The sequence below is a fragment of the Rhodococcus sp. Z13_19A genome, from assembly GCF_058133575.1.
The window spans coordinates 676,343-731,209 of sequence record NZ_JBYUNN010000002.1 but is presented as its reverse complement, the minus strand read 5'-3'; the positions used below and the strand labels follow the sequence as shown (position 1 = coordinate 731,209).

57 protein-coding genes and 1 riboswitch (2 of these 58 only partly in view) are annotated in these 54,867 nt (G+C 72.8%); of the genes, 23 read left to right on the top strand and 34 right to left on the bottom strand.

From position 1 onward, the window contains the following. The 4 genes from AC3YNX_RS10195 to AC3YNX_RS10180 all read right to left on the bottom strand — a co-directional run. On the bottom strand, positions 1-548 hold the start of the coding sequence (locus AC3YNX_RS10195) for a CynX/NimT family MFS transporter (protein WP_127782476.1). The gene continues 739 nt to the left of window position 1, outside the view; 548 of the gene's 1,287 nt are visible here — the first part of the coding sequence; it begins with the start codon at positions 546-548; its stop codon lies beyond the left edge, outside the window. 147 nt (positions 549-695) lie between these two features. Next, positions 696-2,090, bottom strand: a complete 1,395-nt coding sequence (locus AC3YNX_RS10190; protein WP_127782475.1) for a class II 3-deoxy-7-phosphoheptulonate synthase — start codon at positions 2,088-2,090, stop codon at positions 696-698. Between the two features lie 10 nt (positions 2,091-2,100). After that, on the bottom strand, positions 2,101-2,607 hold the full coding sequence (locus tag AC3YNX_RS10185; protein WP_127782474.1) for a polyadenylate-specific 3'-exoribonuclease AS: 507 nt from the start codon (positions 2,605-2,607) through the stop codon (positions 2,101-2,103). A 9-nt stretch (positions 2,608-2,616) separates the two neighbouring features. Beyond that, the gene (locus AC3YNX_RS10180; RefSeq protein ID WP_489995385.1) at positions 2,617-3,354 is read right to left on the bottom strand and encodes a lysophospholipid acyltransferase family protein; all 738 of its coding nucleotides are present in this window, start codon (positions 3,352-3,354) and stop codon (positions 2,617-2,619) included. Positions 3,355-3,470: 116 nt separating this feature from the next. On the opposite strand from AC3YNX_RS10180, the gene AC3YNX_RS10175 reads away from it, so the two are divergent. Together AC3YNX_RS10175 and AC3YNX_RS10170 are read left to right on the top strand one after the other, a co-directional pair. Then, entirely contained in the window at positions 3,471-3,602 is a 132-nt protein-coding gene (locus tag AC3YNX_RS10175) for a hypothetical protein (protein ID WP_277601718.1), read from the top strand. Further along, positions 3,599-4,186 (top strand): hypothetical protein, encoded by a 588-nt coding sequence (locus tag AC3YNX_RS10170; protein WP_489995384.1) that lies wholly within the window; start codon positions 3,599-3,601, stop codon positions 4,184-4,186. The genes AC3YNX_RS10175 and AC3YNX_RS10170 overlap by 4 nt, the downstream gene beginning before the upstream one ends. Before the next feature lie 13 nt (positions 4,187-4,199). Here AC3YNX_RS10170 and AC3YNX_RS10165 read toward each other — a convergent pair whose 3' ends face one another. From AC3YNX_RS10165 to AC3YNX_RS10145, 5 genes are all read right to left on the bottom strand, one after another. Then, positions 4,200-5,201 (bottom strand): ROK family protein, encoded by a 1,002-nt coding sequence (locus tag AC3YNX_RS10165; RefSeq protein WP_489995509.1) that lies wholly within the window; start codon positions 5,199-5,201, stop codon positions 4,200-4,202. Further along, positions 5,198-5,569 (bottom strand): hypothetical protein, encoded by a 372-nt coding sequence (locus AC3YNX_RS10160; protein ID WP_489995383.1) that lies wholly within the window; start codon positions 5,567-5,569, stop codon positions 5,198-5,200. The genes AC3YNX_RS10165 and AC3YNX_RS10160 overlap by 4 nt, the downstream gene beginning before the upstream one ends. Positions 5,570-5,577: 8 nt before the next feature. Further along, a complete protein-coding gene (locus AC3YNX_RS10155; RefSeq protein ID WP_489995382.1) occupies positions 5,578-6,813 on the bottom strand; it encodes an ArsA family ATPase in 1,236 nt (411 codons plus the stop codon). A gap of 77 nt (positions 6,814-6,890) precedes the next feature. Further along, positions 6,891-7,325, bottom strand: coding sequence for an SRPBCC family protein (locus AC3YNX_RS10150; protein WP_127782469.1), 435 nt, complete (start codon positions 7,323-7,325; stop codon positions 6,891-6,893). A 10-nt stretch (positions 7,326-7,335) separates the two neighbouring features. After that, positions 7,336-7,758, bottom strand: a complete 423-nt coding sequence (locus AC3YNX_RS10145; RefSeq protein ID WP_127782468.1) for a polyketide cyclase / dehydrase and lipid transport — start codon at positions 7,756-7,758, stop codon at positions 7,336-7,338. A gap of 141 nt (positions 7,759-7,899) precedes the next feature. Between AC3YNX_RS10145 and AC3YNX_RS10140 the strand changes: the two genes are divergently transcribed. Then, positions 7,900-9,729: an AMP-dependent synthetase/ligase gene (locus AC3YNX_RS10140; RefSeq protein ID WP_127782467.1), complete on the top strand. Its 1,830-nt coding sequence runs from the start codon at positions 7,900-7,902 to the stop codon at positions 9,727-9,729. Positions 9,730-9,852: 123 nt separating this feature from the next. On the opposite strand, the gene AC3YNX_RS10135 is transcribed toward AC3YNX_RS10140, so the two are convergent. The 6 genes from AC3YNX_RS10135 to AC3YNX_RS10110 all read right to left on the bottom strand — a co-directional run bounded on the left by AC3YNX_RS10135 (position 9,853) and on the right by AC3YNX_RS10110 (position 16,987). Beyond that, entirely contained in the window at positions 9,853-10,983 is a 1,131-nt protein-coding gene (locus tag AC3YNX_RS10135; protein ID WP_489995381.1) for a glycosyltransferase family 4 protein, read from the bottom strand. A gap of 10 nt (positions 10,984-10,993) precedes the next feature. Continuing rightward, the gene (locus AC3YNX_RS10130; protein ID WP_489995380.1) at positions 10,994-12,370 is read right to left on the bottom strand and encodes a hypothetical protein; all 1,377 of its coding nucleotides are present in this window, start codon (positions 12,368-12,370) and stop codon (positions 10,994-10,996) included. Positions 12,371-12,448: 78 nt separating this feature from the next. Next, on the bottom strand, positions 12,449-13,549 hold the full coding sequence (locus AC3YNX_RS10125; protein WP_489995379.1) for an NlpC/P60 family protein: 1,101 nt from the start codon (positions 13,547-13,549) through the stop codon (positions 12,449-12,451). 88 nt (positions 13,550-13,637) lie between these two features. Beyond that, positions 13,638-13,796, bottom strand: a riboswitch (cyclic di-AMP (ydaO/yuaA leader). 105 nt (positions 13,797-13,901) lie between these two features. Continuing rightward, a complete protein-coding gene (locus AC3YNX_RS10120) occupies positions 13,902-15,275 on the bottom strand; it encodes a saccharopine dehydrogenase family protein (RefSeq protein WP_489995378.1) in 1,374 nt (457 codons plus the stop codon). Positions 15,276-15,327: 52 nt separating this feature from the next. Next, positions 15,328-15,579: a hypothetical protein gene (locus AC3YNX_RS10115; protein ID WP_127782463.1), complete on the bottom strand. Its 252-nt coding sequence runs from the start codon at positions 15,577-15,579 to the stop codon at positions 15,328-15,330. A gap of 88 nt (positions 15,580-15,667) precedes the next feature. Continuing rightward, positions 15,668-16,987, bottom strand: a complete 1,320-nt coding sequence (locus AC3YNX_RS10110) for an NYN domain-containing protein (RefSeq protein ID WP_489995377.1) — start codon at positions 16,985-16,987, stop codon at positions 15,668-15,670. Between the two features lie 84 nt (positions 16,988-17,071). On the opposite strand from AC3YNX_RS10110, the gene AC3YNX_RS10105 reads away from it, so the two are divergent. Beyond that, positions 17,072-18,805: a DEDD exonuclease domain-containing protein gene (locus AC3YNX_RS10105; RefSeq protein WP_489995376.1), complete on the top strand. Its 1,734-nt coding sequence runs from the start codon at positions 17,072-17,074 to the stop codon at positions 18,803-18,805. Positions 18,806-18,855: 50 nt separating this feature from the next. Further along, entirely contained in the window at positions 18,856-19,134 is a 279-nt protein-coding gene (locus AC3YNX_RS10100) for an Lrp/AsnC family transcriptional regulator (RefSeq protein WP_127782461.1), read from the top strand. 14 nt (positions 19,135-19,148) lie between these two features. Here AC3YNX_RS10100 and trpD read toward each other — a convergent pair whose 3' ends face one another. Genes trpD through AC3YNX_RS10085 form a run of 3 tightly spaced genes read right to left on the bottom strand, consistent with a single transcriptional unit; the run spans position 19,149 to position 21,104 of the window. Beyond that, the gene (trpD, locus tag AC3YNX_RS10095) at positions 19,149-20,192 is read right to left on the bottom strand and encodes an anthranilate phosphoribosyltransferase (protein WP_489983934.1); all 1,044 of its coding nucleotides are present in this window, start codon (positions 20,190-20,192) and stop codon (positions 19,149-19,151) included. Beyond that, positions 20,189-20,611 (bottom strand): response regulator, encoded by a 423-nt coding sequence (locus AC3YNX_RS10090; RefSeq protein WP_127782459.1) that lies wholly within the window; start codon positions 20,609-20,611, stop codon positions 20,189-20,191. Before AC3YNX_RS10090 ends, trpD begins: the two co-directional genes overlap by 4 nt. A gap of 37 nt (positions 20,612-20,648) precedes the next feature. After that, complete coding sequence (locus AC3YNX_RS10085) at positions 20,649-21,104, bottom strand: hypothetical protein (protein ID WP_489995375.1); 456 nt, start codon at positions 21,102-21,104, stop codon at positions 20,649-20,651. A gap of 119 nt (positions 21,105-21,223) precedes the next feature. Between AC3YNX_RS10085 and ctaE the strand changes: the two genes are divergently transcribed. The 4 genes from ctaE to qcrB all read left to right on the top strand — a co-directional run bounded on the left by ctaE (position 21,224) and on the right by qcrB (position 25,517). Further along, the gene (gene ctaE, locus AC3YNX_RS10080; protein WP_127782458.1) at positions 21,224-21,841 is read left to right on the top strand and encodes an aa3-type cytochrome oxidase subunit III; all 618 of its coding nucleotides are present in this window, start codon (positions 21,224-21,226) and stop codon (positions 21,839-21,841) included. A gap of 84 nt (positions 21,842-21,925) precedes the next feature. Further along, the gene (gene qcrC / locus AC3YNX_RS10075) at positions 21,926-22,762 is read left to right on the top strand and encodes a cytochrome bc1 complex diheme cytochrome c subunit (RefSeq protein ID WP_127782457.1); all 837 of its coding nucleotides are present in this window, start codon (positions 21,926-21,928) and stop codon (positions 22,760-22,762) included. Then, a complete protein-coding gene (qcrA, locus tag AC3YNX_RS10070; RefSeq protein WP_489983932.1) occupies positions 22,759-23,889 on the top strand; it encodes a cytochrome bc1 complex Rieske iron-sulfur subunit in 1,131 nt (376 codons plus the stop codon). Before qcrC ends, qcrA begins: the two co-directional genes overlap by 4 nt. Then, the gene (qcrB, locus tag AC3YNX_RS10065) at positions 23,886-25,517 is read left to right on the top strand and encodes a cytochrome bc1 complex cytochrome b subunit (RefSeq protein WP_127782455.1); all 1,632 of its coding nucleotides are present in this window, start codon (positions 23,886-23,888) and stop codon (positions 25,515-25,517) included. Before qcrA ends, qcrB begins: the two co-directional genes overlap by 4 nt. Before the next feature lie 116 nt (positions 25,518-25,633). Here the strand turns inward: qcrB and AC3YNX_RS10060 are convergent, their stop codons facing one another. The 5 genes from AC3YNX_RS10060 to AC3YNX_RS10040 all read right to left on the bottom strand — a co-directional run bounded on the left by AC3YNX_RS10060 (position 25,634) and on the right by AC3YNX_RS10040 (position 30,842). After that, a complete protein-coding gene (locus AC3YNX_RS10060) occupies positions 25,634-26,542 on the bottom strand; it encodes a hypothetical protein (RefSeq protein ID WP_127782454.1) in 909 nt (302 codons plus the stop codon). A gap of 101 nt (positions 26,543-26,643) precedes the next feature. After that, a complete protein-coding gene (locus AC3YNX_RS10055) occupies positions 26,644-28,647 on the bottom strand; it encodes an acetoacetate--CoA ligase (protein ID WP_489995374.1) in 2,004 nt (667 codons plus the stop codon). Positions 28,648-28,738: 91 nt separating this feature from the next. Continuing rightward, positions 28,739-29,380, bottom strand: a complete 642-nt coding sequence (locus AC3YNX_RS10050) for an NAD(P)-dependent oxidoreductase (RefSeq protein ID WP_489995373.1) — start codon at positions 29,378-29,380, stop codon at positions 28,739-28,741. Positions 29,381-29,452: 72 nt separating this feature from the next. After that, entirely contained in the window at positions 29,453-30,121 is a 669-nt protein-coding gene (locus AC3YNX_RS10045) for an SDR family NAD(P)-dependent oxidoreductase (protein ID WP_489995372.1), read from the bottom strand. 58 nt (positions 30,122-30,179) lie between these two features. Continuing rightward, on the bottom strand, positions 30,180-30,842 hold the full coding sequence (locus AC3YNX_RS10040; protein ID WP_127782450.1) for a hypothetical protein: 663 nt from the start codon (positions 30,840-30,842) through the stop codon (positions 30,180-30,182). 63 nt (positions 30,843-30,905) lie between these two features. On the opposite strand from AC3YNX_RS10040, the gene AC3YNX_RS10035 reads away from it, so the two are divergent. From AC3YNX_RS10035 to AC3YNX_RS10025, 3 genes are read left to right on the top strand one after another with little or no spacing between them, the layout of a single operon-like run. Then, positions 30,906-31,121 carry a hypothetical protein gene (locus AC3YNX_RS10035; protein WP_127782449.1) on the top strand — a complete coding sequence of 72 codons (216 nt, stop codon included), beginning with the start codon at positions 30,906-30,908 and terminating at the stop codon, positions 31,119-31,121. Further along, positions 31,118-31,657, top strand: a complete 540-nt coding sequence (locus tag AC3YNX_RS10030) for a DUF2243 domain-containing protein (protein ID WP_489995371.1) — start codon at positions 31,118-31,120, stop codon at positions 31,655-31,657. Before AC3YNX_RS10035 ends, AC3YNX_RS10030 begins: the two co-directional genes overlap by 4 nt. Continuing rightward, entirely contained in the window at positions 31,657-32,457 is an 801-nt protein-coding gene (locus AC3YNX_RS10025) for a cytochrome c oxidase assembly protein (RefSeq protein WP_489995370.1), read from the top strand. The genes AC3YNX_RS10030 and AC3YNX_RS10025 overlap by 1 nt, the downstream gene beginning before the upstream one ends. Positions 32,458-32,464: 7 nt before the next feature. Here the strand turns inward: AC3YNX_RS10025 and AC3YNX_RS10020 are convergent, their stop codons facing one another. The 3 genes from AC3YNX_RS10020 to AC3YNX_RS10010 all read right to left on the bottom strand — a co-directional run bounded on the left by AC3YNX_RS10020 (position 32,465) and on the right by AC3YNX_RS10010 (position 33,944). Next, complete coding sequence (locus AC3YNX_RS10020; protein ID WP_127782447.1) at positions 32,465-32,710, bottom strand: DUF2630 family protein; 246 nt, start codon at positions 32,708-32,710, stop codon at positions 32,465-32,467. 76 nt (positions 32,711-32,786) lie between these two features. Then, entirely contained in the window at positions 32,787-33,719 is a 933-nt protein-coding gene (locus AC3YNX_RS10015; RefSeq protein ID WP_489995369.1) for a hypothetical protein, read from the bottom strand. Between the two features lie 12 nt (positions 33,720-33,731). Further along, entirely contained in the window at positions 33,732-33,944 is a 213-nt protein-coding gene (locus AC3YNX_RS10010) for a hypothetical protein (protein ID WP_489995368.1), read from the bottom strand. A gap of 109 nt (positions 33,945-34,053) precedes the next feature. Between AC3YNX_RS10010 and AC3YNX_RS10005 the strand changes: the two genes are divergently transcribed. Then, complete coding sequence (locus AC3YNX_RS10005; protein WP_489995367.1) at positions 34,054-34,377, top strand: hypothetical protein; 324 nt, start codon at positions 34,054-34,056, stop codon at positions 34,375-34,377. A 14-nt stretch (positions 34,378-34,391) separates the two neighbouring features. On the opposite strand, the gene AC3YNX_RS10000 is transcribed toward AC3YNX_RS10005, so the two are convergent. After that, entirely contained in the window at positions 34,392-34,916 is a 525-nt protein-coding gene (locus AC3YNX_RS10000; RefSeq protein WP_489995366.1) for a 2'-5' RNA ligase family protein, read from the bottom strand. Between the two features lie 114 nt (positions 34,917-35,030). Between AC3YNX_RS10000 and AC3YNX_RS09995 the strand changes: the two genes are divergently transcribed. The 3 genes from AC3YNX_RS09995 to AC3YNX_RS09985 all read left to right on the top strand — a co-directional run bounded on the left by AC3YNX_RS09995 (position 35,031) and on the right by AC3YNX_RS09985 (position 36,791). Beyond that, the gene (locus AC3YNX_RS09995; RefSeq protein ID WP_489995365.1) at positions 35,031-35,417 is read left to right on the top strand and encodes a DUF2255 family protein; all 387 of its coding nucleotides are present in this window, start codon (positions 35,031-35,033) and stop codon (positions 35,415-35,417) included. A gap of 4 nt (positions 35,418-35,421) precedes the next feature. Next, entirely contained in the window at positions 35,422-35,958 is a 537-nt protein-coding gene (locus AC3YNX_RS09990; protein WP_489983921.1) for a GNAT family N-acetyltransferase, read from the top strand. Between the two features lie 80 nt (positions 35,959-36,038). After that, positions 36,039-36,791 (top strand): DUF4389 domain-containing protein, encoded by a 753-nt coding sequence (locus AC3YNX_RS09985; protein ID WP_489995364.1) that lies wholly within the window; start codon positions 36,039-36,041, stop codon positions 36,789-36,791. Between the two features lie 7 nt (positions 36,792-36,798). Here AC3YNX_RS09985 and AC3YNX_RS09980 read toward each other — a convergent pair whose 3' ends face one another. Continuing rightward, positions 36,799-38,514, bottom strand: a complete 1,716-nt coding sequence (locus AC3YNX_RS09980) for a glycoside hydrolase family 13 protein (RefSeq protein WP_489995363.1) — start codon at positions 38,512-38,514, stop codon at positions 36,799-36,801. Positions 38,515-38,621: 107 nt separating this feature from the next. On the opposite strand from AC3YNX_RS09980, the gene AC3YNX_RS09975 reads away from it, so the two are divergent. Beyond that, positions 38,622-39,563, top strand: a complete 942-nt coding sequence (locus AC3YNX_RS09975; protein WP_127782440.1) for a DUF389 domain-containing protein — start codon at positions 38,622-38,624, stop codon at positions 39,561-39,563. Between the two features lie 219 nt (positions 39,564-39,782). On the opposite strand, the gene AC3YNX_RS09970 is transcribed toward AC3YNX_RS09975, so the two are convergent. Then, entirely contained in the window at positions 39,783-40,925 is a 1,143-nt protein-coding gene (locus tag AC3YNX_RS09970) for a DJ-1/PfpI family protein (protein ID WP_489995362.1), read from the bottom strand. A 130-nt stretch (positions 40,926-41,055) separates the two neighbouring features. Here AC3YNX_RS09970 and AC3YNX_RS09965 point away from each other — a divergent pair, with 130 nt between their 5' ends. Both AC3YNX_RS09965 and AC3YNX_RS09960 read left to right on the top strand, forming a co-directional pair. After that, on the top strand, positions 41,056-41,226 hold the full coding sequence (locus AC3YNX_RS09965; protein ID WP_206518110.1) for a hypothetical protein: 171 nt from the start codon (positions 41,056-41,058) through the stop codon (positions 41,224-41,226). Positions 41,227-41,378: 152 nt separating this feature from the next. Beyond that, a complete protein-coding gene (locus AC3YNX_RS09960; protein WP_489995361.1) occupies positions 41,379-42,329 on the top strand; it encodes a serine hydrolase domain-containing protein in 951 nt (316 codons plus the stop codon). 307 nt (positions 42,330-42,636) lie between these two features. On the opposite strand, the gene AC3YNX_RS09955 is transcribed toward AC3YNX_RS09960, so the two are convergent. From AC3YNX_RS09955 to AC3YNX_RS09945, 3 genes are all read right to left on the bottom strand, one after another. Next, positions 42,637-45,495 (bottom strand): vitamin B12-dependent ribonucleotide reductase, encoded by a 2,859-nt coding sequence (locus AC3YNX_RS09955; RefSeq protein ID WP_489995360.1) that lies wholly within the window; start codon positions 45,493-45,495, stop codon positions 42,637-42,639. 121 nt (positions 45,496-45,616) lie between these two features. Then, positions 45,617-46,087: a transcriptional regulator NrdR gene (nrdR, locus tag AC3YNX_RS09950; RefSeq protein ID WP_489983914.1), complete on the bottom strand. Its 471-nt coding sequence runs from the start codon at positions 46,085-46,087 to the stop codon at positions 45,617-45,619. 311 nt (positions 46,088-46,398) lie between these two features. Continuing rightward, entirely contained in the window at positions 46,399-47,010 is a 612-nt protein-coding gene (locus tag AC3YNX_RS09945; RefSeq protein WP_489995359.1) for a LysM peptidoglycan-binding domain-containing protein, read from the bottom strand. 250 nt (positions 47,011-47,260) lie between these two features. Between AC3YNX_RS09945 and lexA the strand changes: the two genes are divergently transcribed. Next, on the top strand, positions 47,261-48,004 hold the full coding sequence (gene lexA / locus AC3YNX_RS09940) for a transcriptional repressor LexA (protein WP_127782435.1): 744 nt from the start codon (positions 47,261-47,263) through the stop codon (positions 48,002-48,004). Here lexA and hflX read toward each other — a convergent pair. Together hflX and dapF are read right to left on the bottom strand one after the other, a co-directional pair. Further along, a complete protein-coding gene (gene hflX / locus AC3YNX_RS09935) occupies positions 48,001-49,380 on the bottom strand; it encodes a GTPase HflX (protein WP_241249863.1) in 1,380 nt (459 codons plus the stop codon). The genes lexA and hflX overlap by 4 nt on opposite strands. A gap of 232 nt (positions 49,381-49,612) precedes the next feature. Beyond that, positions 49,613-50,455 (bottom strand): diaminopimelate epimerase, encoded by an 843-nt coding sequence (gene dapF, locus AC3YNX_RS09930; RefSeq protein ID WP_489995358.1) that lies wholly within the window; start codon positions 50,453-50,455, stop codon positions 49,613-49,615. Between the two features lie 118 nt (positions 50,456-50,573). Between dapF and aceB the strand changes: the two genes are divergently transcribed. The 3 genes in view from aceB to AC3YNX_RS09915 are tightly spaced (at most 6 nt apart) and all read left to right on the top strand, a layout consistent with a single transcriptional unit that may run on beyond the window. Further along, complete coding sequence (aceB, locus tag AC3YNX_RS09925) at positions 50,574-52,187, top strand: malate synthase A (RefSeq protein ID WP_489995357.1); 1,614 nt, start codon at positions 50,574-50,576, stop codon at positions 52,185-52,187. A 6-nt stretch (positions 52,188-52,193) separates the two neighbouring features. Then, the gene (locus AC3YNX_RS09920; protein ID WP_489995356.1) at positions 52,194-53,699 is read left to right on the top strand and encodes an FAD-linked oxidase C-terminal domain-containing protein; all 1,506 of its coding nucleotides are present in this window, start codon (positions 52,194-52,196) and stop codon (positions 53,697-53,699) included. Further along, positions 53,689-54,867: the 5' portion of an FAD-binding oxidoreductase gene (locus tag AC3YNX_RS09915; RefSeq protein ID WP_489995355.1), read on the top strand. 66 nt of this gene lie beyond the right edge of the window; the window shows 1,179 of its 1,245 coding nt (coding positions 1-1,179); it begins with the start codon at positions 53,689-53,691; its stop codon lies beyond the right edge, outside the window. The genes AC3YNX_RS09920 and AC3YNX_RS09915 overlap by 11 nt, the downstream gene beginning before the upstream one ends.

Below are 54,867 nucleotides of genomic sequence, written 5' to 3'. Positions count from 1 at the left end.
GCGTTGGCCAGCGGCACGGCCACCAGCGCGGGCAGCACGGTGCCCAGCTGCAGCACGGTGATGTAGACGGTGCTCAGCCCGCCCACCCGGTCGGGGAAGTAGCGCTTGACCAGCGGCGGGATCACCACGTTGCCGATCCCCATGCCGCCCAGGGCCACCGCGGACAGCGCCAGCAGCACCAGGGTGTCGCCGGCCAACGAGCGGGTGAAGGTGCCGATCGCGGCCATCGCCATGGCCACCAGGGCCACCTGCTCCAGGCCGATGCGGTGCACCAGTGCCGGGGTCAGCAGGCCGAACACCGCGAAGGCCAGCGTGGGCAGCATGCCCAGCACCCCCGCCACCGACGGCCCGAAGCCGAGGTCGTCGCCGATCGGGTCCAGCAGCGGGGTGATCGAGGTGACCGCGGTGCGCAGGGTGAACGCCGCCAGCACGATGCCCAGCAGCACCAGGACGCGCCCCGCCCACAACGGCTTGGGGTGAGCGGCCGCCGGCCCACCTCCGGGTGTGCCCGGGCCCTGGGTGGCGCTCCCCTGCCCGACCGCTGTCATCACTGTTCTCCGCTTCTGCTGCTCGTGCTGCTCGTCTGTGCTCGTCTGTGCTCGGCCACCTCTGGCGACGCGCGGTCAGCTCCCCCACGCACGAGGGCACCGGCGCGCGTGCGCCGGTGCCCTCGTGGGTGCTGGTGACCAGGTGGGTCAGTCGCGCAGCATCTCCGCCACCAGGAAGGCCAGCTCCAGCGCCTGCTGGGTGTTCAGCCGCGGGTCGCAGGCGGTCTCGTAGCGACCGGCCAGGTCAGCGTCGGAGATGTCCTGGGCGCCACCCATGCACTCGGTGACGTTCTCGCCGGTGATCTCCAGGTGGATGCCGCCAGGGTGGGTGCCCACCCTGCGGTGCACCTCGAAGAAGCCCTGCACCTCGTCCACGATCCGGTCGAAGTGCCGCGTCTTGTAGCCCGACGCCGACTCGTGGGTGTTGCCGTGCATCGGGTCGCACTGCCAGATCACCTGGTGGCCGGTGGCCTGCACCTTCTCGATGATCGGCGGCAGCAGCTCACGAACCTTGGTGTTGCCCATCCGGGAGATCAGCGTGAGCCGGCCCGGGGTGTTGTGCGGGTCGAGCCGCTCCACGTACTCCACGGCCATCTCCGGCGTGGTGGAGGGACCGATCTTCAGCCCGATCGGGTTGGCCACCAGCTCGGCGAAGGCGATGTGCGCCCCGTCCAGCTGCCGGGTGCGGTCGCCGATCCAGAGGAAGTGCGCCGACAGGTCGAACAGCCGCGCGTTGGCGTCCGGCTCCACGTCGCGCTCCAGGCGGAGCATGGCGCGCTCGTAGTCCAGCACCAGCGCCTCGTGGCTGGCGAAGATCTCGGCGGAGTGCAGCGACGGGTCGCTCACGCCGCAGGCGTCCATGAAGCGCAGGCCGCGGTCGATCTCCTCGGCCATCGCCTCGTAGCGGGCGCCGGCGGGGGAGTTCAGCACGAACTCGCGGTTCCAGTCGTGCACCTTGTGCAGGTCAGCCATCCCGGCCGCGGTCAGCGCCCGCACCATGTTCATGGCGGCGCTGGAGTTGGCGTAGGCGCGCACCAGCCGCGACGGGTCGTGGCCGCGGACGGCCTCGTCGGCCACCAGCGAGTTGATCATGTCGCCGCGGTAGGACTTCAGCCCCAGCGCGTCGATGTCGGACGAGCGCGGCTTGGCGTACTGGCCGGCGATGCGGGCCACCTTCACCACCGGCATGGAGGCGCCGTAGGTGAGCACCACCGCCATCTGCAGCAGGGTGCGGATGTTGCCGCGGATGTGCGGCTCGGTGTTGTCCGCAAAGGTCTCCGCGCAGTCACCTCCCTGCAGCAGGAACGCCTCACCCCGGGCTACCTGCGCGAGGCGCTCGTGCAGGTTGTCCACCTCGCGGGAGACGGTGATGGGCGGCACGCTCTCGAGCACCTTGCGCATAGCCGCGGCCTGGTCGGCCGGCCAGCTGGGCTGCTGGGCGGCCGGGCGGGCCAAGGCGTCATCGAGCTTGGCACGCATGGCCTCCGACAACGGGGGAAGCTCGGGCAGCGTGTCGATCGGCACGTCGACGGTCCAGTTCACGCGGTCAATCCTAGGTGTTCGCCTGCGGCGCCTGCCGAGCGGTCAGGTACGCCTCGATCGCCCGGAAGCGCTGCAGGTTGTGCCGGGCGTCCGCGAGCGCGTCGTGGGCGTCGTCCGGGGCCTTGGGCAGCTCGGGGCTGCCGGAGTCCTCCCAGAGCTGGCGCAGCTCGCGGGTGAACCGCGGCAGCGCCCTCGGAAGGGCGGGCATGGCCCCCCACAGCTGGCACAGGGCCACGTGGTCGTAGGCGGCGATCCAGGCCCACAGCTCCGGGGAGTCCTCCGCGGTGAGGAAGGCCAGCAGCTCCTCGCGGATCTGGGCCCGGCTGCGCCACAGCGGCGAGGAGGGGTTGGGCAGCTTGGGCAGGACGTTGGCCCGCACCCACTTGCCGGCCTTGTCCGGGTTGAACTCGGTGGACACCGCGTAGTACTCGCGGCCGTCCTCGGCCGCCACCCCGATCGACACCAGGTCGATGGTGGTGCCGTCCTCGATGAACTCGCAGTCGTAGAAGTAGCGCACCGCGACAGCCTAGGGCCGCTCGATGGACCCGGGATCCACCTCGGGCACCAGCCCGGTGCCCGGGGCGTCCCCGGGGCGGGCTGACCGGACCGTGCTGGCGTAGACGTCCACGTACTCCTGGCCGGACAGCCGCTGCAGGGCCTGCATCACCTCGTCGGTGGCGGCCCGCAGCACGGCCGGGTCGGCGTGCCCGCCCGCGTGCGGCGAGAGGTCGATCGGCCGGCCCAGCGTCACCACCACCCGGGCCGGCCGCCACATCCGCGAGCCGATCGGGTTGACCCGATCGGTACCGGTCATGGCTACCGGGATCACCGGCACCCCGGCCTCCAGCGCCACCTGGGCCAGCCCGGCCTTGCCCCGGTAGAGGCGCCCGTCGGGTGAGCGGGTGCCCTCCGGGTAGATCCCCAGCACCGCGCCCCGGCGCAGCAGCTGCAGCGCGGTGGCCAGCGCCGGCTGCGCCGCGCGCAGGCTGGAGCGATCCACCGGCACGTGGCCGACGCCCAGGAAGAACCACCGTCTCAGCCGACCCACCAACCCCGGGGCGGTGAAGTACTCGCTCTTGGCCAGAAAGCTCACCCGCCGGGGTACCACCAGGGGCAGGAAGAAGGAGTCGGCGACCGCGAGGTGGTTGCTGGCCAGGATCACCGGGCCCTCCGCCGGCAGGTTCTCCAGACCCCGTACCTGGGGCTTGCAGGTCACCCGCAGCAAGGGCCCCAGCAGGACGTGCTTGGTGAGCCAGTACAGCATCGGCGACCCTCTTTCAGCTCCCGCCCGCGTGCTCCAACCCTAGCCAGGCACCACCCGTCCGAGGGGCGAGCCGCTGCGGCCAGCCCCTCGACCGCCGGTCGTGCCACCATGGTGAGGTGCCCCTCCCCCCCGGCGCCGAGCCGCTCGTCCCTGCTGGTCGCCCCAGCTCCGCGGTGGTGCCGTCGCGCCAAGGGTCCACCGTCACCATCGTCGACGTCGACCGCGCGCAGGAGGCGAGCCAGCGATGAGCACACCGGACTCCGCAGGAGGAGAGCGCGAGGAGCGCGACAAGGACGCCGCCGAGATCGACGCCGCGTTCGCCGAGCTGGTCGCGGGCTGGGACGCCGAGCCCAGCTGGGAGCAGGCCGAGCGGGAGGCGGGCGCCGCCACCGCCCGCTCGTCGACCGCCCCGAGCACCGACGAGCGCACCACCGACCCGGACGAGGACGACGCGCAGGGGCACGGCCCGGCGGGGGCCGAGCCGAGTCCGGCCGAGCCCGAGCAGCCCGGCGTCGCCACCACCGAGCCCCCGGTGAGCCGGCCGGCGCCGGTGGTCCGGCCCGACGAGCTGGACCTGGACGAGGACGAGGGGCACTACGAGCCGCCGGAGCCGCCGCCCATCCCGCGCCCGCACGGGGCCGGGCTGGGAGCGTTGGTCCTGCTGGCCATCGGGGTGGTGCTGCTGTTCATCCCCGGCGTCATCGGCCTCACCGACTCGGTGGGCTTCCCGCTGGGGCTGCTGGCCATGGCGTCGTCGCTGTTCTGGATGTTCCTGCTGCTGCGCGACGGCCCGCCGGTGGACTCCGGCTGGGACGACGGGTCGCGGATCTAGCGCACTCCCTGGGTCAGCGCGCTCCGGGCACCGATGGGGTGACCACGGCACGCGCCAGCTCCGCGGCGCCCACCAGGCCCGCGGCGTGCCCGGTCTGGGCGGTGCGGATGCGGGCCGGTGGGCGGTGTCCGGCGCCGGTGACCCGCCGGGCGTAGTGCTCGCGAGCCGCGTCCAGGAACAGCGGTGCCGACACGCTGACGCCGCCACCGACCACCACCAGGTCAGGGTCGTAGACGTCGCCCACCACGGCCAGGCCCTCCCCCAGCCAGCGGGCCAGGTCCTCCACCGCGGCCACCGCCACCGGGTCCCCGTCGCGGGCGGCCATCATCACCCGACGCCCCGTCAGCGAGTCCGGCTCGGCGGCGGCCTCCCTGGCCAGCACCGACGACCGCTGGGGATCGGCCGCCAGCAGCTCCAGCGCGGTGGTGGCCAGGGCCGTGCCGCTGCAGTAGCGCTCCCAGCAGCCCCGCTTGCCGCACGGGCAGGGACGCCCGTCGGGCACCACCCGCAGGTGGCCCAGCTCCGGCGCCACCCCGTGCGCGCCCCGGAACAGCCGGCCGTCCAGCAGCAGGGCGGCCCCGATCCCGGTGCCCAGGGAGATCAGCAGCACCACCCGGCCGCCCCGGGCGGCGCCAAAGCGGTGCTCGGCCCAGGCAGCGGAGTTGGCGTCGTGCTCGAGCACCACCGGCAGCCCGAGGCGCTCGCTCATCCGGGCGGCGACGGGAGCGTCGCGCCAGGGCAGGTGCGGGGCGAACAGCACGGTGGCGTTGTCGGGGCTGATGAACCCAGCGACGGCCAGGCCCACGGCGTGCACCTCGTGGCGGGTGCGCAGCTCGGTGACGGAGCGGGCCAGCGCAGCCTCCAGCGCCGCGGACGAGGCGGGGGTGGGGGCGTCGACGCTGTCCAGCACCTGTCCGTGCAGGTCCACCACACCGGCCCGGATGTTGGTGCCGCCCACGTCGATCCCCACGGTGAGCAGGCCCGACTCCCCCACTCCAGCGCCACCCACGGTCAGCGCCACCGGCCGCTGTCGACCACCGGGATCTGCTGCACCCGCGGACGGGTGTCGGCCGTCGCCCCCGGGTCGGGCGCCTCGCTCGCCGGGGCGGGTTCGCCGGCGTGCTCGTGCTCCTCCACCAGCAACCGCACGGTGCTGAGCCAGGCCAGGCCCTGCTCGGACAACCGGCGCAGCAGGTCGGGGCGCTCCCCCCGCAGCGCAGCGGCTGCCGCGCACAGCGGGCACCACCCGCAGTCGGGGGCATCCGACTCTGCTGCTTCGGCGGTCTGCGCGCGCAGCCAGGGGTCGAGGCGGTCCAGCAGCGCCTCCAGCAGGGCGCGCAGCTCGGCGAGGGTCTCCTCGGCGTCCAGGTGGGGCGGGCTCACTCGAGGGGTCACTGCATCCACGTCTCTGGGTCGGGGCGGAACCGGACCAGCAGCCCGGTGGGAGTCAGGTCGGCGGCCACGGCCACGCAGCGGCGCAGCACCGGCGGCAGCGGCATCCGGCGGCGCTGCCCGGCCACGGTCACCAGCAGGTCGTCGTCGATGCGCCCGAGCTGCACCGAGGAGGCCTGCACCAGTGGGAGCGGCAGCTCCCAGCGGTACACCGAGTCCAGCCCGGAGCCGGACTCCCGGAGCACCTGCGGCGCCGCCACGGTGGCACCCGCGGGGGCGAGCACGTCGGTGTCGCGGTAGACCTCGGCCGCCAGCTCGGCCAGCTGGGGCAGGCCCACCGGCTCGCGGGCCTGGCAGGGCACCGCCTGCACGCCGGCGTCGGGCAGCTCGGCGTCCAGCGCCGCGAGCACCGCCGCCTGCTCGGCGCAGCGGGTGCGCAGCCACTGCAGGGCGGGATCGGCGGCGACGTCGGCGCCGGCAGCGGCCGTCGGTGCGGGCAGCACCTGGTTGGCCAGCACGCGGTCCACCCGCAGGCCGTGCAGCGCCAGCGACGTCACAGTGCGCCGGGTCTCGGCCAGCACCACGCGCTCGGGCGTGAGCACCAGCCGGACGGTGGTGCGCTCGGGGTCGGCCAGCAGGGCGCGCACCGCGCGGGTGGACTCCTCCAGGCGCTCCACCGCGTCCACCAGCCGGGCCACGCGCGCGCCACCGCGACCACCGAACGCGCCGTAGGTGAGCCGGCGGTGGCGGGGCCACACCCGCTCCAGGTAGCCGCTCACCGCCTCGGGCAGGGCCAGCATCCGTAGCGTCTCGGCGGTGGGCCCGCAGTCGAGCACCACCACGTCCCACCTCCCGCTGTCGGCCTGGCGGCGCACCTCGGCCAGCGCGAGCAGCTCCTCCACGCCGGGCAGCACGCTCAGCTCCTCCGGCTCCAGGCCCGCCATGCCGGTGTCGGCGGGCAGCGCCGCGCCCACCAGGGCACCCAGCTCGGCGCGCAGCGTCACCCACTGCTGGTCGAGCAGCGCGTGCGCGTCCAGCTGCATGCCCGCCAGGGCGCCGTCCACCTCGGTGGGCTGGGACCCCAGGGGCACGTCCAGCGCATCGGCCAGGGAGTGCGCGGGATCGCTGGAGATGACGAGGACCTTCAGCCCGGACTCGGCCAGGCGAACCGCGCTCGCCGCGGCCAGGGTCGTCTTGCCCACGCCGCCCTTGCCGGTGAACAGAAGTATCCGCACGTGACTCCCCCCAACCGGCGACGTGGCACCCGGCGCAGGTCCCAGCAGAAGCCCCGACCCTACCGGCCGGTGCCGGTTCAGCCCTCTACGCGCTTCTTGAGCTCCTTGAGAGCGGTGTCGGTGATGACCTTCTCCGCCTTGCGCTTGAACATGCCGATCATCGGGATGGCGAGGTCCACCGCCAGCGAGTAGGTCACCTCGGTGCTCTCGCCGCGCGGGCGCAGGGTGTAGGACCCCTCCTGCGCCTTCTGCATCTGACCCTTGACCAGCTTCCAGCTCACCGCGCAGCCGTCCGGCGCCCAGGTGTAGGTCAGCTCGTAGGTGTCCTTGACCATGCCGGCGTCCAGCTCGAAGCGGACGTGCGAGCCGCGGCCGTCGTCGCCACGCTCGAGCACCTCCACGACCTTCACCGCCTGGGCCCACTCGGGGTAGGCCTCGAAGTCGGCGATCACGGCCATGACCTGCGCCGGTGGCGCGTCGATGACGATGGACTGAGTTGTCTTGTCGGCCACGGCGCTGAGGCTACCGCTTCACCACGAGCGTGGGACCGCTCGGCTGGGCCGGGCCGGCGCTGCCCGCGGGCGCCTCACCTGCTGCTCGCCCCGCCTCCAGCTCGGCCTTGAGCTCGAAGGCCAGTGCCTTGGCCCGCCGCCGGCGCGCCTGCGCGGCCGCGAAGATCTCCTCCGGCGCGGCGTCGGGCACCTCCGCCCGCAGGAAGTAGTGCAGCACGGTGCCGTCCAGCACCGGCTCCAGCCACACCTCCATGCTGCCCTCGACGGCACCGCTGACCCGCCAGCGCAGCCCGGCCGGGCCGCGGTCGTCGTGCAGGTGCAGCGACAGCTCGGGCCACCAGCGTCGCCAGCGCTGCCGCGGAGCCAGCGCCGCAGCCACCTGAGCAGGGGCTACGGCCAGGAACGTCTCGTCCACCACGTCGAGGGCACTCACGCACACAGCGTCACACACCGGCGCAAGAACCAGCCAGTCGCCAGACGCACACGATAGGTTGACCACACGATAGGTTGACCAGAGGTAACAGGCACTTGCCTGACTGAGCAGCCCAGCTCCACACCTGACCGGAGGCACTTCGTGCGTGAGTACAGCGTCCCTTCCAACTACTCCGTCGACGACAGCGCCAGCGTGGCCGCGATGGTGTTCTCCCACGCTGAGAGCTATCCAGACACGGTGATGTTCCAGCGCCGGGTCGGTGGCGAGTGGACCGACGTCACGGCGGCGGAGTTCGCGGTGCAGGTGACCGCGGTGGCCAAGGGACTGATGGCCTCGGGCGTGCAGAAGGGCGACCGGGTGGGACTGCTCTCGGCCACCCGCTACGAGTGGGAGCTCATCGACTTCGCCATCTGGACCGCCGGCGCGGTGACGGTGCCGATCTACGAGACCTCCTCCGCCGACCAGGTGCAGTGGATCCTCAGCGACTCCGCCGCCGTGGGCATCGTCTGCGAGAACGCCAAGCACCGCGCGATGCTCAACACCATCGAGGCCGAGTGCCCCGACCTCGCGCACACCTGGCAGATCGAGGGCACCGAGGCCCACGTCCTGGAGGGCTCCGGCTCGGCCGCCGTGGAGGCCCTCACCCAGGCCGGCGCCGGCATCACCGACGACGAGCTGCACGCGCGCCGCCGGGAGGTGGTCGCCGACGACATGGCCACCCTCATCTACACCTCCGGCACCACCGGCCGCCCCAAGGGCTGCATCCTCACCCACCGCAACCTGCTCGCGGAGTCCGACTCGGCCACCTCGGTGTTCGCCAAGCTGATGCACCCCGGCCAGCGCACCCTGCTGTTCCTGCCGCTGGCTCACGTCTTCGCCCGGGTCATCGCCGTGGCCAGCTTCGAGAAGCGCGTGGTGCTCGGCCACACCGCCGACGTGAAGAACCTGGTCAACGACCTCGGCGTGTTCAAGCCCGACTTCGTCCTCTCGGTGCCGCGCGTGTTCGAGAAGGTCTACAACACCGCCCGCCAGAAGGCGCACTCCGGCGGCAGCCTCAAGGGCAAGATCTTCGAGGCCGCCGACGCCACCGCGGTGGCCTACAGCGAGGCCCAGTACACCGGGGGCCCGAGCCTGGCCCTCACGGTCCGCCACGCCGTGTTCGACAAGCTGGTCTACGCCAAGCTCAAGGCCGCCCTCGGCGGGCGCTGCAACGCCGCCATCGTCGGTGGCGCACCGCTGGGTGCCCGGCTGGGCCACTTCTTCAGCGGTGTGGGCGTGCCGGTGTACGAGGGCTACGGGCTCACCGAGACCACTGCGGCCCTCACCGCCAACGGCCCCGGCGCCCAGAAGATGGGCACCGTCGGGCGCCCCATCCCCGGCTGCGCGGTGCGGGTGGCCGAGGACGAGGAGATCCTGGCGACCGGGGACGTGGTGTTCTCCGGCTACTGGCACAACGAGCAGGCCACCAAGGACACCTTCGTCGACGGCTGGTTCCGCACCGGCGACCTCGGCTCGCTGGACTCCGACGGCTACCTGACGATCACCGGCCGCAAGAAGGAGCTGATCGTCACCGCCGGCGGCAAGAACGTGGCGCCCGCCGTGCTGGAGGACAAGCTCCGCCAGCACCCGCTGATCAGTCAGTGCATGGTGGTCGGCGACCAGAAGCCGTTCATCGGTGCGCTCATCACCATCGACCCCGAGGCGTTCCCCGACTGGCTCAAGGCCCACGGCAAGCCCGCGGACACCGACGTCGCCAGCCTGGTGGAGGACGTGCAGCTGCTGGCCGACATCGAGGGCGCGGTGACCAACGCCAACAAGGCGGTCTCCCACGCCGAGGCCATCAAGAAGTTCCGCATCCTGCCGGTGGACTTCACCGAGGACACCGGTGAGCTGACCCCCACGCTCAAGCTCAAGCGCAACGTGGTGGCCAAGTCCTTCGCCACCGACATCGAGAGCATCTACACCACGTAGCTCGCCGCGGTCTGGCCGACAGCCCAGGCCGCCCCGCCGCCAGCACAGCGCCCCCGCGACCGACATCGCGGGGGCGCTGTGCTGTGCCTGTCCCGGGGCCGCTGTTGCCCTGGCGCGGTGGGCTCAGCCGTCGATGAGGGTGCGCAGCCGCTGGGACAGCCGGTCCCAGCGCCAGTGCTCCGCCGCCCAGGTGCGCCCGGCCGCCCCCATCCGCGCGGCGAGGTCGGGGTCGGCCAGCAGTCCGCCGACGGCGCGGGCCAGCTCGTCCACGTCGCGCCCGTCCACCACCCGCCCGGTCTGTCCGTCCAGCACCGTCTCCGGGGCGCCGCCGGAGCGTCCGGCCACCACCGGCAGCCCCGAGGCGGAGGCCTCCAGGTACACGATGCCCAGCCCCTCCACGTCCAGCCCCGCGCCGCGGGTGCGGCAGGGCATGGCGAAGACGTCGCCGAAGGTGTGGTGGGCGGCCAGCTCGTCGGCGGGCACTCCCCCGGTGAACACCACGTCCTGGGCCACCCCGGTGGAGGCGGCCAGCTTGTGCAGGGTGTCGGAGTAGGGCCCGCCGCCCACCAGCACCAGGGCGGCGCCGGGCACCTGCCGCTGGATCTGGGGCAGCGCGCGGATCAGCATGTCCTGCCCCTTGCGCGGCACCATCCGGGACACGCACACCACCACCGGCCGCTCCCCCAGCCCGTAGCGGGCGCGCAGCTCGGCGCGCGCGGCCGGGTCGGGCTGGAACACGGTGGTGTCCACGCCGGAGGGCAGGTGCTCCAGCGCGGCGCGGGGACCGAACGCCGAGGCGAAGCGCCCGCGGGTGTAGCGGCTGACGTAGGTGACGACGTCGGCGCTGTCGCCGATGCGGCGCAGGGCGCTGCGGGCAGCGGGCAGCATCGACCAGCCCACCTCGTGGCCGTGCGTGCTGGCCAGCACCCGCTCGGCGCCGGCCGAGCGCAGCGCCGGACCGAGCAGCGCCAGCGGGGCCGCCGCGCCGAACCACACCGCCGAGCACTGCCGGTCCACCAGCAGCCGGCGAGCCCGAGCCAGCACGTCGGGGGTGGGCAGCATCAGCGTCCCGGGGTGGCGCACCACCTCGAAGGGCTGCGCGGCGTCGAAGCGCACGTGCGAGTCGCTCCGCCAGGACGGGGCGTAGACCACCAGCTCGTCGGCGGGCAGGTGCTGGGCGAAGGTGTGCAGGTAGGACTGGATGCCGCCCGGTCGTGGGGGAAAGTCGTTGGTCACCACGAGTGTCCGGCGCATCCTGAGCAGGCTAGTCCAGCGCCTGCTGCAGCCAGCGGCCCCACTCGACCAGCAGGGCGCCGAGCGAGACGCCGAGCACCGGCTGCACCGCGGCGTCGATCTCCGCGGTGGAGGGAGCGGGTAGTGCAGCCACGGCCAGGTACACCCCGCGCAGCGCGTCCTCGCCCCGGGTGGCGGCCAGGAACACCGCGAACGACCACGACAGCTGGTAGGCCAGCTCCACCTTGGCGCCGCTGGTGGTGGTGGCGAACTGGGTGTCCACGGGCAGGCTGTCCGGTGGGCCCGCCGAGCGCACCACCGCGGCCACGGCGGGTGCGCCGTCGGACAGCGAGACCCCACTGGCCCGGTAGCCGACGTAGTCGGCGAAGCCCTCGGCCAGCCACACCGGGGCCTGGGCGCTGGTGGCGGCCCGCGCGGCCACGTGGGTGAGCTCGTGGCGCAGCACCACCCGGCGCGACAGCGGGGTGAGCCGGCTCAGCGTGGCCGGGTTGAACACCACTCGCTGGCCACGGACGGTGCCCGCGGAGCGGTCGATGTTGTCCGCGATAGAGACTGCGGCAATCTCCCCCTCGGCGAAGTCCGGGCCCACCAGCGCGCGCAGCTCGTCCTGGTGGTCTGGCAGGAAGACCGCGGCGCGCTGCTGCCAGCCCGGCCCCCAGAAGTCGGTGACCGCGGCGACGGCCGGGCCGAGCTCCTTGGCCAGCAGGTCGAGGTCGGCGGCGCGGCTGGGGTGGCCGAGCACCACTCCCTGGGGCACCACCCGGGCGATCACCGGGCCGAAGTCCCACAGCCCGCGCCAGGTGCTGCGGCCGTAGCGGTCGGCGGCGGTGTCGCTGACCAGCCGCCACACGTCCCCGCGGCGGGCCAGCACCACGCCCACCGGGCGGGTGGTGCTGGCGGCGTCCGCCCCGGCGATGGCGTAGCGCAGCACCACCGGTGGCGACCAGACCTCGTCGGCGCCCAGCCGCGCGGTCACTGCGGGGTCGACGGTGGGCACCGCCTCCTCGGTGATGTCGTAGCCCCAGTCGGCCAGCGGCACCTGGGCGAGGTTGGCGGCCCTGCGGGCCTCGGCGGCGGGGAAGCCGACGTCGGCACCCGTGTCGAACAGGGTGGCCAGCAGCGCGGAGTCGTTGCTGCGCACGGCGACGGCCCACTGGTCGAGCAGCTGTTGCACCGCCTTCTTGCGCGCGGCCTGGCTCGCCGCGGGCGGCACTGCGTTCTGCGAGGCGGTGGCGGTCAGCGGTGGGGCACCGGTGGTGCTGGGCCCGGACACTCCCGCGTCCCGCGACGTTGGGGTGTCCGACCGCAGCGCCACCACGGCCGCGGTGATCACCAGGACGAGCACGAGCGCCGCCAGCAGGACGCGCGGCAGCGCACGACTGCTCATCGGTCCAGCCTAGGACACCCCGTCGTCGTGGCGGGGTGTCCGTTCCGGTGGCCCGCGCGGATCAGTGCAGCGGAGTGATCAGTAGCGGCGAGCACCGGTGTAGGGCATGTTTCCCATCGGCGCGACCTTGACGGGCTGGCCCTCGGTGGGGGCGTGCACCATGTTGCCGCCGCCGGCGTAGATGCCCACGTGCGAGACCGGGCTGTAGAAGAACACCAGGTCGCCGGGCTGCAGCTGGTCGCGGGAGACCGGGGTGCCGCCGCCGGCCTGTGCTGCGGCGGTGCGCGGGATGGCGGTGCCGGCCTGGCGGAAGGCCCACTGGGTCAGCCCGGAGCAGTCGAAGGAGCCGGGGCCGGTGGCGCCGTAGACGTAGGGCGAGCCGAGCTTGCTCATCGCCGCCTGCAGGGCGGTGGCGCCACGACCCGAGCCGGCGGACCGGGTGCTGGCGACCGCGGGAGCGGCCGGGGCGACGGCCCCGCCGCGAACGGCCGCAGCGGGAGCCGCGGGCTGGCTGGCAGCCTCCGCGGGCGGCGTGACGGGGGTGGTGGGAACCGGGGAGACGAAGCCCGCCGGGACGATGGCACCGGCGTAGCGCACCCGCTCGGCCTCGGTGAGCGAGGCCAGCTTGGCGCGGACCGCGGTGGACCGGGTGCTCAGCTCGTCCTGCTTCTTGCGCAGGTCCGCCTGCACCAGGGCGGCGGCGTCGGCGGCGGCCTTGGCGGCGGCGTCAGCCGAGCGCGCGTCGGTGGCGGCGGTGGCGGCCTGGGCGGAGGCGGCGGAGAACTTCTGCACCCGGTCGTTGGTGTCCGCGGCCAGCACGTCCAGGCCCGACATCTGGTCGAGCAGGTCCTGGGGCGACTCGCTGATCATCAGCGCGGACAGCTTGTTCAGGCGTGCGCCCTGGTAGGAGGCGGAGGTCAGGGCGTCCACGGTGCCGCGGAACTGCTCCTGCTCCGACTGCGCCACCCGGAGGCTCTCCTGCGCGGAACCCAGCCGGGCCTCGGCGTCGACCCGCTGCGCCTGCTTGGCGTCCAGGTCGACCTGCGCGCCCAGGAGCTGCTCGTTGACCACCTCGGCGTCGTGGCCCAGCCGGGCGAGCTCCTGCTCAGCCTGGGTCGCGTTGTCGGGGAGCACCGGGTCGGCGCTGGCCGGGGTGGCCGACATCGTGGCGATGGCCACCGCGGCCATTCCGGCGGCGAGGACGCCACGAACAGTGCGTGTGCGGGCCGTACGAGCTCGAGCTAGGGACGCCACAGGGCGAAGTCTCCTTGTATCCGTTAACCGCCTACCGAGTTAGCTGACGGGTTCGGACTGGACACAAACAGCCCTACAGCGCGGTCGCCCGTGACGGCGGCGAGCTGATTCACCCCGGAGAACTGGGTTCCCGGCTCGACTCCCCGACGGGTCGACTCGGCGGTGACCCCCAGTGCAGTCCTCTTGAGACCGCTAACCCCTGGAAGGTCTCGGCCAGGTTACGGAATGGACATCCCCCGTGTCTACTGTGACCGTTTCGAGACGTGGGTGGCGTCGCTCAGCGGCTCGCCACGTCGAAGGTCATGCCGGCGCGGCGCAACCTGTCGAGCAGGGCGGTCCCCATGGCGCTGGCCGGGGTGAGCACGCCCGCCGCTGCAGGCAGCTGCGCGCGGTCCAGGGCCAGGCACAGCGCGCTCTCCCCCATCATCATCGCGGTCGCGGCGTAACCGGGATCACCCTGCGCGGCGACGGTGCACACGTACCGTCGACCGGTGGTGGTGCGGGTGTGCACCTCCATCCGGAAGTAGCCGTTGCGCTGCGCTCGCTCGGACGGGCCGCTGCCGGGGCTGGGCAGCACCCGGTCGAGCACCCAGCGGGCGGGGCCGAACATGAGCCCGGCCGCAGCACCCCAGGTGCCGCCGGCGATGGCCAGCGCAGCACCGGGTGAGACGACTGAGTCGCCGCAGCCGATCACCTCGCGGTAGCGGAGCGTGCGGCCGTAGGCCCAGCCCTGCAGCGCGTTGCTGCGCCGCACGATCCGGGTGTTGTACTGCGCCATGACGAACGGGGCCGTCCAGCCGCCCAGCTCGGAGTCGCGCCGCACGAAGGCCTGGTCGGCCTCCTCGCCCAGCTGCGGCTCGGCGGCGCGGTCGGGGCTCATCGCGTAGGGGTCGGCCACGTGCTCGGCCAGGGACGGGTCGGTGCGCACCACGTCCACCTGGTTGCGCAGCGAGTCGATGGTGCCGCCGCTGAACCCGCCGCGGGCCGCCTTCACCACCAGCGTGGTGTCGGTGAGCTCGCCGGCGCCGTCCGCGCGGACCTGCTCGTGCAGGCTCAGCACCCCGAGGTCGGAGGGGATGGAGTCGAAACCGCAGGAGTGCACGATGCGGGCACCGGTGCGCGCCGCCACGTCGTGGGCGGCGGCCATGCTGTCGCGGACGAAGAGCACCTCGCCGGTGAGGTCGACGTAGTCGGTGCCCGCGGCGGCGCAGGCGCGCACCAGGGGCAGGCCGTACTTGGCGTAGGGCCCCACCGTGGTGGCGACCACCCGGGCGGCCTGGGCCACCCGGCCCACCGCGTCGGCGTCGGCCGCGTCGGCCACCACCAGCGGCCAGCTCTGCGCGGCCGGGCCCAGCCCCGCGCGAGCCGACTCCAGCCGCTGCAGGGAGCGACCGGCCAGGCCCACGCGCAGGTCCGCCGGGGCGTGCTCGGCCAGGTAGCGGGCCACGAGCTTGCCGACGAAGCCGGTGGCTCCGAACAGGACGACGTCGAGCTCCCGGTCCCCGGCGGGCTGCACCGGGGCTTCCGGCGCGGCGGGCTCGGTGGGTGCGGCCGGCTCGGTGGGTGCGGCGGGCTTCGTCACCTCCACCACGGGCTCCGTGGGCTCGGACGGCTCAGTGGGCTCGAGGGGCTCGTGCTCGGTGTCTGCCATGCCGACCACCCTAGGGGGACAGGGCGAGCCGCCGCTGCCCCCACGAGGCGGCTCAGCCCGCGCGGCGGTCCGGCGCCGGCGGCGGGTCCTGGGGCACCAGCCGCAGGCGGGGCACCATGCCGGCCTCGGCCAGCACCTCCATGGCCCGCTGCTCCTCGGCCCCGATCTCCACCGCGCTGCGAGCGGGCAGCCCGGTGGTGGCCGTGGCCGGCGCGGGGAGCCCGGGGTGGCCCAGCAGCACGGAGATCACGCAGTCTCCGCACGCGAGGTCGCGCACCGCACACGTGTCGCAGTCGATCACCATGGTCCTGCTCCATCTCGCCGAGCGGTCGGGTGGCTCCTGACCGGCCTCGGCGCGGACGCTAGGGGCGGGCACCGACAAGAACCCGTGCTCAGCGGGCCAGCCGCTCCAGGAGCACGTCCGAGGCGACGCTGTGCGCGCCCATCGCCCGCACCGACTCGGCCACCTCCCGGTCGGAGCTGGCCACCACCACCGGCCGGCCCTCCGGCTCGGCGGCGGTGAGCTCGCGGATGACGTCGTCGGCGATCACGCCGTCGGCGCTGAAGACCACCCGCACCCCGCGCGCCCACACGTGCCCGCCGCCGGAGACCACCGCCGCGCCGTCGAACACCACGGTGACCTCCGCCCGGGTCTGGGCGGCCAGCAGCGCCAGCGAGCGCACCAGCCGGTCGCGCTGGGCGATCAGCGTCAGCTGCGGGTACCCGGTCTTGCTCACGTTGTAGCCGTCCACCAGCAGGTGCACCTCCGGCAGCCGCAGCGCCCGGTCCAGCGCGCGCTCGTCGGGCAGCACCCGGCCGGGGGTGCGCGGCCGAGCGAGGGCGGCGGCCACCTGGTCGGCCGGCAGCACGCCGCGGGCGGTGGTCTGCGGGTAGATGCCCAGCTCGGAGCGCAGGCCCTTGCCCACCCCGGTGAGGGTGTCCAGCAGCAGCCGCAGCCGCACGTCGTCGGCGTTGCGGGCCTCCCCCGCCGCCAGCCGCGCCTGGTCGCGCTCGCGCTCGGCCCGCTCGGCCCTGGCCTGCTCGGCCGCCAGCCGCGCCTGGTCGCGGGCCCAGTCCGCGCGCACCTGCTCCAGCTCGGCCGCCACGTCCTGGGCGCGGCCCTGCTGGGTGGTCGAGGCGACCGCGGCGGCGTCCAGGGCCTCCCGCAGGCGCTGGCCCTGCTGGCGCAGCCGCGCGCGCAGCCGGGTCACCTCCTCCTCCAGCGCGGGGGCGGGTGCGGCGGCGGTCGCCTCCCGTGCCTGGGCCAGCTCGGCCGCCAGGCGCTCGTGGGTGCGCTCCGCCTTCAGCAGCCGCCCGCGCAGCACTGCCACCTCCGCCCGCAGCGCCCGCAGCTCGTCGATCTCGCCCGCCTCCGCCACCAGCTCGGCCGCCACCGGCTCGCCCAGCAGCAAGCTGCTGGCGGCGGCGGCCACCCGGTCGGCGGAGGCGGTGTCCAGCTGGTGGACGGTGCTGCCCCGCAGCTGCTCCACCACCGCCGCCCGGAAGCGGGGCTGGGTCCGCACCGCCACGACCATCTGCCGCGAGCCCAGGCGTCGGCGCTTGGCCGGGGTGAACCGCAGCAGCGGTCGCAGCTCGGCGGGCACGTCGGCGGGGCGCATGGCGGGCAGCGCCGCGTCGACCAGGTCGGCCAGCCGGTCGAGCACCGCGGCGGGCAGCTCCTCCGGCCCGGCGTCGCGCAGGGTTTCGGTCACCGCTCAATGCTATTCACCGGGCAACGCCGCAGGTCGCGGCGCCGGCACAGGAAGTGTCGGTCGCCTGACCTAGCGTGCGCGCCCATGAGCTCTCCACAGCTGGTGCAGCCGAACCAGCGGCAGCTGACGTTCGACGAGCTGGGCACCCCGCTGAGCGAGGTCACCTTCGTGGTGGTGGACCTGGAGACCACCGGCGGCAAGGCCGGCGTGGACGCGATCACCGAGATCGGCGCGGTGAAGGTGCGCGGCGGTGAGGTGGTCGGCGAGCTGGCCACCCTGGTCGACCCCGAGCGCGGCATCCCCCCGCAGATCAGCCAGATCACCGGCATCACCTCGGCGATGGTGCACGACGCCCCGACCATCGCCGCCGTGCTGCCCGCGTTCCTGGAGTTCGCCGCCGGCGCGGTGCTGGTGGCCCACAACGCCCCCTTCGACACGGGCTTCCTCAAGGCGGCCTGCGAGCGGCTGGGGCTGCCCTGGCCCGGCCCGCGGGTGCTGTGCACGGTGAAGCTGGCCCGCCGGGTGCTCACCCGCGACGAGGCCCCCTCGGTGCGGCTGTCCGCGCTGTCGGCGCTGTTCGGCACCGAGACGCTGCCCACCCACCGCGCCCTCGACGACGCCCGTGCCACCGTGGAGGTGATGCACCGGTTGTTCGAGCGGGTGGGCAACCTGGGGGTGCACAGCTACGAGGAGCTGGTCACCTTCCTGCCCGCGGTCACGCCGACCCAGCGGCGCAAGCGCAGCCTGGCCGAGCACCTGCCCAGCGAGCCGGGGGTCTACCTCTTCCGCGGGCCGGGCGAGGAGGTGCTCTACGTGGGCACCGCCACCGACCTGCGGCGCCGGGTGCGCAGCTACTTCACCGGCTCGGAGACCCGCACCCGGATCAAGGAGATGGTGGCACTGGCCACCCGGGTGGACTCGGTGAGCTGCGCGCACGCGCTGGAGGCCGGGGTGCGCGAGCTGCGGCTGCTGGCCCACCACGCCCCGCCCTACAACCGGCGCTCCAAGTTCCCGCACAAGGCGTGGTGGGTGACGCTCACCGACGAGGCCTTCCCGCGGCTGTCGGTGGTGCGCACCCCGCGGGACGGGGCCCTGGGGCCGTTCTCCCGCCGCTCGGCCGCGGTGGAGGCCGCCCAGGTGCTGGCCGACGCCAGCGCGGTGCGGCCCTGCTCGCAGCGCATCCCGCTGCGCTCCCCCAGCGCCACCCCGTGCGCGCTGCACGAGATGAACCGCTGCGCGGCGCCCTGCGCGGGGCTGCAGTCGGCCACCGACTACGCCCGCGGGCCGCGGCTGGTCGCCGAGGCGGTGGCCGGTCGCGACACCCGGGTGCTGCTCACGCTGGTGGCCGGGGTGGAGGAGCTGTCCACGCAGTGCCGGTTCGAGTCCGCGGCCCAGCGCCGCGACGAGGCCGCCGCGCTCATCGCCGCCACCCGGCGGGCCCAGCGGCTGGCCGCCCTGGCCGCGGTGGACGAGCTGGTGGCCGCGCGGCCGGACGGCAGCGGCGGCTGGGAGCTGGTGGTGGTGCGCTGCGGCCGGCTGGCCTCGGCGGGCACCGCCCCGCGCGGAGTGCACCCGGTACCGGTGGTGGACGTCCTGGTGGCCTCGGCCGAGACGGTGCTGCCCGGACCCGGACCGCTGCGCGGCGCCCCCGCCGAGGAGGTGGGGCTGGTGGCCCGGTGGCTGGAGCAGCCCGGGGTGCGCCTGGTGCGCGCCAGCACTCCCTACGCCGAGCCCGCCTGGGGTGCCGGACGCTGGACGGAGTGGGCGGTGCGGGCCCGGACCGCGGCGCGGGAGCCGCTGCAGGCCCAGCACTGGTGAGCGGGGCACCGGCCCCTAAACTCCGGGCACGGCCCTACCCAGGAGGATCTGTGCTCACAGCCATCGTTCTCGTGCACACCGCAGCTGACCGCATCCCGGAGGTGGCCCAGCAGATCGCCGACATCCCCGGCGTCACCGAGGTCTACTCGTGCGCCGGCGACGTGGACCTCATCGCGCTGCTGCGGGTGCGGGAGCACGAGCAGATCGCCGAGATCGTCACCGAGCACATCAGCAAGGTGCCGGGCGTGCAGCGCACCGGCACCCACATCGCCTTCCGCTCCTACTCCAGCCTGGACGCCGACTCCGGCTTCGAGATCGGCGCGAGCTAGCCGCTGGCCCGCCCTCAGCCGGCCAGCTGGGTGGACAGCACCGCCCACCGGCGCAGCAGGGTCGCCGCGGCACCGCTGTCGATCGACTCCGCCGCCCGCGGAAGCTGGGCTGCCACCGCCTCGGTCAGCCCACCCACCGGCACCCCGGCGTGCGCCGCCAGCGCACCGGCGGCGTTGAGCAGCACCGCGTCCCGCACGGGGCCGGTCTCGCCCTTCAGCACCGCGCGGGCCACCGCGGCGTTCTCGGCGGCGTCGCCGCCGCGCAGCGCCTCCACCGGCACCCGCGCCAGTCCGAGGTCGTGGGGGTCGAACGCCTCCTTGGTCACCGAGCCCTCGTGCACCACCCACACCGTGGACGTGGTGGTGGTGGTCAGCTCGTCCAGCCCGTCGTCGCCGCGGGCCACCAGCACCGAGGAGCCCCGCTTGGCGAAGACGTCGGCCAGCGGCCCGGTCATGTGCTCGTAGGCGCAGCCGATCAGCCCGGCCCGGGGCCGGCCCGGGTTGGTCAGGGGGCCCAGCACGTTGAACGCGGTGGGGATGCCGATCTCGCGGCGCGGGCCGGCGGCGTGGCGCAGCGCCGGGTGGTAGACCGGCGCGAAGCAGAAGCCGATGCCCAGCTCCTTGACCGTGGTGCTCACGCCGGTGGGCCCCAGCCCGATGGCCACCCCGAGCGCCTCCAGGACGTCGGCGGTGCCGCTCTTGGACGACGCGGCGCGGTTGCCGTGCTTGACCACCGCCACGCCGGCGCCGGCCACCACCAGCGCGGCCATGGTGGAGATGTTCACCGTGTTGGAGCGGTCGCCACCGGTGCCCACGACGTCCACCGCGTCGCGGTCCACCTCCACCAGCTTGGCGTGGCGCAGCATCGAGTCGGCCATGCCGGACACCTCGGCCCCGGTCTCCCCCTTGGCCCGCATGGCCACGCCGAGGGCGGCGATCTGCGCGGGAGTGGCGGCGCCGGTCATGATCTCGTCCATCGCCCAGGCGGTGTCGGCGGGCGTCAGGTCGCAGCCGTCCACGACACGACCGAGCAGGCTCGGCCAGGTGATGTCGGTCATCCGCGCACGACCGCCAGCCCGGAGCTGCGCAGCACCTCGGCCACGGTCTCGGCAGCGGTCAGCGGGTCCAGCGGGTGCACCAGCACGGCGTCGGCCTGCGACCAGGTGGCCAGCCAGCGGTCGTCCTGACGACGCACGGCCACCACCACCGGCGGGCAGTGGGTGATCTCGTGCTTGAGCTGGCGGCACAGGCCGATGCCCCCGGTGGGCTGTGCCTCGCCGTCGAGCACCGCCAGGTCCACCGTGCCCGCATCCAGGTGCTGGAGGACCTCGGCGATGGTGCCCGCCTCGACGTAGCTGATCCGGCCCAGGTCAGCGGCGGGACGACGGCCCACCGCGCTGATGATCGCCTCGCGCACCGGGGGGCGGTGGCTGAACACCAGGACGGTGCGGCTGGGGGCGTCCGCGTGGCTGCTCATCGGCACAAATCCTCCTGGTGGACGGGTGCCAGGCATGTTATCGGCCGACGGCGCCCAACGGTTGTGCGGGCGCTTGCAGCGCGTCCCAGCCCAGCACGTCGCCGCCGAGGCGCTGGGCCAGCCCGACCATCCGGGAGCGCTCCTGCGAGCAGTGCAGGGCGTCCAGCAGCTGCACCCGCTGCAGCACCAGCACGCCCGGCTCACCGGTCACCTCAGCCGCGGGCGCGTAGCCGTCCTGCGCGGCGATCGACACCGCCTCGGCCACCGCCGCGGCGGGCACCCGCAGGTGGTGGCGCAGCACGGCGGGCTCCTCTTCTCGCCACTGCGGCGACTCCGCCAGAGCCGTGGAGCAGGCCTGCACCTCGTCGAAGCCGCGCGCCACCACCAGCAGGTCGGCTCGGTCCGGATCAAGCTCCTGGCGCTGCGTGGCGCCCCGGCCAAGGCCCACCGCCGCGGCCCACCGACGCACCCGTCCACCCACTGAGGCACCCATGCCGTCCACCCTGCCCTGCCGCCCGTGTGCAGGGCGAGCGGGACAGGCCACACGCCTGAGTCGCGACACCACCCGACCCCATGACGCCGCGGCCGCGCTGAGGCGGCATACTGCTGCTCGTGACGAGCTCAGTAGGGACCTCCGGGACCGCCATCACCCAACGCGTGCACTCGCTGAACCGACCCAACATGGTCAGCGTCGGCACGGTGGTCTGGCTGTCCAGCGAACTGATGTTCTTTGCCGGCCTGTTTGCCATGTACTTCACAGCACGTGCGCAGGCAGACCCGGCCATGGGTTGGCCGCCGGAGCCTACGGAGCTAGAGCTTCCGTACGCCCTGGTGTTCACGGTCATCCTGGTGGCTTCCTCCTTCACCTGCCAGATGGGCGTGTTCGCCGCCGAGCGCGGTGACGTGTTCGGCCTGCGCCGCTGGTACATGGTGACGCTGGTGCTGGGCCTCATCTTCGTGCTGGGCCAGGCCAACGAGTTCAAGAACCTGGTGCACCACGGCACGTCGATCTCCAGCAGCTCCTACGGCTCGGTCTTCTACCTCACCACCGGCTTCCACGGCCTGCACGTGATCGGCGGACTGGTCGCCTTCGTGTTCCTGATGATGCGCACCCGGATGAGCAAGTTCACGCCAGCTCAGGCCACCGCGGCCATCGTCGTGTCCTACTACTGGCACTTCGTCGACATCGTGTGGATCGGCCTGTTCGCCACGATCTACATCGTGCGCTGAGCCCGTGGCCGCTCTCCGCACCGCACCGCTCGTGTCCTGCCCGATGACCGCGACCCCAGCCGTCCCCGATCACAAGGGATCCCGATGAGCTCCTCACCGACCGCGACCAGCTCGCGAATACAACGCAAGAGCCGCAGCAAGCTGCGTCGCCGCGCCACCGGACTGGTGGTGCTGATGCTGGCCCTCGTCGGTGCCGGTGTCATCGCCTCGGTGGTCACCCCCACCCCGCAGGTGGCGGTCGCCCAGGACCAGACGGCGCAGGCTCGTGAGGGCAAGCAGCTCTACGACAACGCGTGCATCACCTGCCACGGCGCGAACCTGCAGGGTGTGCAGGACCGCGGCCCCAGCCTGATCGGCGTGGGCGAGGCGGCCGTGTACTTCCAGGTCTCCACCGGCCGCATGCCGGCAGTCCGCTCCGAGGCGCAGGCCGCTCGCAAGCCCGCCAAGTACGACACCGCGCAGATCGACCAGCTCTCCGCCTACATCCAGGAGAACGGTGGCGGCCCGGAGGTCGTGCGCAACGCCGACGGCAGCATCGCGCAGGAGTCGCTGCGCGGCGAGGACGTCGCCCGCGGCGGCGAGCTCTTCCGCCTCAACTGCGCCTCGTGCCACAACTTCACCGGCCGCGGCGGGGCGCTGTCCTCCGGGCAGTACGCCCCCGCGCTGGACCCGGCCAACGAGCAGCAGATCTACACCGCGATGGTCTCCGGCCCGCAGAACATGCCGAAGTTCTCCGACCGGCAGCTCTCTGCCGAGGAGAAGGCCGACATCATCGCCTACGTCAAGTCGTCGACCGAGACGCCCGCACCGGGCGGCTACGGCCTCGGCGGCATCGGGCCGGTCTCTGAGGGACTGGCCATCTGGGTCATCGGAATCGGGGCGCTCGTGGGTGCCGCGATGTGGATCGGAGCACGGGCATGAGTGGCGGAGACAACCAGGGCAAGCCGCAGCCCACGGACGAAGAGCTCGCCGGCATGAGCCGCGACGAGCTGGTCACGCTGGGGCTGGCCGAGGACGACGTCGTCCTCGCCCACCGGCGTGACCGCTGGCCCGTCAAGGGCACCAAGGCGGAGAAGCGGGCCGAGCGGTCCGTCGCCAGCTGGTTCGCCCTGTCCGGCATCGCGGCGCTGGCGTTCGTCGCCGTCTACCTGTTCTGGCCGTGGGAGTACGCGCCGGCCGGCAGCGACAAGAACACCCTCTACACCCTGTACACCCCGATGCTCGGCCTCACCATGGGCGTCGCCATCCTCGCCCTCGGTGTCGGCGTCATCGCCTACGCCAAGAAGTTCGTCCCGGACGAGACCGCGATCCAGCAGCGGCACCTGGGCGGCTCCAGCGAGCTGGACAAGAAGACCACCGTGGCCCTGCTGCAGGACTCCACGGACACCATCGGCATCGGCCGTCGCAGCCTGATCAAGCGGAGCCTGGGCTTCGGCGCCGGCGCGCTGGGCATCATGGCGATCATGCCGCTGGGCGGGCTCGTCAAGAACCCCTGGAAGGGTGGCTCCGAGGCCGCTCTGTGGACCTCGGGCTGGACCCCCAAGGACGGCGAGACCATCTACCTGCGCCGCTCCACCGGTCACTCTGAGGACGTCTCGCTGGTCCGCGCTGGCGACCTCGACGCCGGCTCCATGGAGACGGTGTTCCCCTTCCGCGAGTCCGAGCGGGGTGACGAGGAGGCGCTGCTGCACGCACTGCGCGGCTCCGACAACCCGGTCATGCTCATCCGCCTGCGTCCCGAGGACGCCGCCAAGGTGGTCAAGCGCAAGGGCCAGGAGACCTACAACTACGGCGACTACTACGCCTACTCCAAGATCTGCACCCACCTCGGTTGCCCGACGTCGCTCTACGAGCAGCAGAACAACCTGATCCTGTGCCCGTGCCACCAGTCGCAGTTCGACGTGCTGGAGTACGCGAAGCCGATCTTCGGCCCGGCGGCACGCGCCCTGCCCCAGCTGCCCATCACGGTCAACAGCGAGGGCTACCTGGTCGCGAACGGTAACTTCAACGAAGCGGTCGGCCCGGCCTTCTGGGAGCGCAAGTCATGACAACCACCACTGCCCCCAAGGGCAAGCTCGCCGCCCTCGGTGAGGGCGCAGCCACCTGGTCGGACGACCGGTACCACATGGCTGCCGGCATGCGGCGCCAGATCAACAAGGTCTTCCCCACTCACTGGTCGTTCCTCTTCGGTGAGATGGCGCTGTACAGCTTCATCATCCTGCTGGTCTCGGGCGTCTACCTGACGCTGTTCTTCGACCCGTCGATGGCCGAGGTCACCTACGACGGTGTCTACGAGCCGCTGCGTGGCGTGGAGATGTCCCGGGCGTACGAGACCTCGCTGAACATCTCCTTCGAGGTGCGCGGCGGGCTGTTCATGCGCCAGATGCACCACTGGGCCGCGCTGCTGTTCGTGGCGTCCATGGTGGTCCACCTGCTCCGCGTGTTCTTCACCGGCGGGTACCGCAAGCCCCGCGAGGCCAACTGGACGATCGGCGGGATCCTCCTGCTGCTGGGCATCGTGGAGGGCTTCGCCGGCTACTCCCTGCCCGACGACCTGCTCTCCGGCACGGGCCTGCGGATCGCCTCGGCGATCATCCTGTCCCTCCCGGTGATCGGCACCTGGATGCACTGGCTGGTCTTTGCCGGCGAGTTCCCCGGCACCATCATCATCGACCGCTTCTACATCGCCCACGTGCTGCTCATCCCGGGCATCCTGCTGGCCCTCATCGCCGCCCACCTGGCCCTGGTCTGGTACCAGAAGCACACCCAGTTCCCCGCGGCCGGCCGCACCGAGAAGAACGTCGTGGGCGTGCGGATCATGCCGCTGTTCGCGCTGAAGGCCGGTGGCTTCTTCGGCGTCACCATGGGTGTGCTGATCCTGATGAGCGGGCTCTTCCAGATCAACCCGATCTGGACCCTCGGGCCCTACGACCCCTCACAGGTCTCCGCCGGCTCGCAGCCCGACTGGTACATGGGCTTCACCGACGGCGCGGCACGCATCCTGCCCGCCTGGGAGCTGTACCTGGGCAACTACACGGTGTCGCAGCCGGTGTTCGTGGCCCTGCTGTGCGGTGCGGTGATCGGCGCGCTGTTCGCCTACCCCGTCATCGAGCGCAAGCTGACCAAGGACGACGCGCCGCACAACCTGCTGCAGCGACCGCGGGACGCCCCGATTCGCACCTCCCTGGGTGCCATGGCCATCGCGTTCTACGTGGTGCTCACCCTGTCCGGCGGCAACGACATCATCGCGTTCCACTTCGACATCTCGCTCAACGCCATGACCTGGATCGGTCGCATCGCCATCCTGCTGGTTCCGCCGATCGTGTACTGGCTGACCTACCGCTACTGCATCGGCCTGCAGCGCGACGACCGCAAGGTCCTGGAGCACGGCGTGGAGACCGGCATGATCAAGCGTCTGCCGCACGGTGAGTTCGTCGAGGTGCACCAGCCCCTGGGTGGCGTCGACGCCCACGGCCACGCCATCCCGCTGGAGTACCAGGGCGCGACCGTGCCCAAGAAGATGAACTCCCTGGGTGCGGCCGGCGAGGCCGGCCGCGGCAGCTTCCTCTACGCCGACCCGGCCGACGAGGCCGCGGCGCTGGAGGCGGCGGAGCGCGAGGGGCTCGAGGAGCACCACCGCGCACTGTCGGGCAAGCCTCTCGACCCGAGGGACTGACCACCCGCCCCACCCGCACGAGACAGCCCAGCGGCCCCGGACCACGAGCTTCACGGTCCGGGGTCGCTGGCTGTCTGTCGCCCCGCTCCCCCGACGCGGGCGGGTGACACGTTCGGCTAGGTGTCGCCGCCCCTGCTCGCCACCACGTCGGCCAGCAGCTCCTCCACCGAGCGGCGAGCGGCGTCCTCCGGCGGCCGGGACAGGTACAGGTCGGCGTAGTACCTCCCGCCGTCCTCCTGCCCCGCCGGGTCGTGCCCGTTGCGGACCACGGCACCCAGCGCGGCCTCTCGCTCGGCGTCGCTGGCGAACCGGCGCTGCGGGAACGGACAGCCGGCCAGCACCTCGGTGACCAGCCCGCGCTGGGACAGCAGCTCCGCCACCCCCGCGTAGGAGTAGGTCCGCAGCACGAAGGCCGCCACCCACGGCAGCTGGCCGTCCGGTCGCGGCTGCACCACGCTGTCGAAGGTGCGGGCGGTGATGTAGCCGACTCCCCCGGTGGCCGTCACCAGGCTCACCTGCCCCAGGTGGTCGTTGAGCTCCGGCGAGGGCAGCTGCTCCTCCAGGTTCTCCGACCAGCCGTCGTCGAGCAGCCCCACTCGCCGGGCGTAGGCCACCGCGTTGCCGGCAAGGTCCAGCCCACCCACCCGCGGGGCCGCCGCCCGACGCCGCTCGGCGTAGAACGCGGTGTCGGCCTCGGCCAGCTCGTCGGTGGACACGTCGGCGAGCTCGGCGCCGGTGTAGCGGGCGAAGAGCTCGGCCAGCGTCACCTCGCAGCACAGCAGCGCGGCGTTGATCCCGTAGGAGCAGCACAGGTCGAGCACCCAGGGCGGATGCACGTCGTCGGCGTCGGGGGCCTGCTCCCGGGCCGCGAGCAGCTGGCGGAAGACCGGCTCGGCCTGCTGGGGGATCTCGTAGTCGTAGCGCGCCAGGGTCCGGAAGTACTCCCGCGGGTCGGGCTCGTCGTAGATGTGGTCGAAGTTCGCCTTGCCGTCGCCCGGTCCCCCGGAAGCTCCGCCTTCACCCATAGCCGCCCCTTTGTGACACATGTGTTGTGAGTCACAAAGGATAGGCAGTCTGCGGGGGTGTGCAGAACGAAGCCGCAGGTCACCGCCCTGCGGCGGGTGGATCAGGGGTTGGCGGTGGCGGCCCTGCGCTCGGCGCCCAGCCGCACGAACTGGTCGATGAGTGACGGATCATCAACTGCCCCAAGGCTCAACGCCGTCCCCGGGTCGGCGCCCTGCAGCACCCGCTTCACCGGAACCTCGAGCTTCTTGCCGGTGCGGGTGTGCGGGATGGCGGCCACCGGGATCAGCTCGCTGGGCACGTGCCGGGGCGAGGCGTCCCGGCGCAGCGCGGCCACGATGCGCGCGCGCAGGTCGTCGTCCAGGGTGGCGCCCTCGGCGAGCACCAGGAACATCGGCATCCAGTAGCTGCCGTCGGGCATCTCCGCCCCGATCACCAGTGCCTCGGCCACCTCCTCGAAGGCCTCCACCACCTCGTAGATGTCCGCGCTGCCCAGCCGCACCCCGTTGCGGTTGAGCGTGGAGTCCGAGCGACCGTGCACCACCACGCTGCCGCGGTCGGTGAGGGTGATCCAGTCGCCGTGGCGCCACACCCCCGGGTAGGTGTCGAAGTACGCCGCCCGGTACCGCGAGCCGTCCTCGTCGTCCCAGAAGAACACCGGCATGGACGGCATCGGCTCGGTCACCACCAGCTCACCGACCTCCCCGCGCAGCGACTGCCCCTCCGGGCCGTAGGCGTCCAGCGCCACCCCGAGCGCGGCGGCCGGGATCTCCCCCACGTGCACCGGCACCGTGGGGGCGCCACCGACGAAGGCGCAGGCCACGTCGGTGCCGCCGCTGGTGGACACCAGCTGCACCCGCTCGGACACCGCGTCGTGCACGTAGCCGTAGGCCGACAGGTGCAGGGTGGAGCCGGTGCTGCCGATGGTGCGCAGCGCCGACAGGTCGTGCTGGCGGCCCGGCACCAGGCCCGCCTTCTCGCAGGCCAGCAGGTAGCCGGGGCTGAGCCCGAACACGGTGACGCCCTCCCGCTCCACCACCTGCCAGAGGGTGTCCGGGCTGGGGAAGACGGGGCTGCCGTCGTGCAGCACCACCGCCGAGCCCACCAGCAGGCCGGCAACGGTGAGGTTCCACATCATCCAGTTGGTGTTGGTGTACCAGAAGAAGGTGTCGTCGGGCCCGAGGTCGAGCTGCAGGCCCAGCGCCGCCAGGTGCACCAGCAGCACCCCGCCGTGGCTGTGCACGATGCCCTTGGGCTTGCCGGTGGTGCCGGAGGAGAACAGCACCCACAGCGGGTGGTCGAACGCGACGTCCACGACGTCCAGCGGGTGCGGGTTGCCCTCGGCGTCGGTGGTGGCCAGGGCCTGCGCCCACGCCAGGGTGCGCACTCCCCCGGCCAGCGGGGCGGGCTCACCGGCGCCGACGTGGTCCACGTGCACCACCGCCCGCAGGGTGGGCAGCCCGGCGGCCAGCTCGGCGGCGGCGTCGCGGCGGTCGACGGTGGTGCCGCTGAACCGGTAGCCGTCGGCGGCGACGAGCACGGTGGGCCGCAGCTGGGCGAAGCGGTCGGTGGCGGCGGCGGGGCCGTAGTCCTGCCCGCAGGCCGACCAGGTGGCGCCGAGGGAGGCGGTGGCCAGGAAGGCGACCAGCGAGACCCGGGTGTTGGGCAGGTAGCCGACGACGCGGTCGCCCTGCTGCACCCCCAGCCCGCGCAGCGCCGCGGCCACGGCGGCGACCTCGCTGCGCAGCTGGCCGAGGGTGGTGGTGACCGAGTCGCCGGCCTCGTTGGTCTCCACCACGGCCCGCGCCTCGGCCGGGCCGAGCAGCGCGTGCTCGACGTAGCTCAGCGTCGCGCCGGTGAACCAGTCGGCGCCGGGCATCTCCCGGCCGGAGAGCACCTGGGTGTACGGGGTGGCCGAGCGGACGTCGAAGTGCTGCCAGACCAGCTCCCAGAACTGCTCCAGCTCGGTGGTGGACCAGGCGAGCAGGTCGGCGTAGTCGGACAGATCGCGCCCGGCGAGGTCACCGGCCTTGCGGGCGAACGCGGCGAGCTGGCTGTGCTCGGCCTCCGGGCCGGGCGACCAGATGGGCTCGGTGCTCTGCTGCATCGCGTGCTCGCTCTCCTGACGGAACCGGTGTGCCCTGCCAGTCCACCAAATCCTCGGCGGCGGTGCAGGAGCGGCCCGCCGGCACCGGGACTTAGCTGCTGATGGCGGGGGCGGCGCGCAGGAAGCGGCGGCTGTCCACCTGGTCGGCGGTGAACGTGGCGAGGTCGGCCTTGCTCACCTGCCAGCCGATGCGGTCGGTGCCGAAGAAGCCCACGTGCCGCACGCCGACGCCCGGGCCGCCGGTGGGCAGGATGACGCGCACGATGGTCCAGTCCAGGGAGGTGCGCATGACGGCGTTGGACATGCCCACCACCTCGCGGTACGCCCGCGGCAGCAGGGTCCGGGTCAGCCAGGACACCACCCTGGTCTGGGTCGTGGGGCTCTCCCGCGGGTCGAGCACGCACGGCGTGGCGTTGCCGACGTAGCGGCGCACCCCGTGCCCCAGCATGGCCTCCACCACCAGCCGGGTGCCCTCCACCAGGGGCGGGCCCACCCTCCGGCGGTTGAGCGTCGGCCAGAGCGTGCTCACCACCGCCTCCGCCCCGGCCACAGCGGAGCCGACGGCCGCGCGGTCGGTGATCTCCCCGACCACCACGTCCACGTCGGCGGACCAGCTCGCCGGCGGGAGCACCGCCTCGTGCACGTAGGCGCGCACGGAGTGGCCGTTGTCCAGCAGGTCGCGCACCGCGAGCCGGCCCACGTCGCTGGTCGACCCGAAGACTGTGACCCTCACCTTCGGCACCCCGCAGGGGTCACGGCACGGTCCTGGGTCACGGCACAGTGCTGGGTCACGGCACGGTCCTCCTCACGCGGTGTAGACCAGCTCGGCCCGGTCGCGCCGGACGTAAAGGTCCCAGTAGGCCTTGGCGATGACGTCGGCCTCCGCGTTCGGTGGCCCGGAGCCGATCCCGGTGTTGATGGCGACGTGCGCGGCGTAGACACCCAGCTCGGCCGCCACCTGGTTGAGGTCGAGCACCCAGCTGCGCAGCGCTGCGGCCGCGGCGTTGACGTTGCCCATCCTGGGGTGCGGCGTCACCGAGCCGGCGCCAGTGGTGAACAACAGCGTCCCCACCTCGTCGTCGATCATCGGCGGCAGCACCTGCTGGGCGGCGGTGACCGCGCCGTACAGGTAGTACTCGATCTGCGGCCGCAGGTTGGCCACGGTGACCTCCAGCGGGTCGGCCACCGCCAGCTCCGGAGCAGGCCGGTACGGGGCCGGGGAGAACTCGAGCACGTCCACCGCGTCGAACCGGTCGGTCACCCCGTCGAAGGCCTCCACCAGCGAGGTGGGGTCGCGCACGTCGGCGGGGAAGGCCGCCGCCTCGATGCCGGCGGCGTCGAGCTGGGCCACGAGCCCGTCCAGGCGCTGCTGCGACCGGGAGATCAGCGCCACCTGAAAGTCTTGTGCGCCAAAGGTCTTGGCGAGGGAGAGCCCCAGCCCGGGGCCTGCTCCGACGATGGCGATGACCGGCATGGGGGACTCCTCTGCTGCAGGGCCTCCCCCGCCACGGTAGCCCGGGTCCGGCAGCGGGCTAGGCCACCGGCGGGTAGGCGGCGAGCTCCTCCAGGCTGACGTCCACGGCGATCTCCCCGCCCAGCTCGGCCCCACCCAGCAGGGGCAGGTCGTCGCCGCTCCAGAACCGGCCGGGGTCGTACCAGCTGGCCTTGCGGTCGTCGGGCAGCAGCCCCATCGCCTGGTAGGTCAGGGCCAGCACCTCGGCGCAGTAGGCCGTCTCCACCGCGCGGTGCTTGACCCGGTTGCGGCGCAGCGCGCGCCCGGTGAGCCACCGGCCCGCCATCGTGGCGGTGCTGGGAAACGGCGTGCCGTCCAGCCGAGCGATGGTGCGCAGCACCGCGCCCTCCTGCTCCTCGGTCACCGGGCTCAGCAGCTGGCGCAGCCACGGGCGCTGGTCGTAGCGGCCGGCCCAGGTCAGCACCGCCTGGCGCATGTCGTGCAGCTGCACGCCCCGCTGGTGGTTGCCGGTCCAGGCGTCCGGCAGCGAGCGACCCAGCTCGGCGTGCCACATCAGCGGTGGCAGGTCGTCGATCACCACGGCCATGCCCACGTGGTTGACCGGGGCGTTGGTGAGGGCACGGATGGCGCGGTCGGCGCCGGAGCGGCCCCGGAAGAGCCAGACGTCGCCGGTGCGGGTCATCTCCAGCGCGTGGTCGAGGGTGACGCTGGTACCGGTCATCCCCGCAGCCTAGGTCCCCCGGAGGGCCGAGAAGGCTTGGCGCAGCGACGTAGCCTGGGCGGCATGCGATGGTGGAAAGTGCTGGGAGTAGCAGGACTAGCGGGTGTGGTGGCCACGGGCGGGGTGGTCGCGCGCAACCAGCGGCAGCGCCGCAGCTACACCCCGGAGGAGGTCAAGGACCGTTTGCACCAGCGGCTCGCCGAGGCCAGCGACGCCACCGGCACGCACTCCGACCGCAGCAAGCCCGGCGTGGCCACCGAGCGCCAGCGAGCACGATGAGCACGGCGCTTGAGGCCCGCACCCCCTCCGCCGCGCTGCGCGCGCCGGGCATCGTGCTCGGCGTGGGCCTCGGTGGCTTCGTGGACGGCATCCTGCTGCACCAGATCCTGCAGTGGCACCACATGCTCACCAGCACCGACACCGACCGGGTGGGCGTCGCCTTCTACCCGCAGGACACCGTGCACGGACTGGAGATCAACACCCTCTGGGACGGCTTCTTCCACACCTTTACCTGGCTGGCGGTGCTGATCGGGCTGGCGCTGCTGTTCTCCCGGCTCAGCTCCGGCCAGGTGCACAGCTGGCGAGCCGCACCGCTGTGGGGCTGGATCCTGGTGGGCTGGGGGTTGTTCAACCTGGTGGAGGGCATCATCGACCACCACGTCCTGGGCATCCACCACGTGCGCAGCGGCCCCAACCAGACGTGGTGGGACCTCGGGTTCCTCGCCCTGGGAGCGGTGCTGGTGGTCGTCGGCTGGCTGCTCGCGCGCCCGTCCTCCCGCCGCACCACCACCCCGGTCGCCACCGCGCCCCGCTGATGCTCGCGCACGACGCGCACACCCACGCCACCGGCACGGGCGCCAGTCCGGTGGTGCTCGCCGTGCTGGGCCTGCTCGCCGCGGCGTACCTGGTGGGGGCGCTGCGCACCGACCGCGACGGCCGCGGCTGGCAGCACTGGCGCACCGCCGCGTTCCTGGGTGGACTGGCGCTGCTGGGCTGGGCGCTGGTGCCCGACGCGCTGCCGCTGCCCGCTGGCACGTTCCAGGCGCACATGGCCCAGCACCTGCTGCTGGCCATGCTGGCCCCGCTCGGGCTGGTGCTCGGCGCGCCCGTCACGCTGGTGCTGCGCAACGTCTCCGCCACCACGGGTCGGCGGCTGGTGGCAGTGCTGCGCAGCCGGCCGGTGGGCCTGGTCGCCAACCCCGTGGTGGCGCTGCTGCTCACCCTCGGCTCGCTGTACCTGCTGTACCTGACCCCGCTGTACGCGTGGAGCAGCAGCCACCCCCTGGCCCACCACCTGCTGCACCTGCACTTCCTGCTCGCCGGCTACCTCTTCGCCTGGGTGATCGCCGGCCCCGACCCGGGCCCGCACCGGCTCTCGGTCAGGGCGCGGCTGGTGGTGCTGGGGGTGGCCATCGCCGGGCACGCCATCCTGTCCCAGCTGATGTACGCCAACCTCTACGTGCGCATCCCGACCACCAGCGACGACCTGCAGGCGGGGGCCTCGCTGATGTACTTCGGCGGCGACATCGCCGAGCTGCTGCTGGCGCTGGCCATGCTGCTCACCTGGCGGGTGCCGCGGCGCGCCCGGGCAACGACCGCGGTCGGCGCACCCTAGTCGTGCCTCACTGCAGGTAGCCCTCCACGTCCTCGGTGGGACGGGGTGCGGCGGTGTCCGGGTCCTCGCCGGCGTCGCGCCGGGCCCGGCGCTGGCGCAGCAGGTCCCAGCACTGGTCCAGCGCCTGCTCCCGAGCCTGCACGCGCCGGCTCTCCTCCTCCGGGGAGATCTCGCCCTGCTCCTCGGCAGTGCGCAGGGCGTGCTCGTCGCTGACCAGCTGCTGGATCTTCTGCAGGATCTCGGCGTCGTCCATGGCCCGCCCCTTCACACTCGACAGCGCGACCGGCTCGTCTCCAACGTACGTCTCGACGGCCCCCGCGGCCCGCTGCTCAGGGGCGCTCGGTGCAGAGCTGGCGCACGCGGGCGAGCACCTCGAAGGCCAGCTCGTCGTCCCGGCAGGCCTCGCGCAGCCGGTCGGCGAGGTCGGTGGCCGCGGCCTGCGCCTGCTCCGGGCTGCAGCCGGCGACGGTGGCCAGCTCGGCCGGTGGCTGGCCGAGGTGCGGCACCAGCGCCCGGTCCAGCGGAGACAGCGACTGCCAGATCTCGTCGGCGGCGTCGCGGGCCAGCACCCCGGCCTCGGGCCCGGGCAAGGTGGCCCCGGTGTCCACCGACGGCACCAGCACCGGCTTGGGCGCCTTGGCCGGGGGCAGCGGGAACCGGCGGCGCAGCACGGTCAGCAGCTTCCCGGCCGGTACCGGACCGCCCGCCGCGGTGAGGATGCCGTGCAGCACGGCGCGCACCAGGTCGGTGGTGGCGCTGGCCTGGTGGGTGGCGTGCGCGGCCGAGGCGATGTCATCGGCGCCGAGCACCGCCACGGCGGCGCGCTCCAGGTCGTCCACCTCGCCCTGCCAGGTGTCCTCGGGACCCCCGGCCAGCCCCACCAGCACGTCGCCGCCGGGGCTCACGCGGCGGGTGAAGCGGGCGTCCAGCGGCAGCAGCGACTCGGCCCGGCGCAGCTGCACCCCGGCCTGGGTCCAGGCGTGCGCCTGGTCGTCGAGCCGGTTGGTGATCGCGGTGCGAAACACCAGCTCCAGCGACGCCTCGTCGTGCGCCTGGGCCCAGCAGGTGAGCAGGAAGCCGGCGTTGCGCCGGTCCAGCAGGCCGGCGAGCACCCGCTCCACCTCGGCGCTGGAGCTGGTGAGGGAGCTGTCGGCGGTCACGCCGGTGCGGGCAGCAGTCACCTCGCTCACCAGGCGGTGCAGCAGGGCAAGGGTCGCGGGGCCGCAGCGACCGGTCACGGTCAGCTCGTCATAGGCAGTCATCGGGCCACCACGCTACGCACCTCGCCGACGGGCTGCACGGCGTCCCGCCGACGCTCGGACCAGCAGCACCAGTCCGTGCAGGAGGACGACCCCGCCGCCCCCGATCAAGGAGCTGAACAGCGTGTCCGCGTCGAAGAACACCAGTGCTGCAAGCGCGACCACCACGGCGACCGCGCCGGGCACGAGGTAGTAGTACGCACGGTTGGTGTTGGCGGTGGCTGGCACTGCTCCTCCTTTGTCCGGGGGTGGATCTGCGTCGCCACCCTGCTTGCTGCAGATCATGCACTCGACCACCCTGCCGGTGGGTTCAGCGGCGGGAAGCGCGCCACCTACGATGCGTGACATGAAGCTGCGCAGCGCCAAGGACGTCTCCACCGCCCCGTTCACCGCTCTGGGTCTGCTCGGTGGCTATCTCGTGGCCCGGGAGACCGGCATCCGTCCGCTGGGCGGTGTGGTGCTCGGCCTGGCCGGGGTCTACGCCGGACGCACCTGGCTGGCCAAGGGCGGACCCAAGGAGACCGCGGCGCTGACGGCGATCTACCTCGGCGGCTTCGGCGCCTCGCACCCGCTGGCCAAGAAGGTCGGCGCGTGGCCCGCCGTGCTCGGGGTGGCTGCGGCCAGCGCCGCGGCGTCCCACCTGCTCGTCGACCGCCGCTAGGCACTTCCCGCTGATCAGGGGGCACCCGCCGGGAGCGGGTGGTCGATCCCCCGGACGTGGTCGGTGACCGCCGCACCCACCACCGTCGCCTCGATGGGCAGCGTCTCCAGACAGCGCCGCACCGCCGCACCCACCAGGGCGGTGGACACCCGCATCGACACCGTGCAGTGGGGCACCCAGCTGTCCGGGCGGTACTCGTCCCAGATGTCGATCCCGGCTGCGGTCAGCCGGTGGTGCACGTGCGCCTGGTGCTCGAGCAGCTCGCGGTGCGGAGCCGGGCCCAGCCACAGCACCCGGCCGAGGAACAGACCGACGAAGGTGAAGGAGAGACGCAGAGGCGGAGCCACCGCCACCCCGGCGAGGGTGGCGGCCACTGCCGCCGGGTCGAGCCGGCCCGCCACCGCCAGCGACACGTGCGGCCGGTGCTGCTGCAGCGACGAGCGCACGTTGTGCACGCCCTCCGCCTCCAGCGCCTCCCACAGCGCCACGATGCGCCGGCTGGCCCGGGCGTCGAGACGGAGCTCCAGCGCGGCGGCCACGGCGTCACGCTACTGGCGGCGCTGCCACCAGGCCCGGCGATGTCGCGCCGAGCGCGCTGGACAGGGACGCTGGAGGGCAGACGCCGTCGTCGCGGGACACCATCGGAGGACGCTATGGCCACCTGGACCCAGGACCAGCTTGTCGGCATCGGCACTCCGGAGGAGGTGACCATCTCCTCGCTGCGCCGCGACGGCACGCTGCGCTCCCCCCGGACGGTGTGGGTGGTCCGCGACGGCGACGACCTCTACGTGCGGTCGGTGTACGGGCCGGGCTCGGCGTGGTACCGCGGCACCCGCGCCCGCCACGAGGGCCGGGTGCAGGCGGGCGGGATGGCCCAGGACGTCACCTTCGTGGACGCCAACGCCGACGTCGACGCCACGCTGAACAACAGCATCGACGCCGACTACCGCCGCAAGTACGCCCACTACGCGGCGAACATCCTCGACTCGATCACCAGCGACGAGGCCCGCTCCACCACGCTGCGCCTGGTCCCGCGCTAGCGGCGTGATCCGCCGGGCCCGCGCCGCGGAGCTGGGGTTGCTGCGCGAGGTGGAGCGCGCGGCCGGCCGCTGCTTCGCCGAGCTGGGGATGCACCGCGTCGCCGACGACGAGCCGCTCCCGGTGCCGGCGCTGGCGGCCTACCAGCGGCAGGGCCGAGCCTGGGTGTGGGCCGATGGCGCAGGCGACGGCGACGACCGACCGGTGGCGTACCTGCTCGCCTCGCTGGTGGACGGGCAGGCGCACGTGGACCAAGTCTCGGTGCACCCGGACCACGCCGGCCGCGGCCTCGGGGCGGACCTGCTGCAGCACCTGGAGGGCTGGGCGCGAGCGCACGGGTGCGCCGCCCTCACGCTGACCACCTTCACCGACGTGCCCTGGAACGGCCCGTACTACCAGCGCCTGGGCTTTCGCCACCTCAGCAGGGAGGAGGAGACGCCGGGGCTGCGGCGCATCCGCACCGCCGAGGCCGCCGAGGGCCTGGACCGCTGGCCGCGCGCGTGCATGCGGCGGGAGATCGGAGCACGCGGCGGGCAACCTTGACACCCTTGGACCACAAGAGCAGCGTCTGACCTCACGAACACCTCACCTCTCAGCCCGGGCGGTACGGCGAGGAGCACGGCATGACTGAACAGCCTGCGCCCTACCCCGTCCGCGTGGACGCGACGCTGGATCCGAAGCTCTCCCGCGGTCTGTGGATCATCAAGTGGCTGCTGCTCATCCCGCACTACATCGTGCTGTTCTTCCTGTGGGTGGCCTTCGTGGTCGTCAGCGTGATCGCGTTCTTCGCCATCCTGTTCACCGGCCGCTACCCACGATCGCTGTTCGACTTCAACGTCGGGGTGCTGCGCTGGTCCTGGCGGGTGCACTACTACGGCTACGCCGCCCTGGGCACCGACCGCTACCCGCCGTTCAGCCTGGAGGAGAAGCGGGACTACCCCGCGCACCTGCACATCCCCTACCCCGAGCAGCTTTCCCGGGGCCTGGTGCTGGTCAAGTGGTGGCTGCTCGCCATCCCGCACTACCTCGTCGTCGGCGTGTTCGCCGGCGGCGGGGTGTCGTTCGGACGTGGTGGCGACAACGACGACTGGGGCGACAACGCGGGAGCGGGGATGAGCCTGGTGACCCTGCTGGTGCTGATCGCAGCAATCGCCCTGCTGTTCACCGGCCGGTACCTGCGCACGATCTACGACTTCGTGCTCGGGATGGACCGCTGGGTGCTGCGCGTGGCCGCCTACGCGGCGCTGATGACCGACCACTACCCACCCTTCCGGCTCGACCAGGGCGGAACCGAGCCCGCCGTGGCGCTCGCCAAGCCACCTGCGTCACACCCTGACCCCCAACGCAGCGATCCGCCGGACCCCAGCACGGCGTGATCGCCGGTCAGGGACGCAACCACACGGTGGTGTCGGTCGGCAGCACGTCAGTCACCGGCTCCGCGGCGCTGCACACCAGCACCTGTGCGCCGGCAGGCAGCGGCACCGGGGGGCCACCGACGTTGGCCAGCACCCGCACCGGCCCGGTGGCGGTGCGCACGTCGAAGGCCAGCAGGTGCTGGTGGTCGGTCGGCGCCCAGGTCAGCGTCCCCCGGCCCAGCGCCAGCTCCTTGCGGGTGCGCAGCAGCGTCCGGTAGAGCTCCAGCGTCGAGCCCACCACCCCACTCTGCTGGTCCACGGCCAGGGCGGCGTACTCCGGCGGCTGCGGCAGCCACGACCGCCCCGTCGGGCTGAAGCCGCACGCCGGGGCGTCGGCCACCCACGGCATGGGCACGCGGCACCCGTCCCGGCCGGGGTTGGTGTCGCCGGAGCGGAACCAGGTGGGGTCCTGGCGCACCTCGTCGGGCAGCCGGGTTGCCTCGGGCAGGCCCAGCTCCTCACCCTGGTACAGGTAGGCCGAGCCGGGCAGCGCCAGCATCACCGTGGTGGCCGCCCGGGCCCGTCGCAGGCCCAGCTGCGCGTCGGGCTGCGGGTCGCCGGGGCCGATGCCCGCGATGCGCGCCAGGCCCGAGTGCTGCGGGTAGCCCAGCCGGGAGGTGTGCCGCACCACGTCGTGGTTGGACAGCACCCAGGTCTGCGGGGCGTCGTAGGGCGCCACCGCAGCCAGCGCGTCGGTGATGGTGCTGCGCTGCGCATCGGCCAGCCACGGCGTCATCAGGTACGGGAAGTTGAACGACTGGTGCATCTCGTCGGGTCGCACGTAGCGGGCCAGGGCGGCGCTGGGGCTCACCCACGCCTCGGCGACCAGGATGCGGGCTGAGTCTGCTCCCGCCGGCTGCCCGCCCGGCACGTCCCCGCCGGCCCCGGCAGCCCCGCCGTAGGAGTCGGCGAGCTTGCGCCAGCTGCGGTAGATCTCGTGCACCCCGGGCTGGTCCCACATCGGCTGGTCCGCGGTCGGTCCCAGCAGCTCGTGCCGGCCCGACGGTGCGTCCGGCAGCCCGGCCGCCTTCACCAGCCCGTGCGCGACGTCCACCCGGAAGCCGTCCACGCCGCGGTCCAGCCAGAACCGCAGCACCCGCTCGAGCTCCTGGGCCACCTCCGGGTTGGTCCAGTCGAAGTCGGGCTGAGTGACGTCGAACAGGTGCAGGTACCACTGCCCCGGGGTGCCGTCGGCCTCGGTCACCCGCTCCCACGCCGAGCCGCCGAAGGTGCTCTGCCAGTTGTTCGGCGGCTGCGCACCATCTGGTCCCCTGCCGTCCCGGAAGAGGTAGCGCGCCCGCTGCGGGCTGCCCGGCGGCGACGCCAGCGCCTGCTGGAACCACGGGTGCTCGCTGGAGGAGTGGTTGGGCACCACGTCCACGATCACCCGCAGCCCCAGCGCGTGCGCCTGGGTGAGCAGCGCGTCGGCGTCGGCCAGGGTGCCGAAGCGCGGGTCGACGCCGTAGTAGTCGGCCACGTCGTAGCCGGCGTCGTGCTGCGGCGAGGGGTAGAACGGCGAGAGCCAGAGCGCGTCGACGCCCAGCTCGACCAGGTGCGGCAGGTGGGCGGTGATGCCGGGCAGGTCCCCCAGCCCGTCACCGTCGGAGTCGGCCCAGGAGCGCGGGTACACCTGGTAGATCACGGCGTCGCGCCACCACGAGTGCGCGGGTGTCGGCTCAGTCATGGGGCTCCCTCTGCGCACGCGGGCAATTCGCCGCGAGATTACGGGCGCAGCGGCACGGCTGCACGCGCCTGGTCCGCTCCCCGCTCGGGCGGTGCCATGATGAGCCGGTGCTGCACCTGCGACTGCGTGTTCCCGCCGACCTGGTCGACGAGGTGCTGGCCGACCTCGAGCAGGACGACACGGTCACCAACGTCGCGGTGGTTCCCGGCGGCTTCCGCAAGCCCGCGGGGACGCTGGTGCTGGCCGACGTCGCCAGGGAGAGCGCCACCGCGGTGATCGGGCGCCTGCGCACGCTGAAGGTGCAGCACCGGGGCTCGATCAGCATCGAGCAGCTGGACACCGTGCTCTCGGACGACGCGACCAGGGCGGAGGTTGCCGCCCCCGGCGCACCTGATGACGCGGTGGTGTGGGAGTCGGTGGAGCAGCGGCTGCGGGACAGCTCCCGGTTGTCGTGGGTGTTCATCGCCTTCATGACCATCGCCGCCGCCCTCGCCGGCGTCGGCCGCATCACTGACCAGCCGATCCTGATCGTGGGCGCGATGGTGGTGGGCCCGGAGTTCGCGCCCATCGCTGCGCTGTGCTTCGGCTTCGCCCGGCCCCGGCTCAGCATGGTGCCCCTGGCCGTGCGCGCGCTGGTGGTGGGTTTCGCCATCGCCACCATGATCGCCACCATCTTCTGGTGGGTGCTGTTCCAGCTGGGCGGGTTCACCCGGGAGCAGGCCACCAGCGGCCCGCTCACCGACTTCATCGTCAGCCCGGACGGGTGGTCGTTCGTGGTGGGGATCCTGGCTGGGGTGGCCGGCATGCTCTCCCTGACCACCGCGAAGTCGGAGGTGCTGGTGGGTGTGTTCATCTCGGTGACGACCATCCCGGCGCTGGGCACCGTGGCCGTGTGCCTGGCCTGCGGCGCCTGGGGCGACGTGGTCTCCGCCGCCGCTCAGCTGGGCCTGAACCTGGTGGCGATCGTCCTGGCCGGTACCTGCACCCTGCTGCTGCAACGGCTCATCTGGCAGCGCATCACCCCCACTCGGTTGCACATCGGTCGATGAGGACCGTGCGGGTCGGCGGCGTGGGTCCGCGTCCCGCTGGGGGTGGGCGTCAGCGTGGGCCGGTGGACGCCGCCACGGGTGAGCGTGCGGTGCAGCTGACCAGCTGCGGGGGCGGTGACCCCGGCGCCGGGTGAGCCGGCGCGGGTGGTGGCTCGGACGTGGACCTGGGCACCACCGGGCGGCTCGCCGTGGGCCTGTGGGCGCCGGCTGACTGACGGCTCAGCGGGTGGCGACGGCTTCGAGGCGCTCCAGCGTCCGTGCCATCCCGGCCCGCAGGTGCTCGCGGCGGTCGGTGACGCCGGCCAGACGCTGGATCACCCGCACTGGCAGAGCCTGGCGCGGCACCTTGGTCATCGTCTCAGTGACTTCGGTGCCGCCGTCCACCGCCCGCAGCTGGTAGCGCCAGGTGGTGCGCGACGGCCACGCCACGTGGAAGGCGAAGGAGCTGCCGGGCTGGTTCTCGATCACCCGGCACAGCGTGGCCCAGCGGTACACCGGGCCGATGCGGTTGCCGGCGATGAAGCGTTCGCCCTTGGTCAGCCAGCGGGCGCCCGTGGTCTCCGGGCTCAGCTCCCCCATGCGGGTGATGTCGCTGAGCACGGCGTGCAGCCGCTGTGGGCTGGCGGGGATCACCCGGCTGACGCGGAGGGCCAGCGCGGCGGTGCCGTCGACGTCGGCCACCAGACGTTCGGCCAGCGGGCGGGCCGAGGCCGGGTTCTGCCCGGTGTACAGGTTGCGGTCGATGACCAGGAACGGCCACAGCGGCGTGGCGCCCCGCAGGTAGTGCGCGCCAGCCTCGGTGAGGCGGTCCTGCAGCAGCCACGGCGCCGTGCGGGCGAGGCCGTTGAGCGTCTCCTCGCGGTTGGACAGGCCCGTCATCCGGTAGCCGGCGAAGGGCCACACCCTGTCGGGTTGGGTGGCGGCCAGGGTGGCGGCGGGGCCGTGGCAGACCAGGGCCAGCGGCTTGCCGGAGGCGAGGCGGCGGCGCAGCAGCTCGCCGGAGGTCGTGTCCGTGGCGAGGTCCGCCATCGGCCCGTGCCCGCCGACGTAGAAAACAACGTCGTAGGCGTCCGGGTCGACGTCGGCCAGGTCCAGCGGATGCTCGAGCGTTGCGCCCAGTGCGGCGAGGTAGCGCCGGTGCTTGCGGGCGGTGGACGGCAGCCCGCCCGCGAGCCCGAGGCTCTTGGGGTCAGCCACCGGCGGCCTGCCGCATGGGGTCGCGATGTCGACGGTCCAGCCTGCCGCGGTGAAGATGCGGTGCGGCTCGACCAGCTCCCCGGCCCAGTACCCGGTGGGGTGCCGGGTTCCGTCGCGCAGCGTCCAGTGGTCGGCGGCGGAGACCACGAGCAGGGCGGTTGTCATGGCGCACAGCCTGCCCGAGCGTGGCGATCCTGCGCAGCGCGGGTGATCGCGGCTCGCTCCTCGGGCACCGCATCCGTCCGTAGCGTGGCGACATCGAGCCTCGTCGGCAAGAACGAGAGAAGGAGACGCCATGAAGCTCACGCCCAGCGGCGGCCAGACCGCGGTGGGCCCCACTGACTGGTTCAGCGGCACGGTCTACCTCGACGGCATCCAGAACCCGGATGAGCAGTCCGCCGTCGGGTGCGCCCAACGTGCGGTTCACCCCGGGCGCCCGGACGGCCAGGTGGTGACCTGGCTCTAAGACGTACTTTAGTCATCCACATGAGACAGCTCCTCGCTTGAGCTGGGCGAACGGAGGAAACCCGCGTGATCGACCCTGGCGCTCTCGACGAGGCCGTCGAGCGCATCGCTGCCCGGCACGGCAAGCAGCACGTCGGGCTGGTGGTGGGGGCGGTGACGTCCGCCGGCGCGCGGTCCGTCGTGCCTAAGGGGGGCATCCGCGCGCCTAACGGCCCCGCGCCCCGCGCCGACAGCCTGTTCGAGATCGGCTCGGTCACCAAGGTGTTCACCGCGTTGCTGCTCGCCGAGGCCGTGACGCGCGGCGAGCTGTCCCTCGACACTCCGGTCGGCGACCTGCTGCCAGAAGTCGCCGTCCCGACCCGCGACGGCGTCGCGATCACCGTCGAGCACCTGGCGACGCACACCGCGGGGCTGCCCAACAACCCGATGCCGCTTCGGGCCGCGATCTGGGCTGCGTGGAAGGCTCGTGCCGGCGACCCGTGGAAGGAGATCGACCGCGCCGCGCTGCTGACCGCGCTGGGCGAGACCGAGTTGCGCCACACGCCCGGCACCGGCCGAATCGCCTACTCGAACCTCGGTGCGGGCGTGCTGGGCCACGCGCTGGTCGCCGCCGCTGCGCGCCATGACTTCGGTGAGTTGGTGCAGTCACGGATCTGCGAGCCGCTCGGAATGGTCGACACCGTGCTCCTCCCCAACCGGGAGCAGGCGCAGCGGGAGGCCGACGGCCACCGCCGGCGCCGGCGTACCACCGGCCACTGGGAGGTCGCCGGCCTGCCCGGCGCGGGTGCGCTGCGCTCCACAGCCACCGACATGCTCACCTTCCTGCACGCCCAGCTCCGCCCGGACGCCACCCCGCTGGGACCGGCGATCGCACTCACCCACCCGGAGCGCCGGCCCGGCAAGAGACTCGGCATCGGGCTCGGCTGGCTGCGAGTGCCGATCAGCGGCGACCACATCATGCTCTGGCACAACGGCGGCACCGGCGGCTTCCGAGCGGTCGCTGGGTTCGTGCCGGCCGCCGGGGTGGGTGTGGTCGTGTTGGCGAACGACCTGCGCAGCGTCGACCGCGTCGGCCTCGAGCTGCTCACTGCACTCAGCACATAGCCGGCAGCTCCTGCGGCTCCGGCAGCGTGGCCATCAAGGGTCGGTCCCCTCCTGACGTCGCTCAGTGCACGCCCGATGATGTCCGGTTCGCCACCAGGGTTGCACTCCAGCGCACCGGCCCCTGGCTCTGGCAATGGGGCCGCCCCGGCCGCGCGAGGCGGCCGGGGCGGCTGAGAGGAGCTACTTGCCAAGTTCAGACGAGTTGCCGAGCTTGGCAAGAAATGTCACCGCAAGCCGAAGTGACATCCCGGCAAGCCCCCCGGGACATCCCGGCGAGCCCGCCGGGACATCCCGGCAAGCCTCGCCGTCAGCTGCAGCCGCTGGTGGAGCCGCAGCCCTCGCAGACGTAGCAGGAGCCGGCCGGGCGCATCTTGGTGCCGCAGGTGAAGCACAGCGGCGCGTCGGTGGCCATGCCCATCACCAGCTCCAGCAGCTCAGCCGAGCTGCCGACACCACCCGGGGCGGGCGAGGCCACGGCCACCTCGTCCGGGTCGACGGTGGGCTCGGTGCCCACGCCGGAGCGCAGACCCTCCACGTCCACCTCGGCCGGGGCACCGGTGCCGTAGTCGGTGGCCGCCACCTTGGCCGAGCGCTCCTCCGCGGAGTAGATGCCCAGCTCGGCGCGCTTCTCCGCCGGCAGGTGGTCCAGCGCCAGGCGACGGAACAGGTAGTCCACCACCGAGGTCGCGATGCGCACGTCCGGGTCGTCGGTCATGCCCGACGGCTCGAAGCGCATGTTCACGAACTTGGACACGTAGGTCTCCAGCGGCACGCCGTACTGCAGCGCGATGGAGATGGCCATGGAGAAGGCGTCCATCACCCCGGAGAGGGTGGAGCCCTGCTTGCTCATCTTGACGAAGATCTCGCCCACGTGGCCGTCGGGGTAGTTGCCCGCCGTCACGTAGCCCTCGGCGCCACCGACGGCGAAGGACACCGTCTGGCCGTTGCGCTTCTTGGGCAGGCGCTTGCGGGTGGGCGCGGCCTCCACGATCTCGGTGACCACGGTCTTGTTGGAGCTGGCCGAGCCCGAGCTGCCGGCGGACAGCGGCTGGCCCACCTTGCAGTTGTCGCGGTAGATGGCCAGCGCCTTGATGCCCAGCTTCCAGCTGTCGAAGTAGATGCCCTCGACCTCCTCGACGGTGGCCGTCTCCGGCATGTTCACCGTCTTGGAGATGGCACCGGACAGGAACGGCTGGGCCGCTGCCATCATCCGGACGTGGCCCATCGGGGCGATGGCCCGGGCACCCATGGCGCAGTCGAACACCTCGTAGTGCTCCGGGCGCAGGCCGGGAGCGTCGATGACGTGGCCCTTGGCCGCGATGTGCTCGACGATGGCCTCGACCTGCTCGGGCTGGTAGCCCAGCGAGGTCAGCGCGCGCGGCACCGTCTGGTTGACGATCTGCATGGAGCCGCCGCCGACCAGCTTCTTGAACTTGACCAGCGAGAAGTCCGGCTCGATGCCGGTGGTGTCGCAGTCCATCATGAAGCCGATGGTGCCGGTGGGCGCCAGGACGCTGGCCTGGGCGTTGCGCCAGCCGTTGGCGGCACCGATCTTGAGGCCCTCCTGCCACACCGCGGTGGCCGCCTTGTGCACGGCAGCGTCGGTGCGGTGCAGGGTGCGCACCTGGTCGTTGGCCGCGGCGTGCTTGCGCATGACGCGCTGGTGCGCCTCGGCGTTGCGGGCGTAGCCCTCGTACGGGCCGACCACGCCGGCCATTTCGGCGGAGCGCTTGTAGGCGGCACCGGTCATCAGCGAGGTGATGGACGCGGCGAGCGCCCGGCCACCCTCGGAGTCGTAGGCGTGGCCGGTGGCCATGAGCAGCGCGCCCAGGTTGGCGTAGCCGATGCCCAGCTGACGGAACTTGCGGGTGGTGTCCCCGATGGGCTCGGTGGGGAAGTCGGCGAAGCAGATGGAGATGTCCATCGCGGTGATGATGATCTCGACGGCCTTGGCGAAGGTGGCCGCGTCGAAGCCGCCGTCGTTGGTGAGGAACTTCATCAGGTTCAGCGACGCCAGGTTGCAGCTGGAGTTGTCCAGGTGCATGTACTCGCTGCAGGGGTTGGAGGCGCTGATGCGGCCCGACTCGGGGCAGGTGTGCCAGTCGTTGATGGTGTCGTCGTACTGGATGCCCGGGTCGGCGCACTCCCACGCGGCAGTGGCGATGGAGCGGAACAGCGTCTTGGCGTCCACCGTCTCGATGACGTCGCCGGTGTCGCGGGCACGCAGGCCGAACTCGCTGCTGTTCTCCACCGCGCGCATGAACTCGTCGCTGACCCGCACCGAGTTGTTGGCGTTCTGGTACTGCACGCTGGTGATGTCGGCGCCACCGAGGTCCATGTCGTAACCGGCGTCGCGGAGAACGCGGATCTTGTTCTCCTCCTTGGCCTTGGTCTCGACGAACTCCTGGATGTCGGGGTGGTCGACGTCGAGGACGACCATCTTGGCCGCGCGGCGGGTGGCGCCACCGGACTTGATGGTGCCGGCGGAGGCGTCGGCACCACGCATGAAGCTGACCGGGCCGGAGGCGGTGCCGCCGGAGGACAGCAGCTCCTTGGAGGAGCGGATGCGGGAGAGGTTCAGGCCGGCGCCGGAGCCGCCCTTGAAGATCATCCCCTCTTCCTTGTACCAGTTCAGGATCGAGTCCATGGTGTCGTCCACCGCGAGGATGAAGCAGGCGCTGACCTGCTGCGGCGAGGCGGTGCCGACGTTGAACCACACCGGGGAGTTGAAGCTGAAGACCTGGTTGAGCAGCATCCAGGTGAGCTCGTGGGAGAAGATCTCCGCGTCCTCGTCGGAGGCGAAGTAGCCGTGCTCCAGGCCGGCCTTGGTGTAGGTGTCCACCACGCGGTTGAGCAGCTGGCGCAGGCTGCGCTCGCGGGTGTCCGAGCCGGCCGCCCCGCGGAAGTACTTGCTGGTGACGATGTTGACGGCGTTGAGCGACCAGCTCTCGGGGAACTCCACCCCGCGCTGCTCGAAGTTCACCGTGCCGTCGCGCCAGTTGGTCATGACCACGTCGCGCTGGGCCCAGGTGACCTCGTCGTAGGGGTGCACGCCCGCAGTGGTGTAGACCCGCTCCATCCGAACGCCGGCCTTGCGGTTCTGCTTGCCGCCCTTGGCCGAGCGGCTGCTCGAACCGGATGTGTGGGCTCCGACGGTCTCCGTCATGGGATGGGCCTCTCTCTCACTGCTGCTGCTCTGGTCTGGCGTTGCTGAATGGGGTGGGGAACCGGCACGAGTGCCGGTGGGGTGCTGTGGGGTGGCCGCCTGCGCCGCAGACGGTGCGGGACTACTCGGAGACGCCGTCCGCGTGCCGCGCGTGCTGCCGCAGCGCACGGATCTCCTTCTCGAAGTCGTCGGCGGAGGTGAAGGAGCGGTAGACGGAGGCGAACCGCAGGTAGGCGACCTCGTCGAGCTCACGCAGCGGACCGAGGATGGCCAGGCCGACCTCGTGGCTGGGGATCTCGGCCGATCCCCCGGCCCGCACCTGGTCCTCCACCTGCTGGGCCAGCAGGCTGAGCGCGTCGTCGTTGACGGGTCGGCCCTGGCAGGCGCGACGCACGCCCACCATCACCTTGTCGCGGCTGAAGGGCTCGGTGACGCCGCTGCGCTTGACCACCGACAGCACCGCGTTCTCCACCGTGGTGAAGCGCCGCCCGCACTCCGGGCACGCGCGACGGCGGCGGATGGCCTGGCCGTCCTCGACCTCGCGCGAGTCGACCACGCGAGAGTCGGAGTGACGACAGAACGGACAGTGCACGACATCCCCTTCTCGGACGACAAGCCCCGCTGCCCGCAGGCCGTCGGAGCACGCCAAGCTAGGGCGTGGGTGTGGACGGATCCGTGGACAACCTGTGGATCCCCCTACACAGTGGGACCCCAACCTGTGGACTAACCACATCTATGTAACTACTAGATGTTGTGGTCATGACCGTAATCCCCACTAGGCCCCGATGCAAGCCATCGGCAACGGATTTTGCGTCTCCCCAGCCCGGTCGGCGTGTCCGCCTCGCGGAGACGGTGTGCCACCAGCAGTCCGGCGGGGTCGACGGCGCCAGCACGTGTCCAGCGTCATCCGCCGACGGGCACGACCAGCGACTGGCCGGGGCGCACGGCGACCGTGTCCAGGGCGTTGAGATCGACGATGCGCTGCACCATGGCCGCCGCGGGCACCCCCGGGGCCGAGCGCACCGCCACCGCGGACAGGCTCTCCCCGGCGCGCACCTGGGTGACGGCCGTCTGCGTGGGCATGGGGGCGTCGCCGCCTCCCCCCAGAGTCACCACGGCGAGCACGCCGAGCGCGAGCGCGCCGGCGAGCACGGCGCCGGTGACCACCAGGCGCAGGCGCACCTGAGCCGGGGACGGTCGAGTGACCCGTGGCGTGCAGGCCGTCCGGCGGAGCGGGGCGGTGCCGTACTCGACCAGGCGCCCAGCCGGGCGGCGGCGGGCGACCTCGCGGGGACGGCGGGTGCGCCGGGGCGCCTCCACGGTGCGCGCCGCCCCAGCGTCCCCGGCCCGCAGGGAGCCCAGCGAGCGCAGCTCACGCTCGAGCTCGAACAGGTCGGCGCGGCGTCGCGGGTCAACCAGCAGGGAGTCAGTGAGACGTGGCCCAGCGAGACGTGAGTGTGCGTTGCGAACGCCCGCGCGGTGCAGGGTGGAGCGGCGATCAGCCAGATCGAGCATGTCAACCTCCCGTGTCGAACAGGCGTTCGATTCGAACGTCTGGTCGATGTCTACCAGGGGCGACCGACAAAATCGAGAGCTGTCGGCGTGTTGATCGAACAGGTGTTTGAATGTGACCTGCTGCAGGACTAAGTTCGAATCACCAGAACACCACCGCACTTTGGCGAAGTTCCGCAGGTGGACGCACACCCGCGCGGCCTCGTCGCAGAGCACCGGACCACTCGCGGTTCCCCACAGGAGGCATCACACGATGAGCAGCCACACTCCCGGCGCCCCGACCACGGCGGGTGCCGCTCCGGGTGCCACCGCCGAGGAGACCGCCGACCTGTCGGCCGCCGCCGCCGGCCTCACGCCGCGCCAGCGCAAGGTGCTCGAGGTGATCCGGGACTCGGTCGAGGTGCGGGGCTACCCGCCCAGCGTCCGCGAGATCGGCGAGGCCGTCGGCCTCACCTCCACCTCATCGGTGTCCCACCAGCTCAAGGCGTTGGAGCGCAAGGGGTTTCTCCGACGCGACCCCAACCGCCCCCGGGCGGTGGACGTGCGGATGCCCGAGGACCTGGCCAACCAGGCCGCTGCGGCCACCACCGGTGAGGGCGGCAGCGTTCTGCAGCAGATGCCCACCCCCACCTTCGTGCCGGTGCTGGGCCGCATCGCCGCCGGTGGCCCCATCCTGGCCGAGCAGGCGGTGGAGGAGGTCTTCCCCCTCCCCCGCGAGCTGGTGGGCGACGGCACCCTGTTCATGCTCCGCGTGGTCGGCGAGTCGATGATCGACGCGGCGATCTGCGACGGCGACTGGGTGGTGGTGCGCCAGCAGAACGTCGCCGAGAACGGTGACGTCGTGGCCGCCATGATCGACGGCGAGGCCACCGTCAAGACGTTCAAGCGCCGAGACGGCGAGGTGTGGCTGATGCCGCACAACGCCGCCTTCGAGCCCATCCCCGGTAACGAGGCCACCGTGCTCGGCAAGGTGGTCTCGGTGATGCGCAAGCTCTAGGCAGGCACCTGCGGGCTGGCGAACTCCACCAGCGCCGCTCCGAGGTCGGCACGCACCCGCGCCCGCAGGTGCGTGCCCTCGGGCTGGTGGGTCTCCTCGAGCACCTCCCCCTCCGAGTGCACCCGCGCGACCAGCTCACCGCGGGTGAAGGGCACGAGCACGTCCACCTCCACCTCCGGGTGCGGCATCAGCTCGACCAGCCGCTGCCGCAGCTCGTCCATGCCCTCCCCGGTGTGGGCGGAGACGAAGACCGCGTCCGGCATCAGGTTGCGCAGCTGCGCCAGCACCACCGGGTCGGCCACGTCCACCTTGTTCACCACGATCAGCTCCGGCGGCAGCCCGGTCTTGCGCTCGTCGGCCACCTCCACCAGCACCTGGCGCACCGCGGCCACCTGCTGGGTGGGCTGCGGGTCCGACCCGTCCACCACGTGCAGCAGCAGGTCGGCGTCGGCGACCTCCTCCAGGGTGGAGCGGAACGCCTCGATCAGCTGGGTGGGCAGGTGCCGCACGAACCCCACCGTGTCGGTGAGCACGTACTCGCGACCGTCGGCCAGCTCGGACCGGCGCGTGGTCGGGTCGAGGGTGGCGAACAGCGCGTTCTGCACCAGCACCCCGGCACCGGTGAGGGCGTTGAGCAGGCTGGACTTGCCGGCGTTGGTGTAGCCGGCGATGGCCACGCTGGGCACCTCGTTGCGGCGGCGACTGTCGCGCTTGGTGTCGCGCGCCTGCTTCATGCCCTTGATCTCCCGACGCAGCTTGGCCATCCGCTCGCGGATGCGTCGCCGGTCAGTCTCGATCTTGGTCTCACCAGGTCCACGCAGACCCACCCCGCCGGCACTGCCGCCGGCACCGCCGGCCTGCCGGGACATCGACTCACCCCAGCCGCGCAGGCGGGGAAGCATGTACTGCATCTGGGCCAGCGCCACCTGCGCCTTGCCCTCGCGGGACGTGGCGTGCTGGGCGAAGATGTCCAGGATCAGCGCGGTGCGGTCCACCACCTTGACCTTGACCACCTTCTCCAGCGCGTTCAGCTGCGCCGGGGTCAGCTCACCGTCGCAGATCACGGTGTCCGCGCCGGTGGCCACCACGATGTCGCGCAGCTCGGCAGCCTTGCCGGAGCCGATGTAGGTGGCCGGGTCGGGCTTGTCGCGCCGCTGGACCAGGCCCTCGAGCACCTCCGAGCCGGCGGTCTCGGCCAGCGCGGCCAGCTCGGCCAGGCTCAGCTCGGCGTCCTCGGCGGTGCTGCCCTGCATCCAGACACCGACGAGCACGACGCGCTCCAGGCGGAGCTGGCGGTACTCGACCTCGGTGACGTCGGTGAGCTCGGTGGACAGCCCGGCGACGCGGCGCAACGAGGTGCGCTCCTGCAGCTGCATCTCGCCGACCGAGGGGTCGTGGTCGGGGCCCGGGGAGAAGCTGTCTCCGGAGGCGCCGTCCGGGGACTCGGCCTCGCCGAGGGGAACCTCGTCGAAGGGGGCACCGTCCGCGGCAGCGGCGTCGATGGGGGCATCTGTGTCGTGGTCGTCCCACGTGGATGAGTTCGTCATACAACGCCCATGGTCCCACGGAACGCGATGATTGCCCACTGAGATATGCCCAGGGCAGAACCTATGCCGGGGCGGCCCACCAGTGCGGGTCGATGCTGCCGTGCGCCAGCAGCACGGACGGGCCGCGCAGGTGGCTGGTGTGCTCGGAGATGCTCACCCGCACCTGTCCGCCCAGCACGTTCACCGCCACGTCCCCGGTGCTCGCCCCCGCGACCTTGAGGGCCGCGACCGCAGCGGCGACGGTGCCGGTGCCGCAGGAGCGGGTCTCCCCCACCCCCCGCTCGTACACCCGCATGTGCACCTCGCCCCCGGCCAGCGGGCTGACGAGCTCGATGTTCACCCCGTGCGGGAAGAGCGTGGCATCGAAGCCGGGCTGGGTGCTCAGGTCGAAGGTGCTGAGGTCGCGGTCGGTGACGCAGGCCAGGTGCGGGTTGCCCAGGTCCACGGCCACACCGCCGAAGAGCTCCCCGGCCAGGGCGGCGGTGCCGCCGCCGAGCACCCGGGCAGGGCCCATGTCCACGGTCACCTCGCCGAACGCGCCGTCGCCGGCGTGCACCACCACCGGCCGGGCGCCGGCTCGGGTGCCCACCACGAACTCGTCGCGCGGCTCCAGGCCGGTGGCCCGCAGGTAGTGCGCGAACACCCGGACGCCGTTGCCGCACATCTCCGCGATGGAGCCGTCGGCGTTGCGGTAGTCCATGAACCAGTCATCGGCGCACACCCCCTCGGCGAGGGGCTCCTCCAGCGCGCCGGCGCGCACCACCCGCAGCACGCCGTCGGCGCCCAGGCCGCGGCGCCGGTCGCACAGCGCGGTCACCTGCTTGGCGGTGAGGTCGAGCATCCCGTCCACGTCGGGCAGCACCACGAAGTCGTTCTGGGTGCCGTGCCCCTTGGCGAAGTCCACGGCGCTCATCCTAGGTTCGCGCCCCGACCATCGCTGCTGTTGCGCAGGTCACACGCCAGTCCTACCGTCGTGATGCATCAGCGGCTCGATTCCGTCCTGCGGAGTGCGGAGGAACGCCATGGCCACCGCAGCACCCACCGGCATCGAGGTCCGTGGCGAGCGCCAGGAGGGCTTCGACTGCGTGCTCACCGACGAGGCACTGGGCCTGCTGGCCGACCTGCACCGCCGGTTCAACCCCCGACGACGTGAGCTGCTCGAGGCCCGCCAGCGCCGCCAGGCCGACCTGGACGCCGGTGGCACGCTGGGCTTCCTGGCCGAGACCGCCGACGTCCGCAGCGACGACAGCTGGTCGGTGGCGCCGCCGGCGCCGGGGCTGGTGGACCGGCGGGCCGAGATCACCGGCCCCACCGACGCCAAGATGACCATCAACGCGCTGAACTCCGGCGCCAAGGTGTGGCTGGCCGACTTCGAGGACGCCAACACCCCGCTGTGGCCGAACATGGTGCAGGGCCAGCTGAACCTGCGGGCGGCGCTGGATCGCACCATCGACTTCACCGCCGAGGGCGGCAAGAGCTACGCGCTGCGCCCGGCGGAGGAGCTGGCCACCATCGTGGTGCGTCCGCGCGGGTGGCACCTGCCGGAGAAGCACGTGCTGGTGGACGGGGAGGAGGTCTCCGGCTCGCTGTTCGACTTCACGCTGTACCTGGTGACCAGCGGCCGCAAGCAGGTCGAGCTGGGCCAGGGCCCCTACTACTACCTGCCCAAGATGGAGAGCCACCTCGAGGCTCGGCTGTGGAACGACGTCTTCCTGCACGCCCAGCAGGCCCTTGGCATCCCGCGCGGCACCATCCGCGCCACCGTGCTCATCGAGACGCTGCCCGCGGCGTTCGAGATGGAGGAGATCCTGCACGAGCTGCGCGAGCACTCCGCCGGGTGCAACGCCGGGCGCTGGGACTACCTGTTCAGCACCATCAAGTGCTTCGCCCACCGCGGCGCCGACTTCGTGCTGCCCGACCGCAACTCGGTGACCATGACCGCGCCGTTCATGCGGGCCTACACCGAGCTGCTGGTGCGCACCTGCCACAAGCGCGGCGCGCACGCCATCGGCGGCATGGCCGCGTTCATCCCCTCCCGCCGCGACGAGGAGGTGAACGCCAACGCCACCAGGAAGGTCACCGAGGACAAGACCCGGGAGGCTCGGGCGGGCTTCGACGGCTCCTGGGTGGCACACCCGGACATGGTGGGGCTGTGCACCGAGGTGTTCACCGAGGTCCTCGGCGAGCGGCCCAACCAGCTGGAGAACACGCGGGAGGACGTGCACGTCACCGCCGAGCAGCTGCTGGACGTGCGCTCCACCCCGGGCGAGGCCACCGAGGAGGGGCTGCGCAACGACATCAGCGTGGGCATCCAGTACCTCTCGGCGTGGCTGCGAGGGCAGGGCGCGGTGGGGATCTTCAACCTGATGGAGGACGCCGCCACCGCGGAGATCGCCCGCACCCAGGTGTGGCAGTGGCTGCACAACGACGTGGTGCTCTCCAGCGGCGCCAAGGTGACCACCGAGCTGGTGCAGCAGCTGGTGGACGAGGAGCTGGCCAAGATCGAGCAGGCCGTGGGCGAGGACGCCTACCAGCAGGGCGGCTACGAGCAGGGCCGCGCGCTGTTCACCGAGATGGCGCTGAGCAGCGACCTCTCGGAGTTCCTCACCCTGCCCGCCTACGCCCGGATGCCGTGAGCAGCCATGACCACCGAGGTGGAGCAGGCACCGGTGCCGCCCGAGCACGCGCCGGTGGACGTGGACGTGCTGGCGCAGCGGCTGCGCGCGGGGCTGGGCGAGAAGGGCGTGCTCACCGACCCCACCCGGCTGAGCACCTACCAGTGCGACGGGCTGGCGCACTACCGCGTCACCCCGGCGGTGGTGGCGCTGCCGACCGACGCCGCCCAGGTGCAGCACTGCGTGCGGGTGTGCGTGGAGCTGGGCGTGCCGTTCGTGGCCCGGGGCTCGGGCACCGGGCTCTCCGGCGGGGCGCTGCCGCGGGCGGACGGGATCCTCATCGTCACCTCGCAGATGCGCCGCATCCTGGAGATCGACGTGGACAACGAGCTGGCCGTGGTGGAGCCCGGGGTGATCAACCTCGACGTCAGCCGCGCCACCGGTCCGCTGGGCTGGTACTTCGCCCCTGATCCGTCCAGCCAGCAGGTGTGCTCGGTGGGCGGCAACGTGGCGGAGAACTCCGGCGGGGCGCACTGCCTGAAGTACGGCTTCACCACCAACCACGTGCTCGGGGTGGAGGTGGTCACCCCGGACGGCGAGCTGCTCATGCTCGGCGGGCGCAGCCGCGACTGCCCCGGCTACGACCTGCGCGGGGTGTTCGTCGGCAGCGAGGGCACCCTCGGCATCGCCACCAAGGTGGTGGTGCGGCTGCTGCGGACGCCGGAGACGGTCCGCACCCTGCTGGCGGGATTTCCCTCCACCGACGCCGCCGGGGCCGCGGTGTCGGCGATCATCAGCTCCGGGGTGGTGCCCGCGGCGATCGAGATGATGGACGCCCTCGCCATCGAGGCCGCCGAGGCGGCGGTGCACTGCCGCTACCCCGACGGTGCGGGTGCGGTGCTGGTGGTGGAGCTGGACGGTCCGGCCGCGGAGGTCGAGCACACCTTCGCCGCGGTGCAGCAGCACTGCCAGGACAACGGGTCGTTCGAGATCCGGGTGGCCGCCGACGACGTCGAGCGCGCCCTCATCTGGCGGGGCCGCAAGTCCGCCTTCGCCGCGGTGGGCCGCATCAGCCCCGACTACATCGTGCAGGACGGAGTCATCCCGCGGACCGCGCTGGCGGAGGTGCTCACCGCCATGCGCGAGCTGGCCGAGGGGGCGGGCGTGCGGGTGGCCAACGTCTTCCACGCCGGCGACGGCAACCTGCACCCGCTGGTGCTCTTCGACGCCGCCAAGCCCGGCGAGGCCGAGCGTGCCGAGGAGGTCAGCGGCGGCATCCTGGACCTCTGCCTGCGCCACGGCGGGTCGATCACCGGCGAGCACGGAGTGGGCGCCGACAAGGCCAAGCACATGCCCAAGATGTTCACCGCCGCCGACCTGGACACCATGCAGCGGGTGCGGTGCGCCTTCGACCCGCAGGCGCTGAGCAACCCGGGCAAGGTCTTTCCCACCCCCCGGCTGTGCGGGGAGGCACCCGGGCGCCGCACGCGGGCGCACCCGTTGGTGGAGGCAGGGATCGCCGATGTCTTCTAGCGACGTCTCCAGCGCCGGCCCCTCGGCCACCACCGACCCCGAGCGGCTGGCCGAGGCACTGGTCGCCGCGGTGGGCGCGGAGCACGTGCGCCCCGGCGGAGCGCTCGGCCACGGGCTGACCGCGCGCCCGGCCGACACCGACGAGGTGGCCGCCGTGCTGCGCGCCGCCGGGCAGGCCCACGCCACCGTGCTGCCGGTGGGTGGGGCCAGCACCGTGGACTGGCTGCCCGGCCCACCGGTGGACCTGCACCTGGAGCTGGGTCGGATGGACGCCGTGCTCGAGCACGCCGCCGGCGACCTGGTGGTGCACGTGCAGGCCGGGGCGCGGCTGGCCGACCTGCAGGCCGCCCTGGCCCCGCACGGACAGCGGTTGGCGGTGAGCTCACCGCTGCCCACCAGCACCATCGGCGGGCTGGTGGCCGCCGACCTCTCCGGCCCGGAGCGCTACCAGCACGGCACCGTCCGCGACCTGATGCTGGGCACCACCACCGTGGCCGGGGACGCGACCGTCGCCCGCTCCGGCGGCAAGGTGGTCAAGAACGTCGCCGGCTACGACCTGGGCAAGCTCTACACCGGCTCCCGCGGCACCCTCGGCGTGCTCACCGACGCCTGGTTCCGGCTGCGCCCGCTGCCCGAGGCGGTGTGCTGGGTGAGCACCCCGGCGCCGGGCAGCACGGCCGCGGCGGCCGCGCTGGCCGCGGTGCGCGGCTCGCAGGTGAGCCCCACCGCGCTGCAGCTGCACCGCGACCGCGACGGCGCCACCACCATGGCGGTGCAGCTGGAGGGGGTGGCCGCAGGGCTGGTCGCCCGCGCCGAGACCGTCGCCCAGCTGCTCGGCGTCCATTCCGTCGTCGCCGACACCCCTCCCCCGGGCTGGGGCGCCCTGCCGGACGGTGAGGTGCTGCTCAAGCTGGCCCACCCACCCACCGCCCTGCCCGACGTGCTCGACGCCCTGGCCGCGCCGGGACTGGCCCACCAGGTGCGCGGGTCGGTCGGGGTGGGGGTGCTCAAGGTGGGCTGCACGGGGGCCGACGCACCGGTGCTGCTGGACGCCGCCCGCGCGTCGTGCACCGCCGTGGAGGGCTCCGCCCTGGTGCTGCGTGCGCCAGCCGGGCACCAGCTGGACGTGTGGGGCCCGCTGGAGCCGGCGCTGCTGCGGCTGATGCAC

Coding starts and splice junctions, on each gene's coding strand:
- AC3YNX_RS10055 (WP_489995374.1), bottom strand. CDS start 28,647: ATGCAGCAGAGCACCGAGCCCATCTGGTCGCCCGGCCCGGAGGCCGAG.
- AC3YNX_RS10040 (WP_127782450.1), bottom strand. CDS start 30,842: ATGACCGGTACCAGCGTCACCCTCGACCACGCGCTGGAGATGACCCGC.
- AC3YNX_RS10120 (WP_489995378.1), bottom strand. CDS start 15,275: ATGGCAGACACCGAGCACGAGCCCCTCGAGCCCACTGAGCCGTCCGAG.
- AC3YNX_RS09985 (WP_489995364.1), top strand. CDS start 36,039: ATGACTGAACAGCCTGCGCCCTACCCCGTCCGCGTGGACGCGACGCTG.
- AC3YNX_RS10130 (WP_489995380.1), bottom strand. CDS start 12,370: ATGAGCAGTCGTGCGCTGCCGCGCGTCCTGCTGGCGGCGCTCGTGCTC.
- qcrB (WP_127782455.1), top strand. CDS start 23,886: ATGACAACCACCACTGCCCCCAAGGGCAAGCTCGCCGCCCTCGGTGAG.
- AC3YNX_RS10135 (WP_489995381.1), bottom strand. CDS start 10,983: ATGCGCCGGACACTCGTGGTGACCAACGACTTTCCCCCACGACCGGGC.
- AC3YNX_RS10025 (WP_489995370.1), top strand. CDS start 31,657: ATGCTCGCGCACGACGCGCACACCCACGCCACCGGCACGGGCGCCAGT.
- AC3YNX_RS09955 (WP_489995360.1), bottom strand. CDS start 45,495: ATGACGGAGACCGTCGGAGCCCACACATCCGGTTCGAGCAGCCGCTCG.
- AC3YNX_RS10030 (WP_489995371.1), top strand. CDS start 31,118: ATGAGCACGGCGCTTGAGGCCCGCACCCCCTCCGCCGCGCTGCGCGCG.
- AC3YNX_RS10180 (WP_489995385.1), bottom strand. CDS start 3,354: ATGCTGTACTGGCTCACCAAGCACGTCCTGCTGGGGCCCTTGCTGCGG.
- AC3YNX_RS09945 (WP_489995359.1), bottom strand. CDS start 47,010: ATGCTCGATCTGGCTGATCGCCGCTCCACCCTGCACCGCGCGGGCGTT.
- AC3YNX_RS10115 (WP_127782463.1), bottom strand. CDS start 15,579: ATGGTGATCGACTGCGACACGTGTGCGGTGCGCGACCTCGCGTGCGGA.
- aceB (WP_489995357.1), top strand. CDS start 50,574: ATGGCCACCGCAGCACCCACCGGCATCGAGGTCCGTGGCGAGCGCCAG.
- AC3YNX_RS09920 (WP_489995356.1), top strand. CDS start 52,194: ATGACCACCGAGGTGGAGCAGGCACCGGTGCCGCCCGAGCACGCGCCG.
- hflX (WP_241249863.1), bottom strand. CDS start 49,380: ATGCAGCTGCAGGAGCGCACCTCGTTGCGCCGCGTCGCCGGGCTGTCC.
- trpD (WP_489983934.1), bottom strand. CDS start 20,192: ATGACCGACATCACCTGGCCGAGCCTGCTCGGTCGTGTCGTGGACGGC.
- AC3YNX_RS10090 (WP_127782459.1), bottom strand. CDS start 20,611: ATGAGCAGCCACGCGGACGCCCCCAGCCGCACCGTCCTGGTGTTCAGC.
- AC3YNX_RS10005 (WP_489995367.1), top strand. CDS start 34,054: ATGCGTGACATGAAGCTGCGCAGCGCCAAGGACGTCTCCACCGCCCCG.
- AC3YNX_RS09965 (WP_206518110.1), top strand. CDS start 41,056: ATGAAGCTCACGCCCAGCGGCGGCCAGACCGCGGTGGGCCCCACTGAC.
- AC3YNX_RS10015 (WP_489995369.1), bottom strand. CDS start 33,719: ATGACTGCCTATGACGAGCTGACCGTGACCGGTCGCTGCGGCCCCGCG.
- AC3YNX_RS09995 (WP_489995365.1), top strand. CDS start 35,031: ATGGCCACCTGGACCCAGGACCAGCTTGTCGGCATCGGCACTCCGGAG.
- AC3YNX_RS10035 (WP_127782449.1), top strand. CDS start 30,906: ATGCGATGGTGGAAAGTGCTGGGAGTAGCAGGACTAGCGGGTGTGGTG.
- AC3YNX_RS10170 (WP_489995384.1), top strand. CDS start 3,599: ATGAGCACACCGGACTCCGCAGGAGGAGAGCGCGAGGAGCGCGACAAG.
- AC3YNX_RS10060 (WP_127782454.1), bottom strand. CDS start 26,542: ATGGGTGAAGGCGGAGCTTCCGGGGGACCGGGCGACGGCAAGGCGAAC.
- AC3YNX_RS09970 (WP_489995362.1), bottom strand. CDS start 40,925: ATGACAACCGCCCTGCTCGTGGTCTCCGCCGCCGACCACTGGACGCTG.
- qcrC (WP_127782457.1), top strand. CDS start 21,926: ATGAGCTCCTCACCGACCGCGACCAGCTCGCGAATACAACGCAAGAGC.
- qcrA (WP_489983932.1), top strand. CDS start 22,759: ATGAGTGGCGGAGACAACCAGGGCAAGCCGCAGCCCACGGACGAAGAG.
- AC3YNX_RS10085 (WP_489995375.1), bottom strand. CDS start 21,104: ATGGGTGCCTCAGTGGGTGGACGGGTGCGTCGGTGGGCCGCGGCGGTG.
- AC3YNX_RS10020 (WP_127782447.1), bottom strand. CDS start 32,710: ATGGACGACGCCGAGATCCTGCAGAAGATCCAGCAGCTGGTCAGCGAC.
- AC3YNX_RS10105 (WP_489995376.1), top strand. CDS start 17,072: ATGAGCTCTCCACAGCTGGTGCAGCCGAACCAGCGGCAGCTGACGTTC.
- lexA (WP_127782435.1), top strand. CDS start 47,261: ATGAGCAGCCACACTCCCGGCGCCCCGACCACGGCGGGTGCCGCTCCG.
- AC3YNX_RS10045 (WP_489995372.1), bottom strand. CDS start 30,121: ATGCCGGTCATCGCCATCGTCGGAGCAGGCCCCGGGCTGGGGCTCTCC.
- AC3YNX_RS09980 (WP_489995363.1), bottom strand. CDS start 38,514: ATGACTGAGCCGACACCCGCGCACTCGTGGTGGCGCGACGCCGTGATC.